Raw genomic sequence first — 55,781 nt, forward strand, 5'->3', positions numbered from 1 at the left:
CAGAAGGGCTCTTCCCAGGTGATGTCGGACACGAAGCCTCCTTAGAGTTCACGGGCAACGGCGTGAATGAAGTCCCGCGAGGCGGACGCCGAAAGGCATGCCTCGTCCATCCACCGTAGATGCTCGCGGTACTTGGCCAGCTGCAACTCGGCGTGCACGAACTCAGGGCCGTGGGCCGAGTCCAGCTGCACGGTGTCCAGCTGGGGCACGGGACCTTCGGCGTAGAGCAGCGCGTGCCCGGCGCCCGGGAAGCTTCCGCGGTCGACGGTGAGGACGCGGATGGTGATGTTCTCCCGCTCGCCCGCCTCATTCAGGGCGAGGAGCTGATCCTTCGCCGCCTTCCGGCCGCCGAACTGCATGCGGAGTGCCGCCTCATGCACGAAGCCGACATAGTCGACGGGGAGATCACGGTCCAGGACGCGTTGCCGTTCACGCCGGTGCGCCACCCGCAGTTCGACCTCCAGACGGGAGAGCCGTGGCAGCACCGCTTCGAAGACACTGCGGGCGTAGTCCTCGGTCTGGAGCAGGCCGGGAATGTGCACCGTTTGCATGGTCTGGATGCGGGCGGCGTGCCACTCCAACTCGGCGAGGTCAAGAAGCCCCGGCGACAACCTCCCCCGGTACTCGTCCCACCAGTTGGTTCCCGGGCGCTTGGTGAACTCCGTGAGTGCGGCCACGTAGCGCTCGTCGGCGCACTCGCAGTGGGCGGCGAGGGTCCGCAGCCGCTCGGCGCTGATGTTGCGGACGCCCGACTCGATGTTCGAGATCTTGCCTCTGTCCACGCCCAGCAGACCTGCCGCGTACTCGACGGACATGCCCGCGGTGGTGCGCAGCTTGCGGATCTCGGCCCCGAGTCTCTTCTGGCGTTGCGTGGGAGTCGTCCGTGGAGGCATCGGGCCCCTCTCCGCTCGGAGGTCGCTGTGGTCTGTCCGGGAACACGATACAGGCCGTCAGGTGATGCAAATGCCACTGCATTGGTGGCGGAAAGACCACAGCATGCGCTACCTTCGGTAGCGCACTGCTCACGTGCGGCGAGCGGCAAGCGTACGTGGCGTACGTGCAACCAACCCATCGGCGAGCGGAGTTGCCATGCCCGAAGTCGAGCCAGAAGCCCTGCCGGAAGACGGCGCGGAAGCCGGGGCCGCCCGGTGTGACCGGCCGGGGAAGGAGGAGGCGGACGTGCGGCCGCTGCGGTTCCCGCCGGCGAGGTTCACGCGGTGCCCGCCGCCGCCCGAACTCGACGAGCCGCACCCGGGGAACCTCGCCTACAGCTTCACCATGCCCTGCGCCGCGAGCACGCCCCTGGTCGCGCGCGAGACGGCCGCGACCGTTTTCGACGTGCACCGCCTGGGCGAGCTGTTCGACCCGGCGCTGCTCCTCGTGCGGGAACTGGTGTCCTGCGCCTGCCGGTTCACGGAGCCGGGGGAGGAGGTGTTCCTGAGCCTGCGTCACCGGGAGCAGGTGCTGCGCCTCACCGTGTACGACACCCACGAGCGGCACGCGCACCCCCTGCTCGCGGCCTCCTGCGACCGGCTGCGCCGGGCCGCCCTCCGGCTGACTCCGGAACTGGTCGGTGCCCACGGCGGCGCGTGGGGCTTCGCCGCCGCGCAGCACCCGGGCACCGGAACGCGTACCTGGGCCACCCTCCGCCGCGCCGCCCGAGGGGCGTGAGGCACACGCGCCCGGCCGAGGGGCGTGAGCGCGGGCGCACGGGCGAGGGGGCGTGAGGCACACACGCCCGGTCGAGCGGGCGTGAAGCGCGGGCGTGCGGTCGAGGGGCGTGCGCATTCCGCGTCGGCGAGGGGGCGGGGCCCGGGCCGTTGAAGCCGCCATCTGCCTTACACGATGCGGCAACATACCGCGGGGACAGTGAGAGAAACGCGCCGCGTCCGACGGCGCCTCGGCAGCACAGGCACGCGCGTGCGCCGGCCCAGCCGCCGCGCCCCACCGCCCCCTCACACCCCCTCACCCCCTCACCTCCCTGCGCCCCCTTCCCTGACTTTCCCCACCGTCGCCACTCACGTTCGCCGGTGCCGCCGCACCGGTTCCCCCTGCGGTCGATCTCCCACGGAGTCGCTCCATGGCACGTTCACCCCGCACCTCGACACGCCCCGCGGCGCTGGCCGCCGCACTCGTCGTCTCGGGACTTCTCGCCACCGCCGGCTGTTCCGCCGGTGGGTCCACCGCCGCCGCGGAGGGCACCCCGGGCCCGGGCGGCGAGCTGACCTTCGCCCTGGCCTCCGACCCGGTGTGCGTGGACCCGCAGCAGCGGGCCAACAACGACGCCATCTACCCGGCGCGGCAGCTGGTCGACTCGCTCACCGACGAGGACCCGGAGACCGGCGAGATCGTCCCCTGGCTGGCGACCTCCTGGGACATCAACGAGGACGCCACCGAGTTCACCTTCCACCTGCGCGAGGACGCCACCTTCAGCGACGGCACCCCCGTCGACGCGCAGGCCGTGCGCGACAACTTCGACGCCATCGTCCGGCTCGGCGCCCAGGCCCCGCTCGGCAGCGGCTACCTGGCCGGGTACGTGGGCACCACCGTGGCCGACGCCCACACCGCGCGGGTCGCCTTCGAGCAGCCCAACGCCCAGTTCCTGCAGGCCACGTCGACGTTCTCGCTGGGTCTTCTCGCCCGCTCCACCACCAGCCTGCCGGCCGCCGAGCGCTGCACCGACCACCTGGTCGGCTCGGGCGCCTTCGTGCTGGAGGAGTACCGGCCCAACCAGGTCGTCGTCGAGACCCGCCGGGAGGACTACGCCTGGGGGTCCTCGCTGTGGCGGCACCGGGGCCCGGCGTACCTGGAGAAGCTGACCTTCCGGGTGATCCCCGAGTCCGGGGTGCGCACCGGCGCCCTCCAGTCCGGCCAGGTGGACGCCATCGGCGGCGTGGCGCCGCAGGACGAACAGGGCCTGGCGGACGCCGGGTTCCGGGTGCAGAGCCGGAGCAACCCGGGGCTGCCCTTCGGGCTCTCGGCCAACCTGGCCCGGCCCGCCCTCCGGGACGAGCGGGTGCGGCGCGCGGTGCAGGCGGCCGTCGACCGGCAGGAGGTCGTGGACACCGTCCTCAGCCCCTCCTTCGTGCCCGCCACCAGCGCCCTCGCCCACACCACCCACACCTACGCCGACCTGTCCGGCGCCCTCGCCCACGACCCGGAGGAGGCGAAGCGGCTGCTGACCGAGGCCGGCTGGGAGCCGGGTCCCGACGGGGTGCGGGTCAAGGACGGCGAGCGGCTGAGCCTCACGGTCCTGTGGACGGAGAACTTCGGGCCCAACGAAAACGTCCTTCAGCTGCTCCAGCAGCAGCTGAAGGAGGCCGGCGTCGAACTGCGGCTGCGCACCGCGCCGCTGGCCGACTTCCTGGCCGAACGCGAGGCCGGCGACTACGACTTCACCTGGGGCAACACCACGCGCACCGACCCCGACATCATGCGCACCCAGTACTCGGCCGCGCTGACCAACTACGGCCACCTGCCCGCGGACAGCACCCTGGAGGAGCTGCTGCAAGGGCAGAACGCCGCCACCGACGCCGGGGAACGCGCCGGCCTCTCGGCCCGGGCGCAGCGCGAACTGCTGGAGCGGGCCGTGGCCGTGCCGGTGTTCGAGCTGACCACCGTGCTCGGCCTCGCGGACCGGGTCCACGACCTGGACTTCGAGGCATCCTCCCGCATCCAGCTGCACGACACGTGGGTCTCGTGAGCGGCCGGCGCGTGACCGGGCGCGCGGCGCGCGGCAGGCTCCGGCGCGCGGCGGGCCGCGGGCTCGGGTTCGTGGCCTGGCGGCTGCTCCAGGCGCTGCTGGTGCTGTGGGCGGCGTTCACCCTGGCCTTCGGCGTGCTGTACCTGCTGCCGAGCGACCCGGTGACGATCATGGCCTCGGGCGGCGGGGAGGCCACCTCCGTCACCGAGGAACAACTCGCCGACCTGCGCGCCGAGTACGGCTTGGACCAGTCGGCCTGGCGGCAGTACGCGACGCGGCTGCTCGACGCGGCGCACGGCGACTTCGGGGCCTCGGTGCAGACCGGGGAGCCGGTGCGCCGGGTGATCGCGGAGGCGCTGCCGCCGACGGTGCAGCTGACCGCGACCGCGCTGGTGCTGGCCGTGGTGGGCGGCGCGGGGCTCGCGCTGGCCGCGACCTACACGCGGCTGCGCCGGCTGCGGCAGCTGCTGCTCTCGCTGCCCGCGGCCGGCGTCTCGGCGCCCACCTTCTGGGTGGGGCTGCTGCTGATCCAGGTGGTCTCCTTCCGCTGGGGCCTGCTGCCGGCCATCGGCCAGGACGGCTGGCGCTCGCTGGTGCTGCCCTCGCTCACCCTGTCCCTGCCGAGCGGGGCGGTGCTGGCGCAGGTCTTCGCCCGGAGCCTGCGCACCGCCCTGGCCGAGCCCTGGGCCGAGACCGCGCGCGCCAAGGGGGCCTCGCGGCTGCGGGTGCACTTCGCGCACGCCGCCCGCAACGCCGCGCTGCCCCCGTTGACGGTCGCCGGCCTGCTGCTGGGCAACCTGCTGAGCGGCTCGGTGGTGGTGGAGACCGTGTTCTCCCGGGCGGGACTCGGCCGGACCACGGCGCAGGCGGTCGGCGCCCAGGACATTCCGCTGGTGCTCGGCGTGGTGGCGTTCGGCGCCGCCGTCTACGTCCTGGCGAACCTGCTGGTCGACCTCTGCTACCCGCTGCTCGATCCTCGGGTGCGGGCCGGAAGGGCGGTGACGGCATGAGCGGCGGCCGGAACGGCGGCCTGGGCAACGCCGCGGGCGGCGGCCGGAGCAACGCCGTGGGCAGCGGCCCGGGCAACGGCCGGAACAACGCCGCGGGCAGGCTCCTGAGGAGGGGGCTGCGCAGCGGGCTGCCGCCGGGGCGCCCTTGGCGGGCGGGGGCGCCCTCCGGGTGGACCGGGCGCGTGCGCTTCCTGCTCGGGCGCCCCGGGCTCGCGCTCTCGCTGCTGCTGCTCGCGCTGGTGCTGCTCGCCGCGGTGGCGCCCGGGCTGTTCACCGGGCGGGACCCGCTGACCGGGGTGCCGGCCGACAAGCTGCTGGCACCGAGCGTGCACCACCCCTTCGGCACCGACCAGTTGGGGCGTGACCTGTTCGCCAGGACCGTGCACGGCTCCTCGGCCAGCCTGCGCGCGGCGGGGCTCGCGGTCGGCATCGCGCTGTTCGCCGGCTCCGCGGTGGGCCTGCTCGCCGGGGCGCTGCGCGGCTGGGTGGACGTGGTGCTGACGCGCTGCACGGACGTGCTGCTTTCCATCCCGGCGCTGCTGCTGTCCCTGGCCGTGGTGACCGCGCTCGGCTTCGGCACCGTGAAGGTCGCCCTCGCGGTCGGGCTGACCAGCGTGGCCGGCTTCGCCCGGCTGATGCGCGCCGAGGTGCTGCGGGTGCGCGCCGCCGACTACGTGGAGGCGGCGCACTCCCTGGGCGTGCGCCGGCACGCGGTGGTGCTGCGGCACGTCCTGCCGAACGCCTGGGGGCCGGTCCTGGTGTTCGCGGCCGTGGAGTTCGGCACCGTCCTGCTCGCGGTCTCCGCCCTCAGCTTCCTCGGCTACGGCGCGGAGCCGCCGCAGCCCGAGTGGGGAGCCCTGGTCGCCGACGGCCGCGACTACCTGGCCACCGCCTGGTGGCTGACCACCCTGCCGGGGCTGACGATCGCGGCCACCGTGCTGGCCGCCAACCGGATCGCCAGGGCCCTGGAGCGCGAGGAGGAGGCGAGCGTGCGATGACCGTTCCCGACACCAGGCCCGGGGCCGAGGACGCCGCCGGGGCAGCGGACGTTGCCGGGGCCGAGGGCGCGCCGGCGGCCGGGGAGAGCCCTCCGCTGCTGGCCGTGCGCGGCCTGCGGGTCGCCTACGGCGAGACGGAGGTGGTGCGCGGCGTCGACCTCGACGTCTGCCGCGGCGAGACCGTCGCCCTGGTCGGCGCGTCGGGCTCGGGCAAGTCCACCACCGCGCACGCCCTCGTCGGCCTGCTTCCCGGCGGCGGCAGGCGCACCGCGGGCCGCATCGCCTTCGACGGGGAGGACCTGGCCGCCGCGCCGGAGCGGCGGCTGCGCGAGCGGCGCGGCCGGGACATCGGCCTGGTGCCGCAGGACCCGATGGTGGCCCTCAACCCGGTGCAGCGCGTCGGCCGGCAGGTCGCCGAGGCCCTGCTCGTGCACCGGCTCGCGACCCGGCGCGCGGCCAGGGAACGCGCCGTCGAACTGCTGGGGCACGCCGGCCTGCCCGACCCGGAGACCACCGCCGTCCAGTACCCGCACGAGCTGTCGGGCGGCATGCGGCAACGGGTCCTGATCGCCGTCGCCCTGGCCGCGGGACCCCGGCTGCTGATCGCGGACGAGCCCACGAGCGCCCTCGACGTCACCGTGCAGCGGCAGATCCTCGACCACCTGGAGCGCCTGGCGCGCGAGTCGGGCACGGCCCTGCTGCTGATCACCCACGACCTGGGCGTGGCCGCCGACCGGGCCGCCCGCACCCTGGTGATGTCCCGCGGGGAGGTCGTCGAGCACGGCCCCACCGCGGAGGTCCTCGGCAACCCGCGGCACGCCGACACCAGGCGGCTGCTCGCCGCGGCCCCCAGCCTGGCCTGGCCGGGACCTGGCGGGCGCGCACCGGCCGGACCCGCACCGGCCGGGCCCGCGGCGGACCCGGGCCGCGCGGACCCGGGCCGGGCGGACCCGGGCCGTGCGGAAGGTGCCCGGGCGGAGGCGGGCCGCGGGGGTGAACTCCTGCTCGCCGAGGGGCTGGTGAAGGACTTCCCGCTGCCGCGGGCCACCGGGCGCCGCGCCCTGCGCGCGGTGGACGGCGTCGGCTTCCACGTGGCGCGCGGCGAGACCTTCGCGCTCGTCGGCGAGTCGGGCTCGGGCAAGTCGACCACGGCGCGGCTGGCCGTGGGGCTGGCCAGGCCCACCGCGGGCCGGGTCTGCTTCGCCGGGCAGGACCTCGCGGGACTGCGCCCAGGCGAGCTGCGGCGCCTGCGGCGGCGCATGCAGATCGTCTACCAGAACCCCTACTCCTCCCTCGACCCCCGCCACACCGTGGCCGAGCTGATCGGCGAGCCGCTGCGGGCGTTCCGCACCCACGGCCGCCGGGAACGCACCCGCCGCGCCGCGGAGTTGCTCGACCAGGTGGCGCTGCCCTCCGCCGCGCTGCGCCGCCGGCCGCGGGAGCTGTCCGGGGGCCAGCGGCAGCGCGTCGCCCTCGCCCGCGCGCTCGCCCTGGAACCCGACCTCGTGGTCTGCGACGAGCCGGTGTCGGCCCTCGACGTCTCCGTGCAGGCGCAGATCCTGACGCTGCTCGCCACCCTCCAGCGCGAACTCGGCCTGGCCTACCTGTTCATCTCGCACGACCTGGCCGTGGTGCGGCAGATCGCGCACCGGGTGGGCGTGATGCAGCAGGGGCGGCTGGTCGAGACCGGGCCGGCCGAGCGGCTCTTCACCGCCCCCGCCCACCCCTACACCCGGCAGCTGCTCGCCGCCATCCCCGGCGGGCGGGCACGCGCGGAAGGACGGCCATGACCCCCATACCCCGGACCGCGGCCCCCGCGCCCAGGAAGGAGAACGCCCGGTGCTGACGCTCTCGTTCGCCCTCGACGACCCGGCAGGCAACGCCCACTCCGCCGCCCGCTGGACCGACCTGGTGCGCCGCGCCGAGCGCGGGGCGCTCGACTTCGTCACCCTCGGCGACTCCTTCGCGCCGCCCCCGCCGGGCAGCGCAGGACGCCTGGACGCGGTCGCCGTCCTGGCCCGGGTGGCGCCCGCCACGCGGCACCTCGGGCTGGTCCCCACCGTCACCACCACCCACACCGAGCCCTTCCACACCGCCTCCGCGCTCGCCACCCTCGACTTCGTCAGCGAGGGCAGGGCGGGCTGGCTGGTCGACGTCTCCCGCGGGGAGGCGGAGGCCGCCGCCTTCGGCCGCAAACCCGCCGCCCCCGAGGCCGAGTTGTGGGCCGAGGCGGCGGACGCGGCCGAGGTCGCCGCCCGGCTGTGGGACAGCTGGGAGGACGACGCCGAGATCAGGGACGTGGCCACCGGCCGCTTCGTGGACCGCGACAAGCTGCACTACATCGACTTCGAGGGCCGCTGGTTCCGCGTCCGCGGCCCCTCCATCGTGCCGCGCCCCCCGCAGGGCAGGCCCCCGGTCGCCGTCGCCCTCGGCGCGGAGGACCCCGCCGCGCGCCACGAACTCGCCGCCAGGCACGCCGACCTCGTGCTGCTGGCCGCGGACGCCGGCGACGCCCGCCGCGCCACCGTGGCCCTGCGGGAGCGGGTCGCCGCCGCCGGCCGCGACCCGGAGGCCGTCCGCGTGCTGCTCCGGCTGGCCGTGGACCTCGGCGGCGCGGAACGGCCGCCAGGCCCGCCCGCGCCCGCGGCCGGCTTCCGCGGCTCGCCCGCCGGCCTCGCCGCGCTGCTCGCCGCCCGGCAGGCCGAGTCGGGCGCCGACGGCTTCCACCTGACCTCGGCGGCCCCGGCCGCCGACCTGGCCGCCCTGGTCGAGGGCACCCTGCCGCCGCTGCGGGCGCGGGGCCTCTTCCGCACCGAATACCGGGGGCGCACCCTCCGGGACCACCTGGGGCTGCCGCGCCCCGCCAGCCGCTACGCGAAGGAGGCACCGTGACAGCAGGCCAAGGCCGCCCGCGCAAGCGGGTGCACCTCGCCGCCCACTTCCCCGGCGTCAACAACACCACCGTGTGGAGCGACCCCGAATCCGGCAGCCAGATCGCGTTCTCCTCCTTCCGGCACCTGGCACGGACCGCGGAGCGCGGCAGGTTCGACTTCTTCTTCCTGGCCGAGGGGCTGCGGCTGCGGGAACGCGGCGGCCGCATCCACGACCTGGACGTCGTCGGCCGCCCCGAGTCCCTCACCGTCCTCGCCGCCCTCGCCGCGGTGACCAGCCGCCTCGGCCTGGCCGCCACCGTCAACGCCACGTTCAACGAGCCCGCCGAACTGGCCAGGCGCCTGGCCTCGCTCGACCACCTCTCCGGCGGCCGGGCCGCGTGGAACGTGGTCACCTCCTCCGACGCCTTCACCGGCGAGAACTTCAGGCGCGGCGGCTACCTCGACCACGCCGACCGCTACCGCAGGGCCGCCGAGTTCGTCGAGGTGGCCCGCGCGCTGTGGGACTCCTGGCCGGCGGGCGGCCCGCCGCGCACGGTCGGGCACCGCGGCCCGCAGTTCGCCGTCGAGGCCACCGCTTCCCTGCCGCGCAGCCCCCAGGGCCACCCGGTGATCATCCAGGCCGGCGACTCGGACGAGGGCCGCGAGTTCGCCGCCGCCACCGCGGACGTGGTCTTCAGCCGCCACGGCACGCTGGAGGAAGGACGCGCCTTCTACGCCGACGTCAAGCGCAGGCTCGCCGCCCACGGCAGGTCGCCCGCGGACCTGAAGATCATGCCCGGCGCCACCTTCGTCCTCGGGGACACCGAGGAGGAGGCCGCGGAGCGCGCCGCCGGCATCCGCCGCCGGCAGGTCAGCCCGCAGACGGCGATCGCCACCCTGGAACGCGTCTGGGGCCGGGACCTGTCCGCCTACGACCCCGAGGGCCCGCTGCCCGAGGTGGACCCGGTGCCCGACAGCGACCTGGTCCAGGGCTGGGCGCACGCGGGCGACCGGTTCGGGGTGGCCGCGCAGTGGCGGGCCAGGGCCGAGGAGCGGAAGCTGTCCATCCGGGAACTCGTCATCGAACTCACCGGCCGCCAGTCGTTCATCGGCACCCCCGCGACCGTGGCCGCCGCCATCGACGAGTTCGTCCAGGCGGACGCCGCGGACGGGTTCATCCTCGTGCCGCACCTGACCCCGGGCGGTCTCGACGAGTTCGTGGACCGCGTGGTGCCGCTGCTGCAGGAGCGCGGCGCCTTCCGCGCGGACTACGAGGGCGGCACGCTGCGCCACCACCTCGGCCTGCCCGCACCGCGCGGCACGCGGGCCGCGGCCGACGGTGAACTCGCCGCCCCCGGGAGGCCGTCGTGAGATTCTCCGTCCTCACCCTGATCGGCAACGCGCCCGACCCGCTCACCGGCCGGCCCACCGCGCCGGAGGACAGGTTCGCGGAGGTCGTCGAGACCGCGGTCGCCGCCGAGCGGCTCGGCTTCGACGCCTTCGCGGTGGGGGAGCGGCACGCCGGCGCGTTCCTCTCGTCGAGCCCCGGCGTGGTCCTCGGCGCGCTCACCGGCCACACCACGCGCATCCGGCTGATGACCGGGGTGACCGTGGTGGCCATCCTCGACCCGGTGCGGGTCGCCGAGGACTACGCGACGCTGCACCAGCTCTCCCGCGGCCGCCTCGAACTCGTCGTCGGAAAGGGCGCGGAGGCCGGGCACTTCTCCCTCTTCGGCCTCCAGGAGGCCAGGCAGTGGGACTACCAGGCCGAGAAGTACGAGCTGCTGCGCCGCCTGTGGCGGGAGGAGGAGGTGCACTGGTCGGGCGAGTTCCGGCCGCCGCTGCACGGGGTCACCACCGTCCCCAGGCCCTACCTGGGCCGCCCGCCGCGGGTCTGGCACGGCTCGGCCACCAGCCGCCACTCCACCGAGCTGGCGGCGAAACACGGCGACGCGCTGTTCGTCGCCAACGCGATCCAGCCCCGGGAGGCGTACGCCGCGCTGCTGGCCCACTACCGCGAGCGCTGGGAGGCGTACGGGCGGGACCCGGCGAGCGCGCGGGTGGCCGCGGGCTCCGGCGGGCTGCTGCTCGCGGACACCGACCGGCGCGCCGTCGCGCGCTACCGGGAGCGCTACGAGGCGCGGGTGCGGCAGAACCACAAGCCCCACCTGGCGGGCAGGCCCGGCTACAACACGCCCTTCCGCACCATCGAGGAGGCCATGGCGGGCGGCCCGCAGCTGATCGGCAGCCCGCAGCGGGTGATCGAGAAGATCCTCGGCTACCACGCCGCCTACCGCCACGACCTCCAGTCCGTCAGCGTGGACGGTTTCGGCCTCGAACTTCCGGAGCAGATCGAGCAGTTGCAGCGCTTCGCGGAGGAGGTGGCGCCGGTGCTGCGCCGCGAGGCGCCCACGGACCTGTGGACGGCCGGCGACCCGGAGGGTGACGTCGGAGGGCCGCGCGCCGCCGCCTGAGTCCCCGGGGCAGGGCACCGCCGGCCCCGGGGAGTGAGGCCCCCGGCCGCGCACGGGCCGCCGCCCGTCCCGGCCCTCGCCGACCTGCCGGCCGCGCCGCGCCCGGGCCCGGGCCTGGACTCGGGCCTGGACTCGGGGGCGGCGCGGCGCGGCGGTGGCGGAGTGCCTCGCAGGGGGCCTCACAGGACGGCGGCGACCGCCTCGGCCGTCAGCCGGTAGCCCGCGTCGTTCGGGTGGAGCCCGTCGGAGGAGTCGTAGGCCGGGTTGAGGCGGTCCGGGTCGGCCGGGTCGGCGAGCACGCGGTCCAGGTCGACGACCGCGTCGAACTCCCCGGAGTTGCGGATCCAGTCGTTCACCTCGTCGCCGACCCGGGCGGCGTGCGGCCCCCAGTGGTCGGAGCCCTGGAACGGCGGGAGGGTGGCGCCGACGATCTCCAGGCCCACCTGGTGCGCCCGCCGGATGAGGGTTCGGTAGCCGGCGATCAGCTCGTCCGCCGATATCTCCGGCGCGGGCCGGTAGGTCGGCTGGTCCTCGACCTCGCTGAAGCCGATGTCGTTGACGCCCTCCAGCAGGACGACGGTGGAGACGCCGGGCTGGTCGAGGACGTCACGGGCGAAGCGGGCGGTGCCCCGTTCCCCGTACCAGGCGGAGTCGTTGAGGACGAGGTTCCCGCCGATTCCGGAGTTGACCACCGGCCGGCCGGTGAGTTCGGCCAGTTCGTCCGGGTAGCGGTTGTCGGCGCCCGGCGTCGAGCCGAAGCCGTCGGTCAGGGAGTCGCCCAGGGCGACGATGCCGTCGCCGCCGTGCCGGTCCCGCCGGTCGCGGCCGACCTCCACGCCGGACAGGTAGTACCAGGACTGGCTGGTCTCCGCGAACGCCGCGCCTGAGGCGTCGGCCCGGTGGTCGCCGTCGGCCAGGTAACTCGTGGCGAAGCCCTGGGCGTGGAACGTGGCGGGCCCGGTGGTTCCGGCCAGGTAGAGCGTGACGGTCACGGAGGTCAGGTCGTCGGCCGCCAGGCCGGCGGCGTCGCTGCGGAGGTCGCCGTGCGCGGGGATCGCGGCCGAGCGATGCCCGCCGAAGGTGAGCGGGCGTACCGTGCCGGGGACGACGGAGGCTCCTTCGGCGGTGCGCGCGACGGTGGCGCCGCTGATCTCCACCGGCGAGGTGCCGTAGGCGTTGGACAGGCGGATGCGGAGCCGGTCGCCGCCCTCGCTGATCCGGACGACCTGGCGGACGGTCTGGTGGGAGAAGCCCGCCTGCGACCAGTTCGGGGTGAAGCCGGTGCTCGGCATCTGCGGTGCGGCCCCCCAACTGGCCTGCCACCGGACCGGATCGGCGGCGGCGGCGTTCGGCCAGGTCGACGCCCCGATCAGGAGGCCGGCGACGGCGGTGGCGGGGACGGCGGTGGAGACGGCGAGGCGGCGGGAGCGCGGTGCGCGAGACATGACGGGGTGCCCTTCCATGGAGACCCTTAACGGGTCTTTTTTCCCGTTAGCTGGGTCACCGTAGCACCGCGAGGGCGGTTAAGGGAACTTCGGGACCGTTAGTGTGGGCGGCCCACCCGTCCGGCGCCCTGCCCGGCCCACCCGTGGCGCGGCGCGGGCTCAGCCCCCGGTTCGCGGCAGGCCGGGCGGGTTGATCTCGGAGCGCTCCACCGCCTCGTCCGCCAGGCCCCAGCGGTCGAGGACCCGCGCGTAGGTGCCGTTGCCGATCACCTCGTTGAGGGCCTCGTTCAGCGCCCGCACCAGGCCGTTGTCCTTCTTGGTGGTGGCGGCGATCTCGCCCTGCACCTCGTCGCCGCCGCCGGAGAAGGTGCCGATGATCTCCGTCTCCCCGGTGACGGCGGCGTGGTAGGCGGAGGTGGGGTGGGGGCCGAAGTAGGCGTCGATCCGGCCCGAGGAGAGCGCCAGATAGTAGTCGGCGGCGTTCTGGTAGTACCTGATCTCGGTGGGCTCAAGGCCCTGGGCCAGGTTCTGCTCGTTCCAGTCGAGGAGGATCTGCTCCTGGTTGGTGCCGGAGCCGACGCCGAGGGTGTGCCCGGCGACGTCCGCGGGCTCCGTCACCCGCCAGTCCCCGCCGGCCGGGGCCTCGACGGCGAGGTTGTCCAGCCGGTAGGTGGCGAAGTCGTACTTCTCCTTGCGCTCCTCGGTGACCGTGATGTTGCTGAACCCGACGTCGTACCTGCCGCTGTCGAGACCGACGAAGATGTTCGCCCAGTCCATGGTGTGGTAGCGGACCTCAAGCCCGAGCACGTCGGCCACCAGGGAGGCGATGTCGGTCTCCACGCCGATCACGGTCTCGTCGTCGGTCGCGTAGAAGTCGAGCGGCGGCGCGGTGCCCCCGGTCTGGGCCACCTCCAGGGTGCCGCGCTCGCGGATCTCCGCGGGCACGAGCGCCGCGATGTCCGGCACCGCCTCGGTGGTGATCCGGTCCTGGTCGGGGCCGAGGTCGAAGCCGGCGCCCGCCGGGGCGCTCGCGCCCGCCGGCCTGGGGCCGGCCTCCTCCTCGGGGTTCGCGCAGCCGGCGAGGGCCGGCGCGGCCAGGGCCGCCACGGCGGCCAGGGCGGCGAGCGGCGCGGCCGGCACGGCGCGGGCGGCGCGGCGGCGGGCGGGACGGCGGCGGGCGGGGCGGGACATCACGGCTGCCTCCTGCGAGTCGGGGAACGGGGGCGGTACGGGCGCGGCCGGTGCCGCGGCACCGGGCCGCGGCCCTGCGGGGTCCGCGGGCGCGGCGGCCTCACAGCGCCTTCGAGAGGAACGCCCGGGTGCGTGCGTGGCGGGGCGCGTCCAGCACCTGCTCCGGCGGGCCCTCCTCGACGATCAGGCCCCCGTCCATGAAGACCACCCGGTCGGCGACCTCGCGGGCGAACCCGATCTCGTGGGTGACGATCAGCATGGTGGTGCCGGCGCGCGCCAGGTCCCGGATCACGTCGAGGACCTCGCCGACCAGTTCGGGGTCGAGCGCGGAGGTGGGCTCGTCGAACAGCAGCACCTTGGGCTCCAGGGCCAGCGCCCTGGCGATGGCCACCCGCTGCTGCTGCCCGCCGGAGAGCCGGCGCGGATAGGCGTCCGCCTTGTCGGCCAGCCCCACCCGGGCCAGCAGCGCCGCCGCCCTGGCCTCGGCCACCCGGCGCGGCACGCGGCGCGCGGACACGGGGGCCTCGACCAGGTTCTCCCGCACGGTCAGGTGCGGGAAGAGGTGGAAGTCCTGGAAGACGAAGCCGATGTGGACCCGCTGCCGAAGCACCTCCCGCTCCGTCAGCTCGCGCAGCCGGCCGCCGCTGCGCCGGTAGCCGACCAGCTCCCCGTCGATGCGCACGAAGCCGCGGTCCAGCCGCTCCAGGTGGTTGATGCTGCGCAGCAGCGTCGACTTGCCGGAGCCGGACGGGCCGAGGATGACGACCACCTCGCCCGCCCGCACCCGCAAGTCGACGCCGCGCAGCACCCGCAGCGTTCCGAACGCCTTGTGCACGCCGCGGACGTCCACCATCGCGCCGCCGGCGGCGCCCTCCGACGCGCCGCCCGCTCGTGCGCCGTTCCACACGCCGCCCGCACGCCCGCCGGGCCCGCGTGCGCCCTCCGGCGTGCCGCCCTGCCGCGCCCCGCGGCGCGGAAAGCCCCTCACGCCGCCCCCCGTTGCGTGGCGGGCCCCTCGGCCGCGGGCGCCCCGGCCGCCGGCCGCCGCGCCGCCGCCGCGAGGCGCGGGAGGCGCGGGAGGCGCGCAAGGGCGCGCCGCCACGCCGCGCGCGGGCGCGTCCGCCCCACCCCGCGGGCGAAGTACCGCTCCACCCGGGCCTGGGCGAGGGACAGCAGCGTGGTGAGAACGATGTACCAGAAGGTCGCGACCATCAGCAGCGGCACCACCCGGCCGTTGCGCCCGTAGATCACCTGCACCCGGTAGAAGAGCTCGCCGATGGCCATCACGGACACGATCGAGGTCCCCTTGAAGAGGGAGACGATCTCGTTGGCCGCGTTCGGCAGGATGCCCCGCATCGCCTGCGGCAGCACGATCCGGCGCAGCTGCCGCGCCCGCGGGATGCCCAGGGCCGCGGCGGCCTCCCGCTGCCCCGGGTCCACCGCGATGATCCCGCCGCGCACGATCTCGGCGGCGTACGCGGCCTGATGCAGCGCCAGGCCGAGGACGGCCGCGCTCATCGCGCCCACCAGGTGCAGCGTCTCGAAGCGCCAGAACACCGGACCGAAGGGGATGCCAAGGCCCAGCTCCCGGTACAGGTAGGCCAGGTTGAACCAGAACAGCAGCTGCACGATCAGCGGTATCGAGCGGAAGGCCCACACGTACCCCCAGGCCACGCCCCGCAGCAGCGGCGAACCCGACAGCCGCATCAGGGCGAGCAGCACGCCGAGTGAGAAGCCGATGACCGTGCCGTAGGCCGTCAGCTGCACCGTCAGCCACAGCGCCCGCAGCACGCTCTCGGCGAAGAGGTAGTCGAAGAACGTCTCCCAGTCCCAGCCCGGGTTGGTGACCAGCCCGTGGACGAACTGCGCCAGCAGCACCAGGACCACGAGCGCCGCCACCCACCGCCCGTAGTGCCGCGCCGGGACGATCGGCAGCCCGTCCGGCTCCTCCCCGTCCTCCCGCCGGGCGGCGCGCCCGCCCGCCGCGTCGCGCGTCACGCTCCCGCTCACGGCAACTCCCCTGGCGCGCCGCCCCCGGCCGCGGGCCCGGGCGTGGCGGCCGGGGCGGGCGCGAGGAGCTTCTCGAAGGGCAGCGGGCCCAGGGTCTCCGGGGCGGCGGAGGTGTCGAACAGCGGCGTGTAACCGGCCGCCAGATACAGCGCCCTGGCCTCCGGCTGGCGCGGCCCCGTGGTGAGGTGGATGCGGCGGTAGCCTGCGCGGGCCGCGGCCGACTCCAGCTCGGCGAGGACCCGGCGGGCCAGGCCCCGCCTGCGGTGCGCCGGGTGGCACCAGACGCGCTTCAGCTCGGCCGTCCGCGCGTCGTGGCGCCGGTAGGCGCCTCCGGCGACCGGCTCGCCCCCGGCGAGCAGGAGCAGCAGCAGCCCGTGCGGGGGCGAGAACTCCCCGGCCGGGTAGCGCGTCATCTCGGCCCGCGCCCCGCTGCCGTAGCGCGCGACGTACTCCCGCTCCAGGCCGCGCAGCAGCGGCCCGGCCAGCGGGTCGGTCACCTCGGCCCGCACCACGGTCCCCTCGCCGGCCTCGGCCGGCGGCAACGCGCCGTCCGCGCCGGGCCCGGGGTCCTCGGCGTGCCGGGCGCTCCCGGCGCTCCCGGCGTTCACGGCGTCGGTGGTGTTCACGGTGTTCACGGCCTTCATGGCGTCCACGGCTCAACAGTGGAGCACCGGCACGGCGCGTTCGACAAGGAAATCGGCGGCCCCGGCGGGAAATTCACGGAGCGACAACCATCCGGCATTGCGCGGCAACAATATGTCGCCCCGATGACGCCCGCCGCATGGCGCAAGGCTACGGGTCGGCTCCCCGATTCCCGCCGGTGAACTGGGACTTCACCGGATCGTGGGGACGCGGGAGACGGGGCGTCCTGCGCCTTTTATTTCCACGGCATGTCACTTCCCATGAATGTGCGGAAGAACAGGCATGCGTACCGGGATGCGGTGGAAGAATGGGCCGGGACCGTGCGCCGGATCGAAAACGGCGGTATCTCCGGCACCGGCCGAGAACGCCCGGAATCCCCGGAGGAGCACCGACATGACGTCCCAGCACCGCGTTCCGCTCTCCGTCCTCGACCTGGCCCCCGTCCCCTCCGGCTCGACGGGCCGGGCCGCCCTGCGCGCCACCCTCGACCTGGCCCGCCGCGCCGAGGAGTTCGGCTACCGGCGCTACTGGGTGGCCGAGCACCACCTCACCGAGGGGGTGGCCTCCGCCGCCCCCGCGGTGCTCATCGCGCTGATCGCCTCGGCGACCAGCCGCATCCGGGTCGGCTCGGGCGCGGTGCTGCTCGGCTACTACGCCCCGGCCGCCGTCGCCGAGCAGTTCGGGACCATCGCCGCGGTGCACCCGGGGCGGATCGACCTCGGCCTCGGCCGCTCCGGCCTGGTGCGGCCCGAGGAACTCGCCGCGCGGTTCGCCGCGGTCGGCGCCGGGGGCCCGCCCGCGGCCAACCGGCTGATCGGCGGGGTGGTCATCCCCCCGAAGCCGCGCTCCCGGTTCGGCGACCCCGAGGTCCGCAGGCGCTTTCGCGAGCGGCAGGAGCTGCTGATCGCCAGGCAGGACGCGGGCCACGACTACCTCGCCGAGGTGGGGCAGGTCCTCGGGCTCCTCGCCGGGACCTACCGCACCCCCTCGGGGGAGCCGCTGCACGCCCCCGCCGCCGAGGGCGCCGCCTTGCAGGTGTGGGTCCTGGGCTCGGGCCCGGGCGCAAGCGCCGAGGCGGCCGGCCGCCTCGGGCTGCCCTACGTGGCCAACTACCACGTCAGCCCCTCGACCCTGCTGGAGTCGGTCGAGGCGTACCGCGCGGCCTTCGTCCCGAGCCGCGAACTGGCCAGGCCCCACGTGGTGGTGTCCGCCGACGTGGTGGTGGCCGAGGAGGAGGCGAAGGCCCGCGAACTGGCCTCGCCCTACGCCCGCTGGGTGCTGAGCATCCGGGCCGGCGACGGCGCGATCCCCTTCCCCACCCCCGAGGAGAGCGCCCGGCACCCCTGGACCGAGGAGGAGCGCGCGCTGGTCGCGGACCGGGTGGACACCCAGATCGTCGGCGACCCCGCCTCGGTCGTGGACCGGCTGAGCGCCCTGCGCGAGGTCACCGGGGCCGACGAGCTGCTGATCACGACCATCACCCACGCCCACGAGGACCGGGTCCGCTCCTACGGACTCCTCGCCCGGGCCTGGCGGCCGGCCCCCTGAGCCGCTCAGCCCTCGACCACCACCCCCGAGGACTTCCCCACCGCCGCGACCAGCTCGTCCAGCATCGCCACCAGCTCCCCCTGGCGTCCCCGGCCCGGAACCAGGCGGGTCATCTCCTCGAAGTCGTCGCGGAAGGTGAGGGAGACCTGCTCGGCGACCGCGATGACCCGGACGTTGCCCAGGACGTAGCGGAGGTGGTCCATGGCCCGCTTGCCGCCGCCGATGCCGTAGCCCACCAGGCCGGCGTCCTTGCCGGTCCACTCCGCGTAGAGGAAGTCGAGGGCGTCCTTCAGCACGCCGGGGATCGAGCCGTTGTACTCCGGGGTCACGAAGACGAAGGCGTCCAGGGTCCCGATCCGCTCCGCCCAGGCCAGGGTGTGGGCGTGCCGGTACTCGCCGCCCCGGGCGGGGGTGGGCTCGTCCAGGTGCGGCAGGGAGAAGTCGGCCAGGTCCACGATCTCGAAGGAGGCGTCCGCGCGCCGCGCGGCGATGCCGTGGACCCAGCGCGCCACCTGGCCGGCCTTCCGGCCCGGCCGGGTGGTGCCGACGATGATCCCCACCCGGGGAATGGACAGCGGCTGGGGCAGGTCGGTGCTGACTGGCGGCATGGTGCGCCCTTTCTCGGAGCCTTCCCGGAGCCCGGGATTTCGTCGTGCACACTGTATTTCAGAAGACACTGCGTCAAGCGGAATGGAACTATGCTGCGCCCATGCCCACCCGCAAGTACGAGCAGCGCCTGCGCGCGGAGGCCGCGGAGGCGACCAGGCGGCGCATCCTCGACGCGGTGTACGCCGCGTTGCGCGCGGCGCCCGCCGCGTCGCTCGGCATCGACCGCGTGGCGCGGCTGGCCAGGGTGGCGCGGCCGACCGTCTACCAGGTCTTCGGCTCGCGGGCCGGCCTGTTCGAGGCGGCAGGCGCCGACCTGATGAGCCGCGGCGGCTTCGCCGAGGCCCTCGGGGCCGCCGCCGGGGCGGACGCCCGCGCGGCCCTGCGCGCCACGATCCGGGCCGTGGCCGGGGCGTACGCGCCGCACCACGGGGTGCTGCGCGCGCTGCACGCGATGGCGCGCCTCGACCCCGCGGCCGGGGCGTGGTCCCGGGACCTGGAGGAGGACAGGGCGGCCGGCATGGCGCGGCTGGCCGCCCGGCTCGCCGCGCAGGGCGCGCTGCGCGCGGAGGTCGCCGAGGCCGAGGCGGCCGATCTGCTCTGCCTGTTCACTGCCTTCGAGAGCTTCGACCGGCTGTACGCGGGCCGCGGCCTGCCCGCCGGGCGCGTGGCCGACACGCTGACCGCGGCGGCCGAACGCGCCCTCTGCGGCTGAGCCCTGGCCGGGCGACCCACGCGGCCCCCCGCCGCGAGGCGGCCCCCCGTCGGCGGGGCCCCCGTCGGCGGGCGGCCCTCGGCGGCCGGTGGCCTCCCGGCGGCGGGCGGTACCCGGGCGGGCGGCGGCCCCTGGGCAGTGAACCCCCGGCGGCGGGTGGACCCCGTGCGGTGGGCGGTACCCGTGCGAGGGGAACCCGAGGCCGGGCGGGCGGCAGCCACATGGCGCGCCGCGGGCGCCGCGCGATGCCCGGCGGATGCCGCCCGCGCCCGATGGCGCACGCCCGCACCCGGCCGCGGGCGCCTGCGCCCGCTCGCGGCCCGGCCGCGTACGTCCGCAGCCGCCGCTGTGGGGTCAGCCGGCGGGGCGGGGTGGGTCGAGTGCGTCGCGGTGTGCGGCCGTCCAGGCGTGGGCGGCGCGCACCTCCTCGACCACCCCGCGCTCGCGCAGCAAGGACATGGCAGGATCGCCGCGCTCCGCGCCCGCCGCGATGCCCCGCAGGCAGCGGTCCTGCCACCACAGGACGGTGTCCAGCAGCGGCTCGCCCGGGTCCAGGCCGTAGGCCGCGCGGATCAGCGCGATGCCCCGCGCCGCCTCGGCCACGTCCGTGACGCCGGGGCCGAGCCCCAGGTACTGCCAGCACAGGTGGGCCACGTCCTGCACGCGCCGCCCCGGCGCGGCGATGTCCCAGTCGATCAGCGCCAGCGGCCGCCATCCGTCCGCGTCGACCGCGTAGACCGTGTTGCGCGGCGAGAGGTCGTTGTGGCAGACGACCTCGGCGCCCGCGGCGAGCGGCGTGCCGCTGGTCAGGTCGTGGAACTCCCTGACGAGACGCGCCACTTCGGCCAGGCACTCGGGGGAGCGGGCCGCCGCCTGCTCCCCGGGCTCAAGCGCCACCCGCCCCGCGACGTAGCCGAAGACCTCGCGCCCCTGCTCGTCCCGGCCCAGCCGCCGGGGCGCGCCCCGCCAGCCGTGCGCCGCGAAGTGCGCCAGCAACTCGGCGACGAAGGCGGAGCGCGCCGTGGGCCGACGGCGCACCGTGTCGCCCACGCGCACCACCCGGTTGACGAAGCCCCCGCGCAGCACCTGCTCCCCGGTCTCCTCCGGTGTCCCCTCCCGCATGCCCCCACCCTGCCACGGGCGGCGGCTCAGCGGAGGGCGGCCCAGGTGGTGCGGGCGACGGCGGGCGCGAACTCCTCGATCGGCGTGACCACGTCCTCCCCGGAGAAGTGCAGGAAGAACGCCCGCTGGAAGCAGGCCCCGAGCAGCAGGGCCGCCGCCGCGTACGGGTCGGCCTCCGGGGAGACGCGGCCCCGCTCCCGCTCCCGCCGCAGGTACCGGGTGAGGGCATCGAGCACCATATGCGGCCCCCGGCCGATCTCCCGCAGGCCCTCCCGGTGGCGGCCGAGCAGCGCGGGCTCGGCGAAGAGCGAGGCCGCCATCGGCATCGCGTCGGCGTAGAAGAGCGCGGCCCGGCGCGCGATCTCGGTCAGGCACTCCTCCACGCTCCGCCCGCCGGGGTCCGCGGTCAGCTCGGCGAGCAGCGGGCCGGCGTTCCGCGAGCGCTCCGTGAGGACCCGGACGAAGAGCTCCTCCTTGTTGGCGAAGTGCTTGTAGAGCGCGGCCTCCGAGCATCCGGCCTCGCGGGCGATCGCCTTGGTGGTGGCGTTCGCCAGGCCGACGGAGCGCATCAGCCGCTCCGCGGCGTCCAGCAGGCGCTCGGGCGTCGGCCGGCTTGACTTCGGGGTGAGCATTCACTCACCCTACAGGGAGACCGGGGTGAGTAAATGCTCACCCACCCCTGGCGGCCCTGCCCCGCGATGCGCCGCGGCCGGGCTCGGGGGCCCGTTCCCTCACGAAGGACACGGCAAGGACATGCCCATGAAGCTCACCGTCTTCGGCGCCACGGGCGGCGTCGGCCACCAGGTCGTCCGGCAGGCGCTCGACGCCGGCCACCGGGTCACCGCGGTCGTCCGCGACCCGGCCAGGCTGGCCCACCCGGAAGGGCCGGGGCTCGACGTGGTCACCGTCGCGGACGTCACCGACGCCGGGGCCCTCGCGCCCCTCCTGGCCGGGCGCGACGCGGTGATATCCGCGCTCGGCGCGCGCAGCAACAGGCAGGCGAAGACCGAACCCGTCGCGGGTCCCGCGCTGCGCGCGATCCTGACCGCCATGGAACGGGCGGGCACCGAGCGCCTGGTGGCCGTGAGCGCCGCCCCCGTCGGCCCGCCGGGAGAGGGGGCCGACCTGCTGACGCGTGCGGTGGCGTACCCGCTGCTGCACCTGCTGCTGCGGCACAGCTACGCCGACCTGCGGGAGATGGAGCGGGTCATCGCGGCGAGCGGCGCGCGGTGGACCGTCGTCCGGCCGCCCAGGCTCACCGGCAGGCCGCACACCGGCGCCTACCGCCGGGTCGTGGGCGGCAACGTGCCGGGCGGCAGGACCATCGGCCGCGCCGACGTGGCCGACGCCCTGCTGGCCTGCCTGGGCGACCCGGCGACCGAGGGCAAGGCGGTGGGCGTCGCCGCCTGACCGCCCGGGTCAGGGGCGGCCGGCGCCCGGGCCGGGCCGGCCGGCGGGGGCGGCCCGGGCGGCGAGCAGGCCGAGGGCGCCCTCCACGGCCTCGGCGAACGGCTCTTCCGTGCCGGCCGCGCGCGCCAGCACGTACCCGCCCTGGAGCACGGCGACCAGGGCGGAGGCGGTGGCCGCCGGGTCGAGCCCGCGGTCGAGCTCCCCGCTCTCGACGCCCTCGGCCAGCACCGCGGCGATCCGCTCCCGCAGCCACCCGAAGGTCTCCTCAAGCGGCCGGCGCAGCGCCTCGTCGGCCATCACGTCCGGGTCCTGGGTCAGGCGCCCCACCGGGCAGCCCCGCAGCACCTCCCGCTCGCGCCGCAGGTACGCCGCGATCCGCTCCACCGCGCCGCCCGGGCCGCCCAGCCGGGCCTCGGCCTGGGCCCGCAGCTCCTCGGCGGTGCGGGTGATCGCCGCCAGGGCCAGGTCGGACTTGCCCGCGAAGTGGTGGTACATGCTGCCCTGCCCGGCGCCCGCCCGGCGCTGGATGGCCCGGGGGCTGGTGCCGACGTACCCGCGCTCCCACAGCAGCTCGCGGGTGCTCTCGATGAGGCGTTCCGAGGTGCTCACCGGAAAAGTGTACCTACCGGTACGCACAGCGGGAGAGGCGGCGAACCGGCCCCGGCACGGGCCGCGTTGCCGTCGTCGGCGTACCGTCGGCGGATGTTCACTGCACAGGAGCGGGACGCGGTTCTGGAACGGCTGCTCGGCCTCGCCCGCGAGGACCCGCGGATCACCGGGGCCGCGCTGACCGGCTCGGCGGCGGCGGGCCACGCGGACCGCTGGTCGGACCTCGACCTCTTCCTCGGCGTGGCCGAGGGCACCGCACTGCCCGAGGCGGCGGCCGCCTTCGGGGAGTTCGCCTACCGGGAGCTGGGCGCCCTGCACCACTTCGACCTGGTGGCGCCCCCGTTCCGCTACCGCGCCTTCCTGCTTCCCGGCGGCCTGGAGGCGGACCTCGGCTTCGCGCCCGCCGGGGCCTTCGGGCCGGTCGGCGAGGGGGGTTTCCGGCTGCTCTTCGGCGAGGCGGCCGGCCGGCGGCCCGCCTCAGCCCCGGACGTGGACCACCTGATCGGGCTCGCCTGGCACCACGTGCTGCACGCCAGGATCTCCGTGGAACGCGGCCGGGGCTGGCAGGCCGAGCACTGGATCGGCGCCCTCAGGGGGCACGTGCTGACGCTCGCCTGCCACCGGCTCGGCCTGCCCACCGCCTATGCCAAGGGGGCCCACCTGCTGCCGCCCGAGGTCACGGACCCGCTGGCGGAGGCGCTGGTACGCGACCTGGGCGCGCGCGAGTTGAGGCGCGCCCTCTCGGCGGCCACGCGCGCCTTCCTGCGGGAGGCGCGGGAGGCCGACGCGGACCTGGCCGCCAGGCTCGAAGGGCCGCTGCTCGACCTGGCCACGGGCCGGGGCGAGGGGACCGCCTGAGCGGAACGGGGGGCTACTCGCCCTCCTCGGGCCGGGACAGGTCGGCCCCCTCCTCGCGGGCGAGGCCGCGCACCTTGACGAAGGGGGTGACGAGCAGGTCGTAGACCAGGACGCCGAGGATCGCGCCGATCAGCGGGCCGACGAGGGGAATCCACCAGTAGTTGCCGAACCAGCCGAAGGTGCCGGGGAAGGCGATGTGGCCCCAGCCGGCGAAGAAGGTGAACGCCCGCGGCCCGAGGTCGCGCGCCGGGTTGATGGCGTAGCCGGAGTTCGTGCCGTAGGCGAGGGCGATCATGAAGACCACGAGGCCGATGAGGAGGGGGGCGAGGTTGGCCTGGGGGGCGGAGTTGCGGGTGTCGAGGAGCGCGCAGATCAGCAGGAGCAGCAGCGCGGTGGCCACGATCTCGTCGAGCAGCGGGCCCCACCAGGAGTTGCCGAAGTACTTGGCGGGGAAGGTCGCGAAGATGGAGAAGGTGTCCAGGGACTCCGTCTTGCCGGTGCCCGCCTTGTCGTTGGCGGCGTTGATGGCCCAGCGGTAGGTGGCGTAGATGACGCCCGCGGCGGCGAAGGCGCCCAGGATCTGCGCCGCCCAGTAGGGCAGGATCTTCCACAGCGGGAAGCGGCCCCGGACGGCGAAGCCGAGGGTCACCGCCGGGTTGATGTGGGCGCCGCTGATGCCGCCGGCGACGTAGACGCCGAAGACCACGCCCATCGCCCAGCCCCAGGCGATGATCAGCCAGTTGGCGGCGGTGAACGGGCCCGGCTGGCGGTCGGAGCCTGGCAGGCCGACGACGGCGACGGCGACGGAGCCGATGCCGATGAGGACCAGGACGAAGGTGCCGAGGAACTCCGCGATCAGCTCGCTGGGCAGCCCCTCCCGATAGCCGCGCCGCAGGGGAATGCGATCCGCCATCTGCTCGCTCATTCGGCCCTCCGTGACACAGGTCGGAAAGGGCGGGGCCGCCCCGGCTCGGACGAACGTACGCAGGCACGCCGGGAGCGGTGGGGCTCTGGCGGCGAGTCGCCGCCGAAGTCCGCCCGATGGCGTACGCGGGCGCATCCGGGGCGCGCGGATCAGTCCGTGGTCAGGTAGGCGCAGAGCACGACGCCGTCGTGCGCCTCGGCGGTAACCTCGGGCGGGCAGCCGGGGTACGTCTCCTCCTCGCCGTGCCGCCAGGGCGGGAGTGGCTCTTCCGGGGGGAGCCCGGAGAGGCCCACCTCCGCGCTCGGCCCCAGCTCACCGCCCCAGCCCTCCGAGGGCGCGTCCGAGGGCTCGGCGCCCGCGGGCGGCGGCGGCTGTGGCGTCTCGGGCAGCGTGCTGCCGCAGCCGGTGAGCAGCGCGAGCGCCCCGAGCGCCCCGGGTATCCCGAGCGTCCCGGACATGCCGAGCCCTCCGGGTATCCCGAACCTCCCGAGTGCCCCCGTGCCCCGTCTCCGGCCCGCCATTCCGTCGCTCCCCTTCCCGGCGCCGCTTCCCGGCTGCGCCTCCCCCGGCCGGCTGCGCCGCTCCGCTTGCCCGGCTCGTGCGTCGGCCCCGCGCGCCGGCCCGCCGGTTTCGCTCGGTCGCCCGTCAGACTACGCGCCGCCACCGACACGCGAGAATCCGCGGCGAACTGCTGCACGACCGTTGACGGTGCCGCACGCCACCCCTAACTTTCGTTCGTACATCCGATCCATGTTCGAAATTGCGAATACTTATGGGATGGGCGGGCCGCATGTTCCCTTCTTCCTTGCCACCTCCGAGACCGAGCCGCAGGCGCGTGCTGGGATCACTCGCCGGCGCCGGGGCGCTCGGCGCCCTGTCGGCGGCCGGGTGCGCCGCACCCAGCGGCGTCGCCTCGGGCAAGACCCGGCTGCGTTACTGGCACCTCTTCGGCGGTGGAGACGGCGTCACCATGGCCGCGATGCTGGACGCGTACCAGCAGAGCCACCCGGACGTCGACCTCCAGGCGGCCACCCTCGCCTGGGGCTCGCCCTACTACACGAAGCTCGCCATGGCGGGCGCCGGCGGCCGGGCCCCCGAGGTGGCCGTGCTCCACATCACCCGGCTCCCCGGCTTCGCGCCCGGCCGGCTGCTCAACCCCTTCGACCTGGACCTCCTCGCCGAACACGGCGTCACCGAGGCCGACTTCCCCCCGGACCTGTGGCGCCGCGGGCAGGCGGGCGGCAAGCAGTACGCGATACCACTGGACACCCACCCGATCGTCCTCTACTTCAACACCGAGATATGCGAACAGGCCGGACTGCTGGACGCCGACGGCCGGCTGGTCCCCACCACGGGGCCCGAGGAGTTCGTCGCCGCGATCCGCGCCGCGGGCGAGGTGATCGGCGGCCCGGGGCTCGTCGTCGAGACGCTCGGCGCGGACACGGTGGGCCCCTGGCGCATCTTCTGGACCCTGTACTCGCAGACGGGCGCCACCATGCTCAGCGAGGACGGCACCCGCATGACGCTGGACGACCAGAAGGCCCTTGAGGTCCTGGAGTTCATGCGGATGCTGAGCGACGAGGGCCTGATCGCCCCGCGCACCGACTACGCCGCGAGCGTGGGCCTCTTCTCCAGCGGCCAGGGCGGCTTCTTCATCAACGGCGAGTGGGAGGTGTCCACCTTCCTCAACAACGAGGTGCCGTTCTCGATGACCCGGCTGCCCGACATCTTCGGCTCGGGCCGCGTGGAGGCCGACTGCCACTCCTTCGTCCTGCCCAACCAGACCGACCGCGGCGGGCCGGGCAACGAGGCCGCGCACGAGTTCGTCGCCTGGCTGCTGAAGAACTCCGTGGACTGGGCGGCCGGCGGCCACGTGCCCGCCTACCTGCCGACGCTGGAGAAGCCCGAATACCTCGACATGCGCCCGCAGTCCGAGTACCGCTCGGTCATCGACGACGTCGTCCTGGACCCGCCGGCCTGGTTCGCCGGCTCGGCCTCCGCGCTGGAGATCGAGCTGGGGGCCGTCTTCTCCGGCGTCTTCACCGGCTCCCGTTCGCCGGAGAACGCGCTCGCGGAGGCGAAGTCACGGCTCCAGGACCTCCTGGACACCCCCAACCCGTTCGGGGAGACGGCATGAGCACCACGACCCCGGCCGCCGCGCCGCCCCGCGTTTCCCAGCCGCCCGCCCCGGCCACCGCCCGCACCGTCCGCCGCCACTGGCTGGAGCACGGGCTGGTCTTCACCCTGCCCTTCCTCGTCGTCTACGCGCTCTTCCTGGTCTGGCCGCTGCTGTGGGGCGTGAAGATGAGCCTCACCAACGAGGACATCGCCGGCACCCACTCCGACTACGTGGGGCTCGACAACTACGCGGACGCCCTGAGCGACCCCGACGTGTGGTCCTCGCTGTGGAACACGATCTGGTTCACCGTGCTGTCCACCGTGCCGCTCGTCGTGATGGGGCTGGTCTTCGCCCTGCTCGCGCACCACCTCCGCTTCGTCAGCTGGCTGTGGCGGCTGAGCTGGTTCACGCCCTTCGTGCTGCCCTCGGGCGTGGTCTGCCTGCTGTGGCTGTGGGTGATCTACCCCTCGGACTTCGGCTTCGCCGACCAGCTGCTCGACTTCCTGGGCCTGCACCCGGGCATCGGCTGGCTGACCGACACCAGGTACGCGATGCTCTCGGTCGTCCTCACCACCGTCTGGTGGACCGTCGGCTTCAACTTCCTGCTGTACCTCGCCGCCCTCCAGGCCATCCCGCAGCACCTGTACGAGGCGGCCGAACTCGACGGGGCCGGGGCCTGGCACCGGTTCCGCAGCATCACCCTGCCGATGCTCAACCGCACCACGGGCGTCGTCGTCGTGCTCCAGCTGCTGGCCTCGCTGAAGATCTTCGACCAGGTGTACATCATGACCGGCGGCGGCCCCGACGACTCGACGCGGCCGATCCTCCAGTACGTCTACCAGACCGGCTTCACCGGCTACCGCGTCGGCTACGCGTCCGCGATCTCGTACATCTTCTTCGCGCTGATCGTGATCGTCTCCCTGATCCACCTGCGGCTCACCCGCCGCTCCCGTGAGGAGAACCCCGCATGAGCGCCCTGACCGCCGTGCGCAACGCCCTGCTGCCCCGCGGCGAGGAGGACAGCGGCGGGCGCACGGCCCGCTGGACGCCGGGGCGGATCGCGCTCCTGTGCTGCGCCATCCTGCTGGCCGTGCTGTGGCTGCTGCCGCTCGCCTGGGCCCTGGCCACCTCCCTGAAGCCGGACAACGAGACCACCGACACCGGCTTCCACTGGATCGGCTCGCACCTCACCCTCGACGCCTACCGCAAGGTGTGGGAGTCGGGGGACCTGCCCAGGTGGCTGTTCAACACGGCCTACATCGCGAGCGTGACCACCGTCCTCACCGTGCTGCTGACCGCCATGGCGGCCTACGGCTTCAGCCGCACCCGCTTCCGCGGGCAGAAGGTGCTCTACGGCCTGGTGCTCGCCGGGATCATGGTGCCGCCCCAGGTGCTGATCGCCCCGCTGTTCGCCGAGATGGTCTCCCTGCACCTGGTGGACACCTACTGGGGCGTGATCCTCCCCCAGGTCGCCGTGCCCGCGATGGTCTTCATCCTGGTGAAGTTCTTCGAGGGCCTGCCGCGCGAGCTGGAGGAGGCCGCCTACGTGGACGGCGCGGGGCGCTGGCGGGTGTTCTGGCAGATCGTGATCCCCCTGTCGCGGCCGGTGCTCGCGGCGGTGGCCATCTTCACGTTCATCCAGACCTGGAACAACTTCCTGTGGCCCTTCCTGGTCACCACCGACCCCAACGGCATGACGCTGCCCGTCGGCCTGGTCAACGTGCAGTCCTCCTTCGGCGTCCGCTACGCCCAGATGATGGCCTCGGTCATCATCGGCGGGCTCCCGCTGCTGGTGGTGTTCGTCTTCTTCCAGCGGCAGATCGTCCGCGGCGTCGCACACACCGGCCTCGCCGGCCAGTAGCGGCGCCGGCACCGGATCGCCGGGCGCCCTCCGCAAGGGGCGGGGCGCCCGGCCGGCGGGCGGCGATCCCCCCACGGCTCGGGGATCACCGCCCGCCCACCCGTTGACGGGGGATCGGTGCCCCGCCTAAGTTCTGTTCGAAGTAACGATCGCCGTACGAGATTTCGTACGTTTCGCCAGCAGGACGCGAGCACACAGGGACCCGCATGAGCGACGCACCGCACACCGCCCGATTCACCCTCGACCCCGCCTTCGCCGTCTCACCCGTGGACCCCAGGCTGTTCGGCTCCTTCGTCGAGCACCTCGGCCGCTGCGTCTACACCGGCGTCTACGAGCCGGGCCACCCCACCGCCGACGCGGCGGGCCTGCGCGGCGACGTCCTCGACCTGGTGCGCGAGCTCGGCGTGACCGTGGTGCGCTACCCGGGGGGCAACTTCGTCTCCGGCTACAAGTGGGAGGACGGCGTCGGCCCCAGAGAGCGCCGCCCGCGCCGCCTCGACCTGGCCTGGCGCTCCACCGAGAGCAACCAGTTCGGCCTCGGCGAGTTCATGGACTTCGTCCGCAAGATCGACGCCGAGCCGATGCTCGCCGTCAACCTGGGCACCCGCGGCGTCGCCGAGGCCATCGAGCTCCAGGAGTACGCCAACCACCCCGGCGGCACCGAGCTGTCCGACCTCCGCGCCTCCCACGGCGACAAGGACCCCTACGGCGTCGCGCTGTGGTGCCTGGGCAACGAGATGGACGGCCCCTGGCAGACCGGCCACAAGACCGCAGACGAGTACGGGCGGCTGGCCGCCGAGACGGCCCGCGCCATGCGGCAGGCCGACCCCGGCGTCGAACTCGTCGCCTGCGGCAGCTCGTCCCAGAGCATGCCGACCTTCGCGGCCTGGGAGGGTACCGTCCTCGGCCACGCCTACGACCTGGTCGACCACATCTCCCTGCACGCCTACTACCAGGAGGAGGACGGCGACCGCGACTCCTTCCTCGCCTCGGCCGTCGACACCGAGTCCTTCATCGAGAACGTCGTCGCCACCTGCGACCACGTCGGCGCCCGCCTCAAGTCGCCCAAGCGCATCACGCTTTCCTTCGACGAGTGGAACGTGTGGTACCAGAGCGGCGGCGCCCCCCAGCTCTCCGACGAGGGCCGTGGCGAGGACTGGAGCGAGGCGCCGCGGCTGCTGGAGGACAACTACAGCGTCACCGACGCCGTGGTCTTCGGCTCGCTGCTGATCGCCCTGCTGCGGCACGCCGACCGGGTCAAGGTCGCCTGCCTCGCCCAACTGGTCAACGTCATCGCCCCGATCGCCACCGAGCCGGGCGGGGCGGCCTGGCGGCAGACGACGTTCCACCCCTTCGCGCAGGCCTCGAAGTACGGCCGCGGCACCGTCCTGGACGTGCGCCCCGAGGGGCCCCGGCACCTGACCCGCCGCTACGGCGAGGTGGACCTGCTGCACGCCACCGCGGTCCGCGACGAGGCCACCGGCGCCGTCACCGTCTTCGCCGTCAACCGCCACCAGACCGAGCCGCTGCCGCTCGAGGTCACCCTCCACGGCCTGGGCCTGACGGAGGTGACCGAGCACTCCGTGCTCGCCGACGCCGACCCCGAGGCCCGCAACACCGCGGCCGAGCCCGAGCGCGTCACCCCGCACCAGGCCACCGGGACCACGCTGGCCGGCGGCGTCCTCCGCGCCACCCTGGAACCGCTGTCCTGGAACGTGATCCGGCTCGGCTGAGGGGGCTCCGGCGCGGCCGAAGGGCGACCGCCCCACGCCGCGAAAACCCCGCTTCCCGGTCAGGGCGGGCGAACCGGTCAGTCGCTCTCAAGAGGGCCGTCTTCCCCCGCTCACCCGCCGTTCATGTGCGCGCTCAAGAGTGCCCCCGGCAATCGACACGAGAGCGCATCCCCCGGGGAGTACGACATGGGGCACGGACACCACCACGGCCACGGCCACCCGCACGGCCATCACCACCCGCACGGCCACGGTCACGACCACGAGGAGACCAGACCGCTGCCCGCGGCCATGGACCTCGCGGTCCCCGACAGCGAGTTGAGCCCCGACCAGCTCACGCGCCGCTCCATGCTGCGCCGCGCCGGCCTGCTCGGCGCCGGCGTGGCCGGGGCGAGCGTGCTGGCCGGGGCCGGCGGCGCCGCCGCCTCCTCCCCTGCTGCGTCTGCCTCGTCTGCCGCGGGCAGCCGCGGGAACGGGGGCGGCGGCCTCACCTGGCTCGCGGGCGACCACCACATCCACACCCAGTACAGCCCCGACGCGCAGTACCGGGTCATCGACCAGGTCCGCCAGGCCGCCGCCCACGGCCTCGACTGGATGGTCATCACCGACCACGGCACCGAGCAGCACGTCAGGATCGGCGTCGAGAAGGTCAACCCCGACATCCAGGCGGCCCGTTCCGCCCACGAGGACACCCTGGTCTTCCAGGGCCTGGAGTGGAACATCCCGGCCGCCGAGCACGGCACCGTGTTCGTGCACCCGGGCCGCAACGAGGTCGAGGTCCTCAAGCAGTTCGAGCGGGACTACGACGGCGCGGTGCAGTCCGCCACCGCCAACACCCCGCAGAACGAGGCCCTGGCCATCGCCGGCCTCGACTTCCTCGCCTCCCAGGTGCGCCGCAACAAGGTCAAGGACGCCCTGATGCTGGCGAACCACCCCTCCCGCAAGGGCATCGACTCGCCGCACGAGATCCGCGCCTGGCGCGACGCCCAGCCCACCATCGCCGTCGGCTTCGAGGGCGCCCCCGGCCACCAGGCCGGCGGCATCCCCGCCCCGCACGGGCCCGGCAGCGGGCGCGGCGGCTACGAGTCCAGCCCGAGCGCCGACTCCTTCGCCGGCTACCCGGCCGAGTCCTACCGGACCTGGGGCGGCTTCGACTGGATGACCGCCACCGTGGGCGGCCTGTGGGACAGCCTCCTCGCCGAGGGCAAGCCCTGGTGGATCACCGCCAACTCCGACTCCCACAAGATCTACGGCGACACCTCGGTCACCCCCGCGGACGACGACTTCGAGGGCAACGGCTTCCACACCCCGCCGGTGTACGCCGGCTCCGGGCTGCTCACGGACAACACCGACTTCTGGCCCGGCCAGTACAGCAGGACCCACGTCGGCGCCCGGAACTTCTCCTACGCCGCCGTCATGGAGGGCATCCGCGCCGGGCGCATCTGGGTGGACCACGGCGGGCTGATCTCCGGCCTGGACGCCCGGCTGCGCGGCGGCGGCAGGTCCGTCACCCTGGGCGGCTCGCTGCACGTGCGGCGCGGCACCCGGGTCGAGCTGTCCATCGAGATCGCCCTGGCCAACGGCCCCAACTGGGCGCAGTTCGTGCCCGAGCTGGCCCGCGTGGACGTCATCCAGGGCGCGGTCACCGGCACCCAGCGCGACAAGGACACCTTCCGGGCGCGCCAGGCCAAGGTCGTCACCTCCTTCGACGTCAACCGCTCGACGGGCACCGTCACCCTGACCTACTCGCTCGGCCGCGTCGACCAGCCGCTCTACGTCCGGCTGCGCGGCACCGACGGCAACCGCAGCCAGCCCGGCCTGTACGGCGCGGACGTGGACCCGGCGGGCCCCGCCCTCGACGTGCTCGGCGACGCCGACCCGTGGCAGGACCTGTGGTTCTACTCCAACCCGATGTGGGTGCTGCCCGAGTAACCCCCCTCGCCGCCGGCCGTCGCGAACCGGACCTGCGGCTTCTCCCGGGGCCGCGGCGCGGCCACCCGCCTGACGCCTGGCGGCGGGTCCCGCGCCGCGGCCCGGGCCGTTGGGGTTCGCCCCGGCCCGGGCCGGGCCGCTTTCCGGCTCCCCGCCCGGTCGGGGTTCGGCCCGGGCCGTTGCGGGTTCGCCCCGGCCCGGCCCCCAAGCTTCCTCGCCTCCTCCCCACCCCTGGAGCGCCACCGTGCCCCCACCCGCCGCCGTGCCGCCGATCGGCCTCAGCGCCGGTTCCCGGCACCTGCCGGACGCCGACCACCTGCTGCACCGCCTCGCTGCGGCCCTCGCGCTCCCGGGCGGCACCCTGGGCTGCACGCACCCGGTGCGGGCCCCCGGCCCGATCCTCGCGCTGAGCCTCAGCCTGCCGGGCCCGGCGGAGACCGGTGCCGCCTACGACCGCCTCGCCGGTGGCCTCGCCGCCGAACTCGGCCTCGCCACCGCCTGGCAGGACGCCCGCACCGGCCCGCCCGAACACCACGAGGGCGCCGCCGCCGGGGCCGCCGCCGCGGCCCTGCGCTCCGGGCGCGCGGTGCTCTTCCCCGGCTGGTCGCAGACCACCGGCACCCTCACCGTCGGCGAACTCCTCGACCGGACGGCGATCACCCGCACCGTGGCCCTCGGCGGCCTGGTGCCCGAGCCCACCGCGCTCCTCGACACCCGCGCCCACCTGCGCCCCGAATGGGAGGAGGACGACCTGCTGCTGCGCCTGATGCCGGCCCGCGGCGGCACCTACGTCCCCTTCGACATCCCCGACACCCACCCCTGCTGCGGCGGCCGGCACTGAGCGGCCCGCCGTCGCGCGGCCACCCCGAGGAGGAAGGAGCGGGGCGGCCACGCAACCAACGGCCAAGCGCCCGCAGACCGTTCAACCCCTTGCCACCGCGAGCCCTGCCACCCCCACCCTCCCCGGCCCCACGTCACCGGATGCGACCGCGCCCCTGCCCGATCGAGTGAAACCGGCCCCGGGGCGCGGGCGGGTTCTCGCCCGCCTCCGGTTCAGGACACGCCGCCTCGCTTCCCCGCCGTCCGGCTTCCCAGCCCCATCCTGGAACCCCAACAGACCTAAAACCAGGAGAGGTTGGAACATGCCGAAGCTGCCGCCCGCACGAGACCTGCGGACCCGCACCGCCGCCGCCGCGCTGCTCCCCGCGCTGGCCCTCGCGACGACCGTCGCCTGCCGGGCGCCCGGAGAGCCGTCGGCGGAGGAGCTCAGGGACCGGGCGACCGCCCCGGGGACTGGGGAAGTGCGCGCGCGGGCGCTCGACGCGGTGCAGGCGGAGCTCGACGAGGTGACGCAAAGCCTGCCGGAGCTGCACCGCTACACCGTGGTGGTACGCGACCTGTGTCTCCGGGGCCAGGGCTGGGACTACGAGCTGCAGGACGCCCCGGGTCCCGCCCTGGAGTGCTCGGTGCGGGCGACGGCCTATTTCGGTACGGACGAGGACATGCCTGCCCTGCTGCGGCGGATCGCCGAGGCGTTACCCGACTACGCGGAGGCGGCGCAGGAGGAACTGGAAGGCTGGGGACGTGCCCCGAGCGCCGGCCACCTGCCCTGGGAGGGGGGAATTCCGGGCGTGGAATGGGAAACCCCCGAGGGCGGCCTGATCGACGATCCGTATCCCTGCCAGGACGAGTCGGACGGCATCATCTACTCACGCTGCACCCCCGACGCACCCGAGGAGGTGCCCCTCGACGAGATCAGAGGCGCCCACGAGAGCGTCCTCACCTGGTCAAGCAGCGAGAACTACCTCACGGTCCCGCGCAACGACTGAGGCGGGCCCGCCGGGGCCTGCCGCCGGGTGGTGGGGGAGGCGCCGGGTGGTCCGTGCGGCGGCCCGGGACCGAAGGAACGTGGCCGCCGCACGGATCGGAGGACGGCGCCGGCGCCGCCGCTACCCGAGGAGTTCGCCGGCGCCGCTACCGGAGAAGCGCGTTGCCGCCGCTACTGGAGGGTGCCCCGGTAGCCGACCGGTCCCTCGCCGGGGAACTGGGCCGCGCCCTGGAAACGTGAACCTTCGTCGAAGAAGGTGATGTTCCCGTTTCCTTGTGGACTGCTCCAGGTGACCTGGGTGCCGGTGCTCGGCGCGCCGTTCGCGGGAACCACCTGCGCGCGGTTCTGCAACGAGACCTCCAGGTCCGCGTCGGGCGACCAGGTGCCCTCGGGACCACCGGTCTGGATCTCCGTACGGTACGTGGCCAAAGCCATCTCCCTTGTGTGGATGGGCAGTTGCGCAGGCAACCTGCCCGGGGCCGCGTCAGCGGAAGCGGCTTTCTGCTCGCTCGTCCGGGTGAAAAGCGGGCGGCGTCCCACCGGGTCCGCCGCGGCCACCGGGTCCACGGCCTCCACCGGGGCAGCCGGGTCCACCGGGGCCCGGGGGCCCCGGGCCGGGTCAGCGGACGCCGAAGGAGTAGATCGTGGTCGAGCGGTGGGTGCGGCCGGGGTGGAGCCAGGTGGCGGGGAAGTGGGGGTGGTTCGGCGAGTCGGGGAAGTGCTGGGTCTCCAGGCAGAGGGCGTCGCCCTGGCGGTAGGTGCGGCCGGAGGGTCCCGCGAGGGTGCCGTCGAGGAAGTTGCCGCTGTAGAACTGGATGCCGGGCTCGGTGGTGGCCACCTTCATGACCCGGCCCGAGCCCGGGTCGAAGAGGGTGGCGACGTGCTCGGGGGCGGCGGTGACGCCCTTGTCCAGCACGAAGTTGTGGTCGTAGCCCTGGGCGTGCAGCAGCTGCGGGTGGGCCTCCCGCAGGTCGCGGCCGATGGGCTTGGCGCGGCGGAAGTCGAAGGGGGTGCCCTCGACGGGCGCCAGCTCCCCGGTGGGGATCAGCGTCTCGGTGACCGGGGTGTAGCGGCCTGCGGCGAGGCCGAGCCGGTGGTCGGCCACCGGTCCCGCGCCCTCGCCCGCGAGGTTGAAGTAGATGTGGCTGGTGAGGTTCACCGGGGTGGTGGCGTCGGTGGTGGCCGCGTAGTCGATGCGCAGCGCCCCCTCCTCGGTGAGGGTGTAGTTCACCCGCGTCTCCAGCGTGCCGGGGTAACCCGCGTCCCCGGCCGGGCTGGTGAGGCGGAGCGTCAGCCCGGCCGGGGAGGAGGGGGTCACCTCCCACAGCCGCTTGTCGAAGCCCTCGTCCCCGCCGTGCAGGCTGTGGGGCCCGTCGTTGACCGGGAGGCGGTACTCGCGGCCGTCGAGCGTGAAGCGCCCGCCGGCGATGCGGTTGCCGTACCTCCCGATCAGTGCCCCGAAGTACGGGGAGCCGGCGAGGTAGGGCTCCAGGGAGCCGAAGCCGAGGGAGACGTTGGCCGTCCGGCCGTCGCGGTCGGGCAGTTCGAGGGACTGCACGACGCCGCCGTAGGCGAGCACCCCGAGGCGGGTGCCGCCGCGGGCCAGGGTCCACCGGTGGACTTCGGTGCCGTCGGCGAGTCGGCCGAACGGCTCCCGCAGCGGACCCTGCGCGGCCGGACGAGGGGTGGACATGGCTGCCGCTCCTTCCAGGCGGTCGGTATCAGGTGGCGGCCCGGCGCTTGTTCCACACGTCGAAGCCCACCGCCGCCAGCAGTACCAGACCCTTGATGACCTGCTGCCAGTCGGGTCCCACTCCGACGAGCGACATGCCGTTGTTCAGCACGCCGAGCACCAGGCCGCCGATGACCGCGCCGAGCACGGTGCCGACGCCGCCGCTCATGGAGGCGCCGCCGATGAAGGCCGCCGCGATGGCCTCCAGCTCGAACAGGTTGCCCGCGCCCGGGGTGCCCGCGTTGAGCCTGGCGGCGTAGACGCAGCCCGCCAGGGCGGCCAGCACGCCCATGTTGATGAACACCACCATGGTGACCCGGCGGTCCTTGACGCCGGACAGCTGGGCCGCGGCCCGGTTGCCGCCCAGGGCGTAGACGTGGCGGCCGACGACGGCGTGCCGCATCACGAAGCCGACCACGACCAGCAGCCCGCCCAGGATGAGCAGCACCACCGGCACGCCCCGGTAGCTGGCCAGGGTCAGCGTGAAGGCCAGGATCGCGGCCACCAGGGCCAGGCACTTGAGCGCGAAGAGGTTGAACGGGGAGACCTCAAGCTCGTACGCCCGCTGCTGCTGCCTGCTGCGCCACTGGAAGAAGACGACGACGGCGCAGAGCACGAGCCCGATCAGGACGGTCAGGTTGTGGTAGTTCGTGTCCGGCCCCACCTCCGGGAGGTAGCCCTGGGCGATGTCCTGGAAGCCGCCGGGGAAGGGCGACTTCGACTGCCCGTCGAGCAGCAGCTGGGTGGCGCCGCGGAACAGGAGCATCCCGGCCAGGGTGACGATGAAGGACGGGATGCCGATGTAGGCGATCCAGAAGCCCTGCCAGGCGCCGACGGCGGCGCCCACCAGCAGCGAGATGGCCAGGGCCAGTTGCCAGGACATGTCGTGGTCGACCATGAGGACGGCCGCCACGCCGCCGGAGAACGCCGCGAGCGAGCCGACGGACAGGTCGATGTGGCCGTTGATGATGACGACCATCATGCCGATGGCCAGGATCAGGATGTAGCTGTTCTGCAGGATGACGTTGGTGATGTTGCGCGGCAGCAGCACGTCGCCGCCGGTCCAGATCTGGAACATGCCCAGCAGCAGGACCAGCGCGATCAGCATGCCGGACTGGCGCATGTTGGTCCTGACCGCGCGCAGCAGCTGGCCGGCGAGCGACCGCGCGCCGCCGGAGGGCCCCCCGCCGCCCTCCGGGCGTTCCGAGGTGCTCTTGCCAAGGGTCGCCTGGCTCATGTCACCGCTCTCCCGTCGTGCCGTCGTCGGTGGTGTCCTTGCCGGTCTGGGTTCTGGTCATCAGGCGCATCAGCGCCTCCTGGGTGGCCTCGGCCCGGTCGAGCACGCCGGTCAGCCGGCCGGCGGCCATGGTGGCGATGCGGTCGCACAGGCCGAGGAGTTCCGACAGCTCGGAGGAGATGAACACCACGGCCTTGCCCTGCGCGGCGAGCTGGTCGATCACGGTGTAGATCTCGGACTTGGCGCCCACGTCGATGCCGCGGGTCGGCTCGTCGAGGATGAGGATCTCGGGTTCCGCGTAGATCCAGCGGCTGAGCACCACCTTCTGCTGGTTGCCGCCGCTGAGCCGCCCCGTCTGCTCGAACACGGTGGGCGTCTTGATGTTCATCGAGGTGCGGAACCGCTCGGCCACCTGCCGCTCGGCGTGCTCGTCCACCAGCCCGCGCCTGGCGACCCGGGGCAGGGCGGCCAGGGAGATGTTGCGGGAGATGTTGTCGATGAGGTTGAGGCCGAACGTCTTGCGGTCCTCGGTGACGTAGGCGATGCCGTGCCCGACGGCCTGGGAGACCGTCCTGGTGGAGATCTCCTTCCCGTGCAGGTAGACCCGGCCGCGCTCGTAGCGTCCCCAGGAGCGGCCGAAGAGGCTCATCGCCAGCTCGGTGCGGCCGGCCCCCATCAGCCCGGCGATGCCGAGGATCTCCCCGTGGCGCACCTCGAAGGAGACCGAGTCGACCGCGCGGCGCTGCTGGTCGGCCGGGTGGCGCACGGTCCAGTCGACCACGGAGAGCGCCACCTGGCCGGCTTGCTCCCCCCGGTAGGGGGTGCGTTCGGGGAAGTACTGGTCGAGTTCGCGGCCGACCATGCCCTGGATCAGCCGGTCCTCCGACACCTCGGGCGGCGCCCCGGGGGAGGGGCGCACCGGCAGGGTCTCGATGGTCCGGCCGTCCCGCAGGATGGTGACCTGGTCGGCGATCTGCCTGATCTCGTTCAGCTTGTGCGAGATGAGGATGCAGGAGATGCCCTGATCGCGGAACTCCGCGATGAGGCCGAGGAGTTTCCTGCTGTCCTCGTCGTTGAGCGCGGCGGTCGGCTCGTCGAGGATCAGCAGCTTGACCCGCTTGGCGAGGGCCTTGGCGATCTCGACCAGCTGCTGTTTGCCGACGCCGAGTTCCGACACCCGCGTCTGGGGCCGCTCGTCGGTGAGGCCGACGCGCTTCATCAGCCGCTCGGTCTCCATCAGCGTGGTGGACCAGCTGATGATGCCGCCGCGGCCGGCCCGCTCGTTGCCGAGGAAGACGTTCTCCGCGATGGACAGCTGGGGCACCAGGGCGAGTTCCTGGTGGATGATGACGATGCCGCGCTCCTCGCTGGCGCGGATGTCCTTGAAGGCGCACGGCTCGCCCTCGAAGAGGATGTCCCCCTCGTAGCTGCCGTGCGGGTGGACTCCGCTGAGGACCTTCATCAGCGTCGACTTGCCGGCGCCGTTCTCGCCGCAGACGGCGTGGACCTCGCCGGGCCGCACGGCCATGCTGACGCCGTCCAGGGCCTTGACCCCGGGGAAGCTCTTGCTGATGCCGCGCATTTCGAGTACGTGCCGCTCCATGGCGTACGCTCCCTGATCCGGAATTCAGCCGCGGCCGGTCAGCTCAGCTGCTCCTCGGTGTAGTAGCCCTCGTCGACGAGGAGGCGCCAGTTGCTCGCGTCGATGCTCACCGGTTCGAGCAGGTAGGAGGGCACGACCTTCACGCCGTTGTCGTAGGTCTCGGTGTCGTTGGCCTCGCACTCCTGCCCGTGCAGCAGCGCGTCGCCCATCGACACGGCCTGGGCCGCGAGGTCGCGGGTGTCCTTGAACACGGTCTGGGTCTGCTCGCCTGCGATGATCGACTTCACCGAGGCCAGCTCCGCGTCCTGCCCGGTCACCACCGGGTAGGGCAGGTCGTCCGAGCCGTAGCCGATGCTCTTGAGCGCGGAGAGCACGCCGATCGAGATGCCGTCGTAGGGGGAGAGGACCGCGTCCACCCGCTCGTTGCGGTAGTGGGCGGTGAGCAGGTCGTCCATGCGGTCCTGGGCCTCGGCGCCGTTCCAGTGGACCGTGGTGATGTCGTTCAGCTCCGTCTGCCCGCTGCGCACCACCAGCCGGCCGCTGTCGAAGTAGGGCTGGAGGACGTTCATCGCGCCCTGGTAGAAGTAGCGGGTGTTGTTGTCGTCGGGGTCGCCGGCGAACAGCTCGATGTTGAAGCTCTCGTTCCCGCCCTCGGCCAGGCCGAGGGAGTCCACGATGTACTGGCCCTGGAGCTCGCCGACCTTCTCGTTGTCGAAGGTGGCGTAACAGTCCACGTTCTCCGTGTTGAGCAGCAGCCGGTCGTAGGAGATCACGGGGATGCCGGCGTCCGCCGCCTGCTGGAGCACGTTGCCGAGCGAGGAGCCGTTGATCGCCGCGATCACCAGCAGGTCCTCGCCCTGCGCGATCATGTTCTCGATCTGCGCGATCTGGTTCTCGACCCGGTCCTCGCCGTACTGGAGGTCGGTCTCGTAGCCGGCCTCCTGGAAGAGCTGTTCCATGTTGTCGCCGTCCGCGATCCAGCGTTCGGACGACTTGGTCGGCATCGAGATGCCGACTGTTCCGCCCTCCGAGTTCTCGTCTCTCTCCTCGGAGGACTGGCCGCTGTCCTGGCCGCAGGCGGCCAGGGACAGGGCGAGCAGGGCACTGGCGGTGGCAACACGTGCGGCGGCTGATCCGCGAGCCATGGCGGGTCACGTCCTTTCGACTGGTGGTGGTGCCTTTCTCGTATCTGGGGTCGCGCACTTGCTTCCGGGTCGGACAGGGAGGGGTGGGTGGCGCAGCAGGTGAGGGCCCGGCTCAACGGGGGCCCGGGGCGGACGGGGGACGGGAGGGGGACGGGGGGCGGGAAACGGACGGCGGGCGGGGACGGAAGAGGGAGCGGGCAGCGCTCACGGGGCGGGGGACGGGGTGTGCGGGGCGGTGGCGGAGAAGCGCTGGAGCTCGCCCGGCAGGCGGGAGCCGAGCGGCGACATGCCGCCGTCCGCGCCGAGCCTGGCCAGCAGGTCGAGGGCGAGGCGCCCGCGGCGCACCCGCTCGCGCGCGGTCTGCAGCGTGACGTCGCGCAGGTGGGCGCCGTAGGGGTAGATCCCGGGCGCCTTGCTGAGGCCGAACTTCAGGTACAGGGGGGCGCCGCGGCGGATCAGCTGGGCGATGTCGTACATCCGCACGTAGCCGCCGAGGTCGTCGGGGGCCTCCAGGTAGAAGTCGAGGGGGACCCGGGAGGCCCGCCGGATCTCCGTGAGGTGCTCCAGGGTCAGGTCCGAGGGGATGTTCACCGAGTCCGCGCCCAGCCGCTCGACCACGGAGACGGAGACCGGGTTCACCGGGCCGACCAGCGCGGAGACCTTGAAGGTGGTGTCCGGCGGCAGGGTGCCCTCGGCGCGCAGCCGGTGCAGCGTCCACAGCACGCCCTCGTCGGCCACCAGCAGGCAGCGCACGCCGAGTTCTGCGGCGCGCAGCGCGTCCTCCACGCACCCGGCCAGCGCGTCGTGGCCGCGGGCGCGCAGCCCCGCCCCGCCCGAGGGGCTGCGGGTGGAGGCGCCGATGTCCCAGGTGCCTCGGGGGCCGGTGAACAGGCACAGTTCGACGCCCGCCTGCGCGCAGGCCCCGGTCATCTCGGTGATCTCCGCGTCCGTGAGCATCCACACGCCGCTGCCCTGGCTGATGCGGTGGATCGGCACGTCCAGGCGCGCGGCCTCGGTCAGCACCGTGTGCAGGGCCTCGGGGCCCTCGACGGACGGTATCTCGGTGCGCCAGCCGCCCCCGTCCGGGAAGGTGTGCGGCGAGGCGTCGGCTGGGTCGTCCGGCGGGGCTGCGTAGCCGAGGGCGGCCAGGGCGGCATCGCCCGGGCGGCGGTTTCTGGCGGAGGCGGACTCAGACACGATGCTCCATTGTTCGCGGTGGTTCGAAGCGTTGAGCCGCGTTCGGGATGCCGTACGCGGGTTCACGGGGTCGGTATGTGGTTGGAGGCCGGGCGGGAGGGGCTTGAGGCCACTCCCGCCCACGCGCGGGATGGGGGCTGCGGGTGCTTCGGCTGTGGCGGCTACGGCTTCAGGAGGACCTTGCCCACTTCCGGGTCGCCACTACCGACGAGTTCGATTGCTTCGGAGAAAGATTCGAGGGGCAGTTGGTGGGTGATCAGCCCTCCGGGGCGCAGCAGCCCCTGCTCGAAGGCGCGCGTCGCGTACCACCAGGCGGCGGGTGGGGCGCCGAAGACGCTGGCGACGGTGAGCTGGCTGACGGACAGGTGCACCGGGTCGATGCCCTGCGCGCCGGGCTCGGGCATGCCGGTCAGCACCACCCGGCCGCCCCGGCGGGCCAGCCGGCAGGAGTCGCGGGCGGTGCCGGGCGCGCCGGCCGTCTCCACCACCAGGTCGAAGCCGCCCTCGTGTGCCTTCGCCGCCGCGGGCTCCAGCGCCTCGGTGGCGCCCATCGCGCGCGCCCTGGCCCGCGGGCCCTCCCGCGGGTCGACGGCGAGCAGCCCCGAGGGCGAGGAGGCGGCCAGCAACTGGACGGCGAGCAGCCCGAGCGTGCCGGCGCCCACCACGGCCACCGACTCCCCGGGCCTGGGGGCGGCCCGCAGGACCGCGGCGGCCACCACGGCGGCCGGTTCGAGCAGCGCCGCGGCGGTCAGGTCCGCCGCCTCGTCCAGCGGGTGCAGCAGCCGGGCGGGCAGCACGACGTAGTCGGCGAACGCCCCGGGCCGGGTGAAGCCGGTCTCCTCGTAGCCGGTGCTGCACAGGCTGGTCTCCCCGGCGCGGCAGCGGGCGCAGGTGCCGCAGGCGCGGAAGCCCTCGGCGACCGTCTTGCGGCCCACGAGCGCCCCGTCCACGCCGGGCCCCACCGCGTCCACCGTCCCCGACCACTCGTGGCCGGGGACGACGGGGTAGCGGACGTAGCCCTCGGCCCTGGTGCCCTCGTACACCTCGCGGTCGCTGGCGCACAGGCCCGCCGCGTGCACCGCCACCCGCGCCTCGCCCGGGCCCGGCTCGGGCAGCGGGCCGGTGACCAGCCGGTGGGTCCGCGGCCGTTCCACCAGGATGCTGCGCGCGGCCCCGCGGCGCCCCGCCGCCGGTGGGGGAGCGGAGGCGGGCGGGGGCTCGGGCGTGCCGCTCACTGGCCGTTCGCCGCCTTCCCCGCGCGCCCGTCGCGCTTGTGCCAGTCCTCGGCCCACAGGTCGAAGTGGGCCTGCTGCTGGGGGAATTCGGCCGCGGCCTCGGCGTCGAACTCCACGCCGAGCCCCGGCTCATCGGAGAGCGTGAAGTATCCGTCGACGACCTGCGGGGCGCCCTTGACCACCTTCTTGATCTGGGCGTCGGCGAAGTCGTTGAAGTGCTCCAGGATCTTGAAGTTGGGGGTGCAGCCGGCGAGCTGGAGGCTGGCGGCCGTCAGCACGGAGCCGCCGACGTTGTGCGGGGCGACCAGCACGTAGTGGGTCTCGGCGGTGGCGGCCAGCTTGCGCATCTCCCCTATGCCGCCGAGGTGGCCGAGGTCGGGCTGGATGATGTCCGCGGCCTGCGACTCGAACAGCTCGCGGAACTCGATCCGGTCGTGGATGCGCTCGCCGGTGGCGATCGGGAGGCTCGTCTTCGCCGCGACCTTGGCGAGGGCCTTCAGGTTCTCCGGTGGGACCGGCTCCTCAAGCCAGGAGGGCGCGAACGGCTCCAGCTCCCTGGCCAGCCGGATCGCGGTCGCCGGGCTGAAGCGGCCGTGCATCTCCAGCAGCAGCTCGACCTCGGGGCCCACCGCGTCCCTGACCGCCTCGACGAGCGAGAGGGAACGCAGGGTCTCGGCGTGGTCCAGCTCGAAGTTGCCGGTGCCGAACGGGTCGAGCTTCAGCGCCAGGTAGCCGCGCTCGACGACCTCCCGCGCCGCCTTGTGGAAGGCCTCGGGGGTGCGCTCGACGGTGTACCAGCCGTTCGCGTAGGCCTTGACGCGGTTGTCCGCCGCGTCGGCCCGGCCGCCGAGCAGCTGCCAGACCGGCACGCCCAGCGCCTTGCCCTTGATGTCCCAGCAGGCGGTCTCCACGCAGGCGATGCCGGACATCACGATCTCCCCGGCCCGCCCGTAGTCCCCGTACTTCATGCGGCGCACGAGGTCCTCGACCGCGAAGGGGTCGGACCCGGCGATGTGGTTGGCCTCCGCCTCCCTCAGGTAGCCGAGCAGCGCGTCGGTGTGCCCCAGCATCCGCGTCTCACCGACGCCGGTGAGTCCCTCGTCGGTGTGCACCTGGACGTAGGTGAGGTTACGCCAGGGAGTTCCGACGACATGCGTGCTGATTCCGGTGATGCGCACGGGAAGTCACCCTCCACGAACGAGACGTCGTTCGATATTTCGTTAGCCGTTCGAAATGCTGGCGGCCACGTTAGAAGGCGGTCTATACCGTGTCAATGCCCAGGGAAGGGCCTTCCCAGCGCCCGGGGTCCGGACTCCAGGTCAATCCCTGGTGATCTCCTCGTAGGCGAGCGCGGCCAGCTCGGACTGCCCGGCCCGGCTGGGGTGGAACCAGTCCCAGTCGCTGATGTGCCGGGAGGTGAACGGGTAGTCGAAGACGGCGCCCCCGTCGTAGCGGCACAAGGCGTCGGCGCCGCAGACCTCTTCGAGCACCGCGTTGTACTCCTCCACCCGCTCGCGGACCGCGGTGCGGCGGCCGGCCGTCGCCTCGTCCTCGTCCCCTGCGCCGTTGAGCATGGTCGGGCAGATGTCCGCCATCCGCCACACGGCGCGGGCCATCAGCGAGCCGCTGCCCTCCTCCCACAGGTGCATCAGGTCGGGCACGCTCGCCACGTACACCTCGGCGGTGGGCAGCTCCTCGCGGATGGTGCCCATCGCCTCGGTGAACGCGGCGCGGAAGTCCCCGGTGGCCGTCATGTCGGCGACGTCGTCGGCGCAGGCGTCGTTGGCCCCGATGAGGACCGTGATCAGATCCGGCTCGTGGGCCACCGCGGCGGCGGCCTGCGCGGGCAAGTCGGCGACCGTGGCCCCGCTCTCGGCCAGGTTCCACGCGTGCGCTGCGATGTCGCCCTCGCCGCCGAGTAACTGCCTGGCCAGGCTGTCCACCGACTCGTCCGTGCCGGTGGCCCAGGAGGCCTCGGGGCAGTCGGAGAGCAGGGAACAGGCGTCGAAGGCGCGGGTGATGGAGTCGCCGATGGCGGCCACGGAGCGCGGGCTCGGGTTCCAGGCGGGCGCCTCGGGCTCGGGCTCCGCCGAGGCGGCGGCCTGTTGCCGCGGGCCCTCGGAGCCGTCGGAGGCGCCCGAGGTGCAGGCGGCGAGCAGGGCGCAGCAGGCGAGCGCCGCGAGCGGCAGGGGGCGCGGCAGGCCGCGCCGGGCGGCGGGGGAGCGGCTGGTGGGCATGCGGGCACCTCGGCGTCCTGAAGCGGGGGCGGAAGCGGGAGACGGGGCGGGAGAGGGGGTAGGGGAAGGGGCGGGAGACGGGGCGGGCGAGAGGGCGGGCGAGAGGGCGGGCGAGAGGGCGGGAGAAGGGATGGGAAGCGGGCACGGGGGCGGGGGCGGTGGCGCGAAAGTCGTCGTGGGCGTCGCGGGGTGGTCGTGGGGTGGGGGAGGTAGCTTGGGACCCGGCAGTGGGCCGCGCTCGACGTGCGCCATGAGTAACAAGACTAAAAGATGACCCCACGTCACAGGCTGTCCATTTTGCCGCGATAAGTGTCCAATGGTGTTTACTGTTCGTGCGCGGTATCGGGGTCACGAGGGGGGCGCCTGGAGGATTGCCGCGGGCGCGGGCGGGCGCACGAGCGCGCGGGCCAGGCGGGCCGGGGGAGGGGCGTGCGGCGGGCCGGCGGGCAGCGCGGTGCCGGGCACGGCACCGGAGAGACGACCGGGAAAGAAGAAGAGTGGAGGTCCGGATGACGACGCGCGGTGTTCTGTTTGTGCACTCCGCCCCCCGTGCGCTGTGCCCACACATCGAGTGGGCCGTGGCCGGGGTGCTCGGCGCCCGGGTCGGCCTCGACTGGACCAGGCAGCCCGCCTCCCCCGGCACCTGGCGGGCCGAGCTCTCCTGGCAGGGCGAGGCGGCCACCGCCTCCAAGCTCGCCTCGGCGCTGCGCGGCTGGCGCCTGCTGCGCTTCGAGGTCACCGCGGAGCCCTGCCCGGCCGCCGAGGGCGAGCGCTACAGCTGCACCCCCGAGCTCGGCATCTACCACGCCGTCACCGGCATCCACGGCGACATCATGATCCCCGAGGACCGGCTGCGCGCCGCGGCGGCCAGGGCGGCCGGCGGCGAGAGCGACCTCCAGGCCGAGATCGCCCGGCTGCTCGGCAAGCCCTGGGACGACGAGCTCGAACCCTTCCGGCACGCCGGCGAGGGCGCGCCCGTCCGCTGGCTGCACCAGGTGGTCTGAGGCCCGCGCCCGCGCCCTTTCCCGTGCCCCGCCCGGGGGTTGCCGCCCGCGGGCGGCGGGTGGCCGGGCGGGAGGGGACCGCGTGCCGCGGCGGGGGCTCACCCGGCCGAGCGATTAGCGTGCGGGCATGACTGACACTGATCGGATTTCCGTCGGCGTGCTCGGCACCGGGATCATGGGTGCCGCGATGGCCCGCAACCTCAGCCGCGCCGGTTTCGACGTCCGGGTGTGGAACCGCACGCACGCCAAGGCCGAGCCGCTGGCCGCGGACGGGGCGCGCGTCGCGGCGAGCCCCGCCGAGGCCGTCGAGGGCGCCGCGATCGTCCTCACCATGCTGTACGACGGGCCCGCGGCCCTGTCCGCCATGCGGGCCGCCGCGCCCGGACTCGCCCCCGGCGCCGTGTGGATGCAGAGCACGACGGCGGGCCTTTCCGGGCTGGAGCCGCTGGCCGACTTCGCCGGGGAGCACCGGCTGACCTTCATGGACGTGCCCGTGCTCGGCTCGCGGCAGCCGGCCGAGGCGGGCAAGCTGATCACCCTGGTCGCGGGCCCTGCCGCGGGCCGCCGGGCGCTGGAACCGGTGCTGAACGCCGTGGGCGCCAGGACGATCGTGGCCGGGGAGCGGGCCGGGGACGCGACGCGGCTGAAGCTGGTCTGCAACAGCTGGGTGCTCGCCCTCACCCACGCCACGGCGGAGGCGCTCTCCCTCGCCAAGGGACTCGGCGTGGAACCGGGGCAGTTCCTCGAAGCCGTCGCGGGCGGCCCGCTGGACTGCGGCTACCTGCGGCAGAAGGCGGACGCGATCCTCGGGGGCGATCTGAGCGCCCACTTCACCGTGGCGACGGCGGCCAAGGACACCGGGCTCATCGTCGCCGCCGCCGACTCGGTCGCCGTCCGCCTCGACCTGGCCACCGCCGGCGCCGCCCGCTTCCGGCGGGCCACAGAACAGGGCCACGCCGCGCAGGACATGGCCGCCTCCTACTACGCCAGCTTCGACGGCGGCCGGGCCGCGGACTGAGGCCGCCCCGCCCCGTCTCCGGCCCCCGCGCCCCCGCCGCCCGCGCCCGGCGCGCCCGCCGGGTGTGCCCCGGGCCGCGGCGTTCGGCCCCGCGGCACCCGGCCGCGGGTCCCGGGGAGGGGCTCGCCGCCCAGCAGCCGCCCGGCCGCCCGGCGCGCCCGGCCCGGGGCCGCGGGGTCGGCGTGCAGCTGGAGGGCGTGGTTCAGGCTCATCATGACGCCGTTCAGCTCGAACACCAGCTGCGCGGCCGCCGTGCCCACCGGCAGCTCCCCGCGGGCCACGGCCGCGTGCACCTCGGCCGTCAGGCGGCGTTCCCAGGCCCGGAACTGGCGGCGCAGCAGCTCCCGCACCGGCCCGCCGCGCCCGTCGTACTCGAAGGTGGCGCTGACGAACAGGCAGCCGCCGGGGAAGACCCCGCGCTCCAGGTAGGAGACCCACGCCTCGCAGACCGCCCGCAGCCGCGCCAGGCCGGGGGCGGCCCCGGCGGCCGGGCGCCACACCTCCTCGCTGAAGATCACGGCGGCCCGCTCCAGGGCCGCGAGCTGCAGCGCCTGCTTGGTGCCGAAATGGCCGAGGAGGCCGGACTTGCTGAGGCCGAGGTCGGCGGCCAGCCGCCCGATGGTCAGCCCGTCGAGGCCCTCCACGGAGGCGAGGGCGACGCTGCGCTCCACGATCCGCTCGCGGGTGTGCCTGGCCTCGGCTGCGGAACGGCGCGGACTCATGCCCCCACTATAGAGACCACGAGACGGCTATAGCGTCCGATCGGTCGGTCGCTATATTGGGCCCGTGAGCGAACCCGCCGGCACGAACGTGCCCACCCGCATAGCCGCGCTGGGGTACCACCAGCCCGAGCACCGGCTGACCAACGAGGACCTGTCCGGCATGGTCGAGACCAGCGACGCCTGGATTCGGCAGCGCACCGGCATCGTCACCCGCCACATCGCCCGCGAGGAGTCCGTCGCCGACCTGGCCACCGCCGCGGCGGGCAAGGCCCTGGCCGCGGCCGGGCTCGGCCCGGCAGAGATCGGGCAGGTCGTCGTCGCCACCTGCAGCGCGATCGACCGGGTGCCCTCCATCGCCGCCGAGGTGGCCGGCCGCCTCGGCATCCAGGGCGCCGTCGCCTTCGACCTCAACAACGGCTGCGCCGGCTTCACCACCGCGCTCGCCGTCGCCGACCACGCCGTGCGCGCCGGCGCCGCGCGGCACGCCCTCGTGGTGGGCGCGGAGAAGATGTCGGACGTCACCGACTACACCGACCGCTCCACCTGCGTGCTGCTCGGCGACGGGGCGGGCGCCGCCGTGGTCGGGCCCGCGGCGCAGCCGGGCATCGGGCCCGTCGTCTGGGGCTCTGACCCCACCGCGCGCGACGCGGTCAGGCTCCGCGGGGACTGGCACCCCCGCTTCGCGCAGGACGGCCAGAAGGTGTTCCGCTGGGCCACCACCGCCCTCGCCCCGCTGGCCCGCGAGGCCTGCGAGCGGGCCGGGTACGCGCCGGGCGAGCTGGGCGCCATCGTCGCCCACCAGGCCAACCTGCGGATCGTCGAGGCGCTCGCGCGGCAGCTGGACGCGCCAGGCGCCGTGGTCGCCACCGACGTGGTCACCTCGGGCAACACCTCGGCCGCCTCCGTGCCGCTCGCCCTGGCCAAGCTGGTGGAGCGGGGCGAGGTGACGCCGGGAACGCCCACGCTGCTCTTCGCCTTCGGCGGCGGGCTCTCCTGGGCGGGCCAGGTCGTGCGCTGCCCCTGAGCCTCGCGCCCGCCCCGACCGCCGCCCGCCCCGACCGCCGCCCCGCCCGCCCCGGGCCCGCCCGCCGGGACGCCGCGGGCCGGTCAGTCGCCCGCGCCGCGGGCCCTGGGGCGGGCCCGCAGGTGGGCGCGTTCCCCCTGCCTGCCGAACAGGCTGAGAAACTCGACCGGTTCCGGGCCCGCCGCGCCGAACCAGTGCGGCACCCGGGTGTCGAACTCGGCCGCCTCGCCCGGCGAGAGCACCAGATCGTGCTCGCCGAGGACCACCCGCAGCCGCCCGTTCAGCACGTACAGCCACTCGTAGCCCTCGTGGGTCTGCGGGTCGGGCTCCCGCCGCTCCCCGCCGCCCGGGAGCACCAGCTTGTACGCCTGGATGCCGCCCGACCTGCGGGTCAGCGGCAGCATCGTCATCCCGTTGCGGGTGATGGGGCGCAGGTGGATGCGCGGATCGCCGGTGGGCGGGGCGCCGACGAGCTCGTCGAGCGTGACCCCGTGCACCCTGGCCAGCGGCAGCAGCAGCTCCAGCGTGGGGCGGCGGGCGCCCGACTCCAGCCGGGACAGGGTGCTCACCGAGATGCCGGTCGCCGCCGAGAGCGCGGCCAGGGTGGTCTCCCGGCGCCTGCGCAGCTCCCGCAGCCGCGGCCCCACCGCGCCGAGCGCCTGATCGAGGTCCTCGTCCATGCCGCCCAGCTTGCCAGAGTGGCAACAGGGTTTGCCGCCGCCCCGGCCGCGGCCACAGGGTGGCGGCGGAGGTGGTCGAGGTGACCGACGAGTTGCACGACGCGTACGACGTCGTGGTGGCGGGCGGCGGCGCGGCCGGCCTGAACGGCGCGCTCATGCTGGCCAGGTCGAGACGCACGGTGGCCGTGATCGACGCGGGCGCCCCGCGCAACGCGCCCGCCGAGGGCGTGCACGGGCTGCTCGCCAGGGACGGCATGCCGCCCGGGGAGCTGCTGGCACGCGGCCGGGCCGAGGTGCGCCACTACGGGGGCCAGGTGCTGCGCGGCGAGATCGGCGCGGTGACGCGCGGGGAGCGGGGCGCCTTCGCGGTGACGCTGGCCGACGGCAGGTCCACCCGGGCGCGGCGGCTGCTGGTGGCCACCGGGCTCGTGGACGAGCTGCCCGCGGTGCCGGGGCTGCGCGAGGGCTGGGGCCGCGACGTGCTGCACTGCCCGTACTGCCACGGCTGGGAGGTGCGCGACCGGGCCGTGGGCGTGCTCGGGGGCGGGCCGATGTCCGTGCACCAGGCGCTGCTGTTCCGGCAGCTGAGCGACGACGTCCTGTTCTTCCCGCACGCCGCACCCCCGCCGGCCGGCGAGGAGGCGGAACGGCTCGCCGCCCGGGGCATCCGCGTGGTGGAGGGCGAGGTGGCGGCCGTGGAGTACGCGCGGGGCCGGCTCGCGGGGCTGCGGATGGCCGACGGCAGGCGCCTCGCCAGGCAGGCGCTCGTGGTCGGGCCCCGGATGGTGGCCCGCGTGCCCTTCCTCGCGGGCATCGGCCTGCGGCCGGTCGAACACCCGGGCGGCGCAGGGGAGTTCCTGCCCGCCGACGCCACCGGCCGCACCGAGGTGCCCGGCGTGTGGGCCGCGGGCAACGTCGCCGACCTCGCGGCCCAGGTCGGCGCCGCCGCCGCGGCGGGCGCCCTGGCGGCGGCCCACCTCAACGCCGACCTGGTCGCCGAGGAGACCGACGCGGCCCTCGCCGCCCGCCGCACCGCCTCCCGGGCCGGGGACGGGGACGGGGACGGGGCCGCCGCCGCGGCCGGCGGGAGCCCCCGGGGCCGCTGAGGCGCCGCCCGCCCGCCGGACGCGCCGCGCAGGCGGCGCACGCGCCGCGGCCCCCCACCCGGAGCGGGCGGGGGGCCGCGGCGCGCAGGGGGGCGCGGGGCCGGGCCCGCGCGCTTCGCCCGGCTAGACGGTGCGGAGGGCCAGCACGACGTTGTGGCCGCCGAATCCGAAGGAGTTGTTGATCGCGGCGATCGTGCCCGAGGGCAGCTGCCGCGCCTCGGCACCCACGACGTCCGCGTCCACCTCGGGGTCGAGCCGGTCGAGGTTGATCGTCGGGGGCGCCGTGCGGTGGTGGAGCGCCAGCACGGTGGCGACCGTCTCCACGCCGCCCGCGCCGCCGAGGAGGTGGCCGGTCATCGACTTGGTCGCGGAGATCGCCACGTGGTCGAGGTCCTCGCCCAGCACCTGGCGCAGCGCCTTGATCTCCGCCACGTCGCCCTGCGGCGTGGAGGTGGCGTGCGCGTTCAGGTGGGCGAGCTGCTCCGGCTTGAGGTCCGTGGTGTCCAGCAGGTGCCGCATGGCGGCGGCGATGCCGCGCCCCTCCGGCTCGGGCTGGGCGATGTGGTGGGCGTCGGCGGACAGGCCCTGGCCCAGCATCTCGCAGTAGACCCGGGCGCCGCGCTTCGCCGCGTGCTCGGCCGACTCCAGGACGACCATGCCGGCGCCCTCGCCGAGCACGAAGCCGTCCCGCGCGGCGTCGTAGGGCCGGGAGGCGGCCTCGGGCGCGTCGTTGTTCTTCGACATCGCCATCATGTTGGAGAAGGCGGCGATCGGCAGCGGGTGGATGCACGCCTCGGTGCCGCCGGCCACCACCACGTCGGCACGGCCGGAGCGGATCATCTCGATCCCGTAGCCCACGGCCTCCGCGCCCGAGGCGCAGGCGCTGACCGGAGTGTGCACGCCCGCCCTGGCGTTGAACTCAAGACCCACGTGCGCCGAGGGGCTGTTGGGCATCAGCATCGGCACGGTGTGCGGGGAAACCCGCCGCGCGCCCAGGTCCTTGAGGATGTCGTACTGCGTCATCAGCGTGGTGACGCCGCCGATGCCGGTGGCCACCGCGGCGCCGAGGCGCTCGGCCGGAATGGCCTCGTCCTCGCCCGCCTTGGCCGTGAAGCCGGCGTCGGCCCACGCCTCCCTGGCCGCGATCAGCGCGAACTGAGCCGAGCGGTCCAGGCGGCGGAGCAGCGGACGGGGAAGCACGTCGGCCGGCTCGACCGCGGCGCGGGCCGCGATCCGCACCGGCAGGTCCTCCAGACGCACCGGCAGGTCGGCGGCCCATTCCTCGGTCAGGGCACGCACTCCGGAGCGGCCGGCGACGAGGCCCTCCCAGGTCGTTGCGCTGTCGCCACCCAGCGGTGTGGTTGCGCCCACACCGGTGACAACCACCGTTCGATTGGTCGCGTTCACGGTATTTCTGACTTCCGCTAGTCGGGGATGTGGTGCTTCGCCACCCGGGAGGGTGGCGACAGGCGCGGTGTTCGCCGAACCGCTGGTCAGCTCTGGTGCTCGGCGATGTAGGTGACGGCGTCGCCCACGGTCTTCAGGCCCCGCACGTCGTCGTCCGGGATCTTGACGCCGAAGCGCTCCTCCGCCGCGACGACCACCTCGACCATGGACAGCGAGTCGACGTCAAGGTCGTCGGTGAACGACTTCTCCTCGGTCACCTCGTCGTTCGGGATGCCGGCGATCTCGTTCACGATATCGGCGAGACCGGCGATGATCTCTTCCTTCGTGGCAGCCATTGCGGTGCTCCTTCGGTGTTCTGCGGTTGCGGTGGGTACCGCGCTCGGGTGTCGGCCCACGCTGCGTGGGCCGTGCTGCGAATCGTGCTTAGGGGAGGGTAACGACCGTCGCGGCGTAGACGAGACCCGCCCCGAAGCCGATGACGAGGGCGGTGTCGCCGCTCTTGGCCTGCCCGGTCGCCAGCATCCGCTCCATGGCGAGCGGAATGGAGGCGGCCGAGGTGTTGCCCGTGGTCTCGATGTCCCGCGCCACCACGACGTGTTCCGGCAGCCGCAGCGTCTTGACCATCGAGTCGATGATGCGCATGTTCGCCTGGTGCGGGATGAAGACGTCCAGCTCCTCGGCGGTGATCCCGGCCGCGTCCAGGGCCTGCTGGGCGACCTTGGCCATCTCGTAGACGGCCCAGCGGAAGACCGTCTGGCCCTCCTGCCGCAGCGCGGGGAACTTCACCTCTCCGTGCGAGTCGACCGGGAGGTTCTCCAGGTTCCCCAGGCGGTAGCGGTCCCAGGGCACCGTCTGCGCGATGACGTCGGCCTTCTCGCCGTCCGAGCCCCACACGGTCGGGCCCATGGCGGGCTCCTCCGAGGGGCCGACGACGACCGCGCCCGCGCCGTCGCCGAACAGGAAGGCCGTGGACCTGTCCTCCCGGTCGGTCAGGTCGGACAGCCGCTCCACGCCGACCACCAGGACGTGGCGCGCGCTGCCGTCCACGATCATGCCCCGGGCCAGGGTGAGGCCGTAGCCGAAGCCGGCGCAGGCCGCGGAGATGTCGAACGCGGCGGGCTTGCCCGCGCCGAGCCGGTGGGCGATGTCGGTGGCGACCGAGGGGGTCTGCATGAAGTGCGAGACGGTGGAGATGAGCACCGCGTCGATCTCCTCGGCGGCGATCCCGGCGTCGGCGAGGGCCTTGCCCGCCGCGGCCAGCGACATCTCGGCGACCGTCTCCTCGGGGCCCGCCCAGTGCCGGGTGACGATCCCGGAGCGGGAGCGAATCCACTCGTCGGACGAGTCGATGTGCCGCAGGATCTCCTCGTTCGGCACGACCCGCGTCGGGCGGTAGCCGCCGACGCCCATGATCCGCGCGTAGGGGGCTCCTCGGCTGACCTTCAGTGTGGCGGGCATTGCACGCTCCTCTTCGGCGGCTGTTTCGCGGCTGCGTGGCGGCTATACGGCGGAGTCGTCGGCCGTGCCGTCCGCCGCGGCCTCGCCCGCCGTGCCGGCGCCGGGGCCGTGGGCGGCGATCAGCTCACGGGCCGCGGCGAGATGGGCGGGGGACTTGAGGGCCACCCTTTCCACGCCAGGCAGGTTGCGCCTGGCCAGGCCGGCGAGCGTGCCCCCCGGGCACAGCTCGACCAGGGCGGTGATCCCGAGGCGCTGGAACGTCTCCACGCACAGGTCCCAGCGCACCGGGCTCGACACCTGGCGGACCAGGCGGTCGACGATCTTGGGCCCGCCGTCCACGACGTCGCCGTCGGCGTTGGAGACGAACGGGATGCCGGGGTCGGCCGGGCTGAGGCCGGCGACGGCGCGCTCCATCGCGGCCACCGCGGGGGCCATGTGCCGGGTGTGGAAGGCCCCGGCCACCTTGAGCGGCACCACGCGGGCCTTCTCCGGCTTGTCCGCGGCGAACGCGGCCAGCTGCTCCAGCGTGCCCGCGGCGACGATCTGGCCGCCGCCGTTGTTGTTGGCCGCGATCAGCCCGCACTCCTCAAGGCGGGCCGCCACCTGCTCCGGGTCGCCGCCGAGCACCGCGGACATGCCGGTCTCGGTGGTCGCGGCGGCCTCGGCCATCGCCGCGGACCTGTCCCTGACCAGCGCGATCGTCTCCTGCTCCGTCAGCACCCCGGCGATGGCGGCGGCGGGCAGCTCGCCCACGCTGTGCCCGGCCACCGCGTGGGCGAGCGGGGGCAGGCCGGGCGCGAGGTGCTCGTCGCCCACGCCCTCGCCGGTGGAGCGCAGCGCCCTCGCGGACAGCAGCGCGGCGGCGACGAGCAGCGGCTGGGCGACCTGCGTGTCGCGGATCTCCTCCTCGCCGGCTTCCGTGCCGTAGTGGACGAGGTCGAGTCCCGCCGTCTCGGACCAGAGGCGCAGCAGGTCGGCGGCGCCTGGGAGTTCGAGCCACGGGGTGAGGAAGCCGGGCGTCTGGGAGCCCTGGCCGGGAGCGACGAGTACGAGCACCCTTTCACTCTCTCCCGGGGTGCGGGGTTGACGCCCGTGGTGGCGAGAACGAAGAACAGTCGAGGGATTTGTTCACCTTCGACAAAGCTTACGAACGGCGCTCCTCATCGGCGAGCCGCCCGAGCATGAGGGCGATGCGCAGTGTAAAGGCCGAGCGAACATCGGAAGGCGGCCAGCCGGTGACGTCAGTCACACGTCTGAGGCGGTAGCGAACGGTGTTGGGGTGGACGAAGAGCATCCGCGCCGCCCCCTCAAGGCTGCTGGCCTGCTCCAGAAAGACACTCAGGGTTTCCAGCAGGGCGGAGCCCGCCTCCTGGAGCGGTCTGTAGATCTCCTCCACCAACAGGGTGCGGGCGGCGGGATCGCCCGCCATCGCACGCTCCGGAAGCAAATCGTCCGCGAGCACCGGGCGGGGCGCGTCCGGCCAGGCGGCGCAGGCGCGCAGGCCCGCGGCGGCGGCCTGGGCCGACCTGGTGGCCGCCAGCAGGTCGGGCACGACGGGCCCGGCCACGACGGGCCCCGAGGCGAAGGGGCCGATGAGGGACTTGGCCGCCTGGAGCGGGTCGTCGCTGCCGCCGGCGATCACCACCAGGCGCTTGCCGAGCACCCCGGTGAGCACCTGGAGCTTGGCGTAGCGCGCGGCGCGCCTGATCGCCTCGACGGTCAGCTCGCTGTCCCCGTTGGGCGCGTTGCCGAGCAGGACGGTGACGTGCTCGGGGGTGCGCCAGCCGAGGGCGGCGGCCCGCGAGAGGTCGCTCTCGTCGGCCTCGCCCGAGACCACCGCGTTGACCACCAGGGATTCGAGGCGGGCGTCCCAGGCGCCGCGCGCCTCCGCGGCCTGGGCGTAGACCTGTGCGGTCGCGAAGGCGATCTCCCTGGCGTAGACGAGCAGGGCGTTGCGCAGGGCCGCCTCGCCGCCTGGCGGGGCGAGTTCGTCCACGGCCGACTCCACGACCTCGATGGTGGTGCGCACCATCTCCACGGTCTGCCGCAGCGTGATCGCCCGGGTCAGCTCGCGCGGCGCGGTGCCGAACACGTCGGTGCTGATCGCCTGCTTGGTCTCCGGGTGCCGGAACCACTCGGTGAACGCGGCGATGCCGGCCTGGGCGACCAGGCCGATCCAGGAGCGGTTCTCCGGGGGCATCGCCCGGTACCACGGCAGCTGCTCGTCCATCCGCGCAATGGCGGCGGCGGCCAGCTTTCCCGCCGACTGCTCCAGGCGGCGCACGGTGGCGGCGTGCGCCTGGTGCGGGTCGGAGGGCGGCTGCTCGGCGGCTGTTTCATCGGCATCGGACACGGGACCAGCCTGCCTCATCGGGTTCGGGTGTGGGTACTCCGCCCGTCAGGGCGGGGGGAGGGGGTCCGTCAGGGCGGGGGGAGGGGGTCCGTCAGGGCGGGGGAGAGGGGCCCGTCAGGGCGGGGGAGAGGGGGCCCGTTCGTGCGGGGGAGAGGGGCCCGTCACGGTGGGGGACGGGACCCGGCAGGGCCGTGGCCGGGGAGGGGAAACGGCCTTCGGGAGGGCCGCGGGGGTGGGGCCGCGCGGATACGGTGAACGCATGCTTCAGGTGACGCGGGCAGGCGACCGCTATCGCGGCGGCGATCCACAGGCCGGGATCGACAGCAGGCACGCCTTCTCCTTCGCCGGCTTCTACGACCAGGACAACCTCAGGTTCGGGCCGTTGACCGCCTGCAACGAGGAACGGCTGGCACCCGGCGCGGGCTTCGCGCCGCATCCGCACCGGGACGTGGAGATCGTCAGCTGGGTGCTTGAGGGCGAGTTGCTGCACGAGGACTCCCTCGGCCGCCGCACGGTGGTGCGCCGGGGCGACGTGCAGCGGCTCACCGCGGGTTCGGGCGTGGAGCACGCGGAGCGCAACGGCGGCGCGGGCCCGCTGCGTTTCCTCCAGATGTGGCTGGTGCCCGACCTGGCCGGGGGCGAGCCCGCGTACGAGGTGGTGCGCGGGATCGCGGACGGCACCCCGTACGCGCTGCCGCGGACGGCGGCCGTGCTGCACGTGCGGCGGCTGCTCGGCGGCGAGTTGACGGCCGTGCCCGGCGCGCCGCGGGTCTACGTGCACGTGGCCCGCGGCGCGGTGGAGCTGGGCGGGGCGCGGCTGTGGGAGGGGGACGCGGCCCGGATCAGCGGCGAGGCCGAGCTGACCGCGCGGGCGCTGGCCCCCGCCCCGGCCGAGCTGCTGGTCTGGGAGCTGACCGAGCCGCCGCGCCAGGCCGGGCGGTTGGGCCCGGGGGGCGGCGGGGCGGCGGCGTCGTAACCGGCCGGAGGCCGCCGCCCCGCGCGGCCCCGGCGGGC

General features: G+C 74.4%; 53 protein-coding genes (1 of these 53 cut by a window edge). 24 read left to right on the forward strand and 29 right to left on the reverse strand.

The annotated features are described in order from the left end of the window. Both D7294_RS04690 and D7294_RS04695 read right to left on the reverse strand, forming a co-directional pair. A protein-coding gene (locus D7294_RS04690) for a hypothetical protein (protein WP_120675790.1) crosses the window boundary here: on the reverse strand, positions 1 to 32 show its 5' portion. The gene continues 160 nt to the left of window position 1, outside the view; 32 of the gene's 192 nt are visible here — the first part of the coding sequence; its start codon is at positions 30 to 32; the stop codon falls past the left edge of the window. A gap of 9 nt (positions 33 to 41) precedes the next feature. Continuing rightward, positions 42 to 893 carry a helix-turn-helix domain-containing protein gene (locus D7294_RS04695; RefSeq protein ID WP_120675792.1) on the reverse strand — a complete coding sequence of 284 codons (852 nt, stop codon included), beginning with the start codon at positions 891 to 893 and terminating at the stop codon, positions 42 to 44. 196 nt (positions 894 to 1,089) lie between these two features. On the opposite strand from D7294_RS04695, the gene D7294_RS04700 reads away from it, so the two are divergent. The 8 genes from D7294_RS04700 (at position 1,090) to D7294_RS04735 (ending at position 11,058) form a co-directional block, all read left to right on the forward strand. After that, positions 1,090 to 1,671 (forward strand): ATP-binding protein, encoded by a 582-nt coding sequence (locus D7294_RS04700; RefSeq protein ID WP_194117728.1) that lies wholly within the window; start codon positions 1,090 to 1,092, stop codon positions 1,669 to 1,671. Between the two features lie 409 nt (positions 1,672 to 2,080). Then, a complete protein-coding gene (locus tag D7294_RS04705; protein ID WP_120675794.1) occupies positions 2,081 to 3,703 on the forward strand; it encodes an ABC transporter substrate-binding protein in 1,623 nt (540 codons plus the stop codon). Positions 3,704 to 3,774: 71 nt separating this feature from the next. Next, entirely contained in the window at positions 3,775 to 4,713 is a 939-nt protein-coding gene (locus D7294_RS04710; RefSeq protein WP_241562137.1) for an ABC transporter permease, read from the forward strand. Then, positions 4,710 to 5,711: an ABC transporter permease gene (locus D7294_RS04715; RefSeq protein WP_120675796.1), complete on the forward strand. Its 1,002-nt coding sequence runs from the start codon at positions 4,710 to 4,712 to the stop codon at positions 5,709 to 5,711. The genes D7294_RS04710 and D7294_RS04715 overlap by 4 nt, the downstream gene beginning before the upstream one ends. After that, positions 5,708 to 7,501, forward strand: a complete 1,794-nt coding sequence (locus D7294_RS04720; RefSeq protein WP_120675798.1) for a dipeptide ABC transporter ATP-binding protein — start codon at positions 5,708 to 5,710, stop codon at positions 7,499 to 7,501. Before D7294_RS04715 ends, D7294_RS04720 begins: the two co-directional genes overlap by 4 nt. A gap of 49 nt (positions 7,502 to 7,550) precedes the next feature. Continuing rightward, positions 7,551 to 8,603 (forward strand): LLM class flavin-dependent oxidoreductase, encoded by a 1,053-nt coding sequence (locus D7294_RS04725; protein WP_120675800.1) that lies wholly within the window; start codon positions 7,551 to 7,553, stop codon positions 8,601 to 8,603. Next, complete coding sequence (locus tag D7294_RS04730; protein WP_120675802.1) at positions 8,600 to 9,955, forward strand: NtaA/DmoA family FMN-dependent monooxygenase; 1,356 nt, start codon at positions 8,600 to 8,602, stop codon at positions 9,953 to 9,955. The genes D7294_RS04725 and D7294_RS04730 overlap by 4 nt, the downstream gene beginning before the upstream one ends. Next, positions 9,952 to 11,058 (forward strand): LLM class flavin-dependent oxidoreductase, encoded by a 1,107-nt coding sequence (locus D7294_RS04735; RefSeq protein ID WP_120675804.1) that lies wholly within the window; start codon positions 9,952 to 9,954, stop codon positions 11,056 to 11,058. The genes D7294_RS04730 and D7294_RS04735 overlap by 4 nt, the downstream gene beginning before the upstream one ends. A 179-nt stretch (positions 11,059 to 11,237) precedes the next feature. Here the strand turns inward: D7294_RS04735 and D7294_RS04740 are convergent, their stop codons facing one another. The 5 genes from D7294_RS04740 to D7294_RS04760 all read right to left on the reverse strand — a co-directional run bounded on the left by D7294_RS04740 (position 11,238) and on the right by D7294_RS04760 (position 16,246). Then, complete coding sequence (locus tag D7294_RS04740) at positions 11,238 to 12,503, reverse strand: SGNH/GDSL hydrolase family protein (protein WP_120675806.1); 1,266 nt, start codon at positions 12,501 to 12,503, stop codon at positions 11,238 to 11,240. Positions 12,504 to 12,662: 159 nt separating this feature from the next. Next, positions 12,663 to 13,694, reverse strand: a complete 1,032-nt coding sequence (locus D7294_RS04745) for an ABC transporter substrate-binding protein (protein WP_120675807.1) — start codon at positions 13,692 to 13,694, stop codon at positions 12,663 to 12,665. 100 nt (positions 13,695 to 13,794) lie between these two features. Beyond that, positions 13,795 to 14,547, reverse strand: coding sequence for an amino acid ABC transporter ATP-binding protein (locus D7294_RS04750; RefSeq protein WP_120676210.1), 753 nt, complete (start codon positions 14,545 to 14,547; stop codon positions 13,795 to 13,797). Positions 14,548 to 14,678: 131 nt separating this feature from the next. Then, positions 14,679 to 15,704 carry an amino acid ABC transporter permease gene (locus tag D7294_RS04755; protein WP_206619461.1) on the reverse strand — a complete coding sequence of 342 codons (1,026 nt, stop codon included), beginning with the start codon at positions 15,702 to 15,704 and terminating at the stop codon, positions 14,679 to 14,681. Beyond that, positions 15,701 to 16,246 carry a GNAT family N-acetyltransferase gene (locus D7294_RS04760; RefSeq protein ID WP_422070659.1) on the reverse strand — a complete coding sequence of 182 codons (546 nt, stop codon included), beginning with the start codon at positions 16,244 to 16,246 and terminating at the stop codon, positions 15,701 to 15,703. The genes D7294_RS04755 and D7294_RS04760 overlap by 4 nt, the downstream gene beginning before the upstream one ends. A 493-nt stretch (positions 16,247 to 16,739) precedes the next feature. On the opposite strand from D7294_RS04760, the gene D7294_RS04765 reads away from it, so the two are divergent. Next, complete coding sequence (locus D7294_RS04765) at positions 16,740 to 17,894, forward strand: MsnO8 family LLM class oxidoreductase (protein ID WP_120675809.1); 1,155 nt, start codon at positions 16,740 to 16,742, stop codon at positions 17,892 to 17,894. 5 nt (positions 17,895 to 17,899) lie between these two features. Here the strand turns inward: D7294_RS04765 and D7294_RS04770 are convergent, their stop codons facing one another. Next, the gene (locus D7294_RS04770) at positions 17,900 to 18,502 is read right to left on the reverse strand and encodes an NADPH-dependent FMN reductase (RefSeq protein WP_241562102.1); all 603 of its coding nucleotides are present in this window, start codon (positions 18,500 to 18,502) and stop codon (positions 17,900 to 17,902) included. A gap of 101 nt (positions 18,503 to 18,603) precedes the next feature. Between D7294_RS04770 and D7294_RS04775 the strand changes: the two genes are divergently transcribed. After that, entirely contained in the window at positions 18,604 to 19,215 is a 612-nt protein-coding gene (locus tag D7294_RS04775) for a TetR family transcriptional regulator (protein ID WP_120675811.1), read from the forward strand. A 354-nt stretch (positions 19,216 to 19,569) separates the two neighbouring features. Here the strand turns inward: D7294_RS04775 and D7294_RS04780 are convergent, their stop codons facing one another. Then, positions 19,570 to 20,337, reverse strand: a complete 768-nt coding sequence (locus D7294_RS04780; protein ID WP_120675813.1) for a phosphotransferase — start codon at positions 20,335 to 20,337, stop codon at positions 19,570 to 19,572. Between the two features lie 26 nt (positions 20,338 to 20,363). Then, on the reverse strand, positions 20,364 to 20,969 hold the full coding sequence (locus D7294_RS04785; RefSeq protein ID WP_120675815.1) for a TetR/AcrR family transcriptional regulator: 606 nt from the start codon (positions 20,967 to 20,969) through the stop codon (positions 20,364 to 20,366). 127 nt (positions 20,970 to 21,096) lie between these two features. Between D7294_RS04785 and D7294_RS04790 the strand changes: the two genes are divergently transcribed. Continuing rightward, positions 21,097 to 21,747: an NAD(P)-dependent oxidoreductase gene (locus tag D7294_RS04790; protein WP_120675817.1), complete on the forward strand. Its 651-nt coding sequence runs from the start codon at positions 21,097 to 21,099 to the stop codon at positions 21,745 to 21,747. Between the two features lie 9 nt (positions 21,748 to 21,756). Here D7294_RS04790 and D7294_RS04795 read toward each other — a convergent pair whose 3' ends face one another. Next, the gene (locus D7294_RS04795) at positions 21,757 to 22,356 is read right to left on the reverse strand and encodes a TetR/AcrR family transcriptional regulator (protein WP_120675819.1); all 600 of its coding nucleotides are present in this window, start codon (positions 22,354 to 22,356) and stop codon (positions 21,757 to 21,759) included. A 93-nt stretch (positions 22,357 to 22,449) separates the two neighbouring features. On the opposite strand from D7294_RS04795, the gene D7294_RS04800 reads away from it, so the two are divergent. After that, positions 22,450 to 23,214: a hypothetical protein gene (locus D7294_RS04800; protein WP_120675821.1), complete on the forward strand. Its 765-nt coding sequence runs from the start codon at positions 22,450 to 22,452 to the stop codon at positions 23,212 to 23,214. A 13-nt stretch (positions 23,215 to 23,227) separates the two neighbouring features. Here the strand turns inward: D7294_RS04800 and D7294_RS04805 are convergent, their stop codons facing one another. After that, positions 23,228 to 24,127, reverse strand: a complete 900-nt coding sequence (locus D7294_RS04805) for an MIP/aquaporin family protein (protein ID WP_120676219.1) — start codon at positions 24,125 to 24,127, stop codon at positions 23,228 to 23,230. 161 nt (positions 24,128 to 24,288) lie between these two features. Further along, positions 24,289 to 24,597 (reverse strand): hypothetical protein, encoded by a 309-nt coding sequence (locus tag D7294_RS04810; RefSeq protein ID WP_120675823.1) that lies wholly within the window; start codon positions 24,595 to 24,597, stop codon positions 24,289 to 24,291. 347 nt (positions 24,598 to 24,944) lie between these two features. On the opposite strand from D7294_RS04810, the gene D7294_RS04815 reads away from it, so the two are divergent. The 7 genes from D7294_RS04815 (at position 24,945) to D7294_RS04845 (ending at position 33,610) form a co-directional block, all read left to right on the forward strand. Continuing rightward, positions 24,945 to 26,276, forward strand: coding sequence for an extracellular solute-binding protein (locus tag D7294_RS04815; RefSeq protein ID WP_120675825.1), 1,332 nt, complete (start codon positions 24,945 to 24,947; stop codon positions 26,274 to 26,276). After that, positions 26,273 to 27,229 carry a carbohydrate ABC transporter permease gene (locus D7294_RS04820; protein ID WP_120675827.1) on the forward strand — a complete coding sequence of 319 codons (957 nt, stop codon included), beginning with the start codon at positions 26,273 to 26,275 and terminating at the stop codon, positions 27,227 to 27,229. Before D7294_RS04815 ends, D7294_RS04820 begins: the two co-directional genes overlap by 4 nt. Beyond that, complete coding sequence (locus D7294_RS04825) at positions 27,226 to 28,119, forward strand: carbohydrate ABC transporter permease (RefSeq protein ID WP_120675829.1); 894 nt, start codon at positions 27,226 to 27,228, stop codon at positions 28,117 to 28,119. Before D7294_RS04820 ends, D7294_RS04825 begins: the two co-directional genes overlap by 4 nt. Before the next feature lie 206 nt (positions 28,120 to 28,325). Beyond that, positions 28,326 to 29,852, forward strand: a complete 1,527-nt coding sequence (gene arfA / locus D7294_RS04830; RefSeq protein WP_120675831.1) for an arabinosylfuranosidase ArfA — start codon at positions 28,326 to 28,328, stop codon at positions 29,850 to 29,852. Positions 29,853 to 30,038: 186 nt separating this feature from the next. After that, the gene (locus tag D7294_RS04835; RefSeq protein ID WP_120675833.1) at positions 30,039 to 31,781 is read left to right on the forward strand and encodes a PHP domain-containing protein; all 1,743 of its coding nucleotides are present in this window, start codon (positions 30,039 to 30,041) and stop codon (positions 31,779 to 31,781) included. 244 nt (positions 31,782 to 32,025) lie between these two features. Beyond that, entirely contained in the window at positions 32,026 to 32,622 is a 597-nt protein-coding gene (locus D7294_RS04840) for a hypothetical protein (protein WP_241562103.1), read from the forward strand. A gap of 301 nt (positions 32,623 to 32,923) precedes the next feature. Then, positions 32,924 to 33,610, forward strand: a complete 687-nt coding sequence (locus D7294_RS04845; protein WP_120675837.1) for a hypothetical protein — start codon at positions 32,924 to 32,926, stop codon at positions 33,608 to 33,610. A 170-nt stretch (positions 33,611 to 33,780) separates the two neighbouring features. On the opposite strand, the gene D7294_RS04850 is transcribed toward D7294_RS04845, so the two are convergent. From D7294_RS04850 to D7294_RS04890, 9 genes are all read right to left on the reverse strand, one after another. Then, positions 33,781 to 34,044: a hypothetical protein gene (locus tag D7294_RS04850; protein WP_241562104.1), complete on the reverse strand. Its 264-nt coding sequence runs from the start codon at positions 34,042 to 34,044 to the stop codon at positions 33,781 to 33,783. A 184-nt stretch (positions 34,045 to 34,228) separates the two neighbouring features. Next, on the reverse strand, positions 34,229 to 35,302 hold the full coding sequence (locus D7294_RS04855) for an aldose epimerase family protein (RefSeq protein ID WP_120675839.1): 1,074 nt from the start codon (positions 35,300 to 35,302) through the stop codon (positions 34,229 to 34,231). A 28-nt stretch (positions 35,303 to 35,330) separates the two neighbouring features. Beyond that, the gene (mmsB, locus tag D7294_RS04860) at positions 35,331 to 36,578 is read right to left on the reverse strand and encodes a multiple monosaccharide ABC transporter permease (protein WP_241562105.1); all 1,248 of its coding nucleotides are present in this window, start codon (positions 36,576 to 36,578) and stop codon (positions 35,331 to 35,333) included. Position 36,579: 1 nt separating this feature from the next. After that, a complete protein-coding gene (gene mmsA, locus D7294_RS04865) occupies positions 36,580 to 38,181 on the reverse strand; it encodes a multiple monosaccharide ABC transporter ATP-binding protein (protein WP_120675841.1) in 1,602 nt (533 codons plus the stop codon). 38 nt (positions 38,182 to 38,219) lie between these two features. Continuing rightward, entirely contained in the window at positions 38,220 to 39,326 is a 1,107-nt protein-coding gene (gene chvE, locus D7294_RS04870) for a multiple monosaccharide ABC transporter substrate-binding protein (RefSeq protein ID WP_120675843.1), read from the reverse strand. Positions 39,327 to 39,530: 204 nt separating this feature from the next. Further along, complete coding sequence (locus D7294_RS04875; protein WP_120675845.1) at positions 39,531 to 40,523, reverse strand: hypothetical protein; 993 nt, start codon at positions 40,521 to 40,523, stop codon at positions 39,531 to 39,533. A gap of 161 nt (positions 40,524 to 40,684) precedes the next feature. Continuing rightward, positions 40,685 to 41,683, reverse strand: a complete 999-nt coding sequence (locus tag D7294_RS04880) for a zinc-dependent alcohol dehydrogenase (RefSeq protein WP_241562140.1) — start codon at positions 41,681 to 41,683, stop codon at positions 40,685 to 40,687. A 71-nt stretch (positions 41,684 to 41,754) separates the two neighbouring features. Continuing rightward, a complete protein-coding gene (locus tag D7294_RS04885) occupies positions 41,755 to 42,936 on the reverse strand; it encodes a mandelate racemase/muconate lactonizing enzyme family protein (RefSeq protein WP_120675849.1) in 1,182 nt (393 codons plus the stop codon). 141 nt (positions 42,937 to 43,077) lie between these two features. Next, positions 43,078 to 43,995, reverse strand: a complete 918-nt coding sequence (locus D7294_RS04890) for a GDSL-type esterase/lipase family protein (protein WP_174248268.1) — start codon at positions 43,993 to 43,995, stop codon at positions 43,078 to 43,080. Positions 43,996 to 44,504: 509 nt separating this feature from the next. On the opposite strand from D7294_RS04890, the gene D7294_RS04895 reads away from it, so the two are divergent. After that, positions 44,505 to 44,999, forward strand: a complete 495-nt coding sequence (locus tag D7294_RS04895) for a DUF3145 domain-containing protein (RefSeq protein WP_120676227.1) — start codon at positions 44,505 to 44,507, stop codon at positions 44,997 to 44,999. 127 nt (positions 45,000 to 45,126) lie between these two features. Further along, complete coding sequence (locus D7294_RS04900) at positions 45,127 to 46,017, forward strand: NAD(P)-dependent oxidoreductase (protein WP_120675851.1); 891 nt, start codon at positions 45,127 to 45,129, stop codon at positions 46,015 to 46,017. Here D7294_RS04900 and D7294_RS04905 read toward each other — a convergent pair. Next, on the reverse strand, positions 45,981 to 46,739 hold the full coding sequence (locus tag D7294_RS04905; protein ID WP_120675853.1) for a TetR/AcrR family transcriptional regulator: 759 nt from the start codon (positions 46,737 to 46,739) through the stop codon (positions 45,981 to 45,983). The genes D7294_RS04900 and D7294_RS04905 overlap by 37 nt on opposite strands. Before the next feature lie 88 nt (positions 46,740 to 46,827). Here D7294_RS04905 and D7294_RS04910 point away from each other — a divergent pair, with 88 nt between their 5' ends. Then, the gene (locus tag D7294_RS04910; protein ID WP_120676229.1) at positions 46,828 to 47,763 is read left to right on the forward strand and encodes a beta-ketoacyl-ACP synthase 3; all 936 of its coding nucleotides are present in this window, start codon (positions 46,828 to 46,830) and stop codon (positions 47,761 to 47,763) included. Positions 47,764 to 47,846: 83 nt separating this feature from the next. Here D7294_RS04910 and D7294_RS04915 read toward each other — a convergent pair whose 3' ends face one another. Further along, on the reverse strand, positions 47,847 to 48,443 hold the full coding sequence (locus tag D7294_RS04915; RefSeq protein ID WP_120675855.1) for a helix-turn-helix domain-containing protein: 597 nt from the start codon (positions 48,441 to 48,443) through the stop codon (positions 47,847 to 47,849). 80 nt (positions 48,444 to 48,523) lie between these two features. Here D7294_RS04915 and D7294_RS04920 point away from each other — a divergent pair, with 80 nt between their 5' ends. Next, positions 48,524 to 49,549, forward strand: coding sequence for an NAD(P)/FAD-dependent oxidoreductase (locus tag D7294_RS04920; RefSeq protein WP_120676231.1), 1,026 nt, complete (start codon positions 48,524 to 48,526; stop codon positions 49,547 to 49,549). 123 nt (positions 49,550 to 49,672) lie between these two features. On the opposite strand, the gene D7294_RS04925 is transcribed toward D7294_RS04920, so the two are convergent. The 5 genes from D7294_RS04925 to D7294_RS04945 all read right to left on the reverse strand — a co-directional run bounded on the left by D7294_RS04925 (position 49,673) and on the right by D7294_RS04945 (position 54,785). Beyond that, entirely contained in the window at positions 49,673 to 50,956 is a 1,284-nt protein-coding gene (locus D7294_RS04925) for a beta-ketoacyl-[acyl-carrier-protein] synthase family protein (protein WP_120675857.1), read from the reverse strand. An 86-nt stretch (positions 50,957 to 51,042) separates the two neighbouring features. Continuing rightward, complete coding sequence (locus tag D7294_RS04930) at positions 51,043 to 51,291, reverse strand: acyl carrier protein (protein WP_120675859.1); 249 nt, start codon at positions 51,289 to 51,291, stop codon at positions 51,043 to 51,045. Positions 51,292 to 51,379: 88 nt separating this feature from the next. Then, positions 51,380 to 52,414 carry a ketoacyl-ACP synthase III gene (locus tag D7294_RS04935; RefSeq protein WP_120675861.1) on the reverse strand — a complete coding sequence of 345 codons (1,035 nt, stop codon included), beginning with the start codon at positions 52,412 to 52,414 and terminating at the stop codon, positions 51,380 to 51,382. A 42-nt stretch (positions 52,415 to 52,456) separates the two neighbouring features. Beyond that, complete coding sequence (locus D7294_RS04940) at positions 52,457 to 53,470, reverse strand: ACP S-malonyltransferase (RefSeq protein WP_120675863.1); 1,014 nt, start codon at positions 53,468 to 53,470, stop codon at positions 52,457 to 52,459. A gap of 88 nt (positions 53,471 to 53,558) precedes the next feature. After that, positions 53,559 to 54,785, reverse strand: coding sequence for a PucR family transcriptional regulator (locus tag D7294_RS04945; protein WP_422070653.1), 1,227 nt, complete (start codon positions 54,783 to 54,785; stop codon positions 53,559 to 53,561). A gap of 241 nt (positions 54,786 to 55,026) precedes the next feature. On the opposite strand from D7294_RS04945, the gene D7294_RS04950 reads away from it, so the two are divergent. Further along, on the forward strand, positions 55,027 to 55,743 hold the full coding sequence (locus tag D7294_RS04950) for a pirin family protein (protein WP_120675867.1): 717 nt from the start codon (positions 55,027 to 55,029) through the stop codon (positions 55,741 to 55,743). Positions 55,744 to 55,781: the final 38 nt, after the last annotated feature.

It is taken from the genome of Streptomyces hoynatensis (genome assembly GCF_003626535.1).
In the GTDB taxonomy this organism is placed as follows: domain Bacteria; phylum Actinomycetota; class Actinomycetes; order Streptomycetales; family Streptomycetaceae; genus Streptomyces; species Streptomyces hoynatensis.

Excerpts from the sequence above, each read along its gene's own strand:
- D7294_RS04765 (WP_120675809.1), top strand. The coding sequence starts at position 16,740 with ATGACGTCCCAGCACCGCGTTCCGCTCTCCGTCCTCGACCTGGCCCCC.
- D7294_RS04790 (WP_120675817.1), top strand. The coding sequence starts at position 21,097 with ATGAAGCTCACCGTCTTCGGCGCCACGGGCGGCGTCGGCCACCAGGTC.
- D7294_RS04715 (WP_120675796.1), top strand. The coding sequence starts at position 4,710 with ATGAGCGGCGGCCGGAACGGCGGCCTGGGCAACGCCGCGGGCGGCGGC.
- D7294_RS04805 (WP_120676219.1), bottom strand. The coding sequence starts at position 24,127 with ATGGCGGATCGCATTCCCCTGCGGCGCGGCTATCGGGAGGGGCTGCCC.
- mmsB (WP_241562105.1), bottom strand. The coding sequence starts at position 36,578 with ATGAGCCAGGCGACCCTTGGCAAGAGCACCTCGGAACGCCCGGAGGGC.
- D7294_RS04855 (WP_120675839.1), bottom strand. The coding sequence starts at position 35,302 with ATGTCCACCCCTCGTCCGGCCGCGCAGGGTCCGCTGCGGGAGCCGTTC.
- D7294_RS04700 (WP_194117728.1), top strand. The coding sequence starts at position 1,090 with ATGCCCGAAGTCGAGCCAGAAGCCCTGCCGGAAGACGGCGCGGAAGCC.
- D7294_RS04905 (WP_120675853.1), bottom strand. The coding sequence starts at position 46,739 with ATGAGTCCGCGCCGTTCCGCAGCCGAGGCCAGGCACACCCGCGAGCGG.
- D7294_RS04895 (WP_120676227.1), top strand. The coding sequence starts at position 44,505 with ATGACGACGCGCGGTGTTCTGTTTGTGCACTCCGCCCCCCGTGCGCTG.
- D7294_RS04780 (WP_120675813.1), bottom strand. The coding sequence starts at position 20,337 with ATGCGGGAGGGGACACCGGAGGAGACCGGGGAGCAGGTGCTGCGCGGG.
- D7294_RS04900 (WP_120675851.1), top strand. The coding sequence starts at position 45,127 with ATGACTGACACTGATCGGATTTCCGTCGGCGTGCTCGGCACCGGGATC.
- D7294_RS04820 (WP_120675827.1), top strand. The coding sequence starts at position 26,273 with ATGAGCACCACGACCCCGGCCGCCGCGCCGCCCCGCGTTTCCCAGCCG.
- D7294_RS04785 (WP_120675815.1), bottom strand. The coding sequence starts at position 20,969 with ATGCTCACCCCGAAGTCAAGCCGGCCGACGCCCGAGCGCCTGCTGGAC.
- D7294_RS04750 (WP_120676210.1), bottom strand. The coding sequence starts at position 14,547 with ATGGTGGACGTCCGCGGCGTGCACAAGGCGTTCGGAACGCTGCGGGTG.
- D7294_RS04835 (WP_120675833.1), top strand. The coding sequence starts at position 30,039 with ATGGGGCACGGACACCACCACGGCCACGGCCACCCGCACGGCCATCAC.
- D7294_RS04740 (WP_120675806.1), bottom strand. The coding sequence starts at position 12,503 with ATGTCTCGCGCACCGCGCTCCCGCCGCCTCGCCGTCTCCACCGCCGTC.
- D7294_RS04705 (WP_120675794.1), top strand. The coding sequence starts at position 2,081 with ATGGCACGTTCACCCCGCACCTCGACACGCCCCGCGGCGCTGGCCGCC.
- D7294_RS04800 (WP_120675821.1), top strand. The coding sequence starts at position 22,450 with ATGTTCACTGCACAGGAGCGGGACGCGGTTCTGGAACGGCTGCTCGGC.
- D7294_RS04695 (WP_120675792.1), bottom strand. The coding sequence starts at position 893 with ATGCCTCCACGGACGACTCCCACGCAACGCCAGAAGAGACTCGGGGCC.
- D7294_RS04810 (WP_120675823.1), bottom strand. The coding sequence starts at position 24,597 with ATGTCCGGGACGCTCGGGATACCCGGGGCGCTCGGGGCGCTCGCGCTG.
- D7294_RS04745 (WP_120675807.1), bottom strand. The coding sequence starts at position 13,694 with ATGTCCCGCCCCGCCCGCCGCCGTCCCGCCCGCCGCCGCGCCGCCCGC.
- D7294_RS04775 (WP_120675811.1), top strand. The coding sequence starts at position 18,604 with ATGCCCACCCGCAAGTACGAGCAGCGCCTGCGCGCGGAGGCCGCGGAG.
- D7294_RS04850 (WP_241562104.1), bottom strand. The coding sequence starts at position 34,044 with ATGGCTTTGGCCACGTACCGTACGGAGATCCAGACCGGTGGTCCCGAG.
- D7294_RS04915 (WP_120675855.1), bottom strand. The coding sequence starts at position 48,443 with ATGGACGAGGACCTCGATCAGGCGCTCGGCGCGGTGGGGCCGCGGCTG.
- chvE (WP_120675843.1), bottom strand. The coding sequence starts at position 39,326 with ATGGCTCGCGGATCAGCCGCCGCACGTGTTGCCACCGCCAGTGCCCTG.
- D7294_RS04845 (WP_120675837.1), top strand. The coding sequence starts at position 32,924 with ATGCCGAAGCTGCCGCCCGCACGAGACCTGCGGACCCGCACCGCCGCC.
- D7294_RS04890 (WP_174248268.1), bottom strand. The coding sequence starts at position 43,995 with ATGCCCACCAGCCGCTCCCCCGCCGCCCGGCGCGGCCTGCCGCGCCCC.
- D7294_RS04935 (WP_120675861.1), bottom strand. The coding sequence starts at position 52,414 with ATGCCCGCCACACTGAAGGTCAGCCGAGGAGCCCCCTACGCGCGGATC.
- D7294_RS04770 (WP_241562102.1), bottom strand. The coding sequence starts at position 18,502 with ATGCCGCCAGTCAGCACCGACCTGCCCCAGCCGCTGTCCATTCCCCGG.
- arfA (WP_120675831.1), top strand. The coding sequence starts at position 28,326 with ATGAGCGACGCACCGCACACCGCCCGATTCACCCTCGACCCCGCCTTC.
- D7294_RS04930 (WP_120675859.1), bottom strand. The coding sequence starts at position 51,291 with ATGGCTGCCACGAAGGAAGAGATCATCGCCGGTCTCGCCGATATCGTG.
- mmsA (WP_120675841.1), bottom strand. The coding sequence starts at position 38,181 with ATGGAGCGGCACGTACTCGAAATGCGCGGCATCAGCAAGAGCTTCCCC.
- D7294_RS04945 (WP_422070653.1), bottom strand. The coding sequence starts at position 54,785 with ATGAGGCAGGCTGGTCCCGTGTCCGATGCCGATGAAACAGCCGCCGAG.
- D7294_RS04950 (WP_120675867.1), top strand. The coding sequence starts at position 55,027 with ATGCTTCAGGTGACGCGGGCAGGCGACCGCTATCGCGGCGGCGATCCA.
- D7294_RS04825 (WP_120675829.1), top strand. The coding sequence starts at position 27,226 with ATGAGCGCCCTGACCGCCGTGCGCAACGCCCTGCTGCCCCGCGGCGAG.
- D7294_RS04720 (WP_120675798.1), top strand. The coding sequence starts at position 5,708 with ATGACCGTTCCCGACACCAGGCCCGGGGCCGAGGACGCCGCCGGGGCA.